This is a genomic window from Mesorhizobium sp. BR1-1-2 (genome assembly GCF_020165435.1).
Classification (GTDB): Bacteria; Pseudomonadota; Alphaproteobacteria; order Rhizobiales; family Rhizobiaceae; genus Mesorhizobium.
Map to the genome: position 1 here is coordinate 1 of NZ_JAIUID010000021.1, position 57671 is coordinate 57671.

Sequence of the window (57671 nt, forward strand, 5' to 3'; positions counted from 1 at the left end):
CGCGGACCGTCAAGGTCGACCTCCATGATCTCAAGCGGCTTTCCGGCAGCAACGGCCACGGCGGCGCGGGTTTTCATCTGGCAATCCTCCAACGCAATTTTGCGCTCAGGCTTTCAGGTTTTGGCCGGCCCATCAACTGTTAGATGAGACGAAATATCGGCTTTCTTGACGCAGATAGCACACCCCTTGAGCGCGGACTTTTGCGCTAAACACACGGTACTTGAGACATAGTGACATAATCCATAGAACTGGACCGTCCGCCGGAGGGGAATTGCCCGCATGTTCACCAAAATCCTGATCGCCAACCGTGGCGAGATCGCCTGCCGCGTCATCAAGACCGCGCGCAGGATGGGCATCGCCACGGTCGCTGTCTATTCCGACGCCGATCGCGATGCCGTGCATGTCGAGATGGCCGACGAGGCGGTGCATATCGGACCGTCGCCAGCCGCGCAGAGCTATCTCGTGCCTGAGAAAATCATCGCGGCGTGCAAGGCGACCGGCGCTCAGGCCGTGCATCCCGGCTATGGCTTCCTGTCCGAGCGCGCATCCTTCTGCGAGGCGCTGGAGAAGGAAGGCATCGTCTTCATCGGGCCGAAGCCGAGGGCCATCAAGGCCATGGGCGACAAGATCGAATCGAAGAAATTCGCCAACGCCGCCAATGTTTCGACAGTTCCCGGCTGGCTCGGCGTCATCGAGAACGCCGACCATGCTCAGAAGATCGCCGGAGAGATCGGCTATCCAGTGATGATCAAGGCCTCGGCCGGCGGCGGCGGCAAGGGCATGCGCATCGCCTGGAACCGATCGGAAGTGCGCGACGGCTTCGACCGGGCGCGCTCGGAGGCCAAGAGCTCGTTCGGGGATGACCGCGTGTTCATCGAGAAGTTCATCGTCGATCCACGCCATATAGAGATCCAAGTGCTGGCCGACGCGCATGGCAACGCGCTCTATCTCGGCGAGCGCGAATGCTCGATCCAGCGCCGCAACCAGAAGGTAGCCGAGGAGGCGCCATCCCCTTTTCTCGATGCCAGGACACGCAAGGCCATGGGCGAGCAGTCGATAGCGCTGGCCAGGGCTGTCGACTACCAGAGCGCCGGCACGGTGGAATTCATAGTCGACGCTGAGAAAAACTTCTATTTCCTTGAAATGAATACACGATTGCAGGTCGAGCATCCGGTGACGGAGCTTGTCACCGGTATCGATCTGGTCGAGCAGATGATCCGTGTGGCCGCCGGCGAGAAGCTCGCCTTGAAGCAAAGCGACGTGAAACTGAATGGCTGGGCGGTGGAGAGCCGGCTCTATGCCGAGGATCCCTATCGCAACTTCCTGCCGTCGATTGGCCGGCTGACGCGCTATCGCCCGCCACAGGAAGGGCAAGTCGGCGACGTCGTCATCCGCAACGACACCGGCGTCACCGAAGGATCGGAGATTTCGATGTTCTACGATCCGATGATCGCCAAGCTGTGCACCTGGGCGCCGACCCGGCTGGAGGCAATCGACGCGATGTCCGAAGCGCTGGACAGTTTTGTCGTCGACGGCATCGAGCACAACATCCCGTTCCTGGCGGCGCTCATGCAGCATCCGCGCTGGCGGGAAGGGCGGATTTCGACCGGATTCATCGCGGAGGAATATCCCGACGGCTTTGGGCCGATCCTGCCCGATCAAGACGACAAGGCCGTGTTGGCGGCGGTCGCCACCTTGGTCGAATTGCTGCGCCGCGACCGGCTCGACCGGCTGGGCGGGCGCTTGGCGCCGCATTCGGGAGCACTCAAGCGAGACTGGGTGGTGAAGATCGGCAAGGACTATCTGTCCGCGTCCATCCTGGAGGGCATGATCTCCATTCCGATGGAGGTCGACTTGTCCATCGAGGGCGGCAAGCCGCTGACGGTTTCGTCGGCCTGGCGGCCGGGCGAACTGGTCTGGCGCGGCAGCGTCGGTGGCCGCGAAATGGTGGCGCAACTGCGCCCGGCGCCAAACGGCCTTCGCATCGCCTGGAAAGGGCTTTCCGTGACGGCGCGCGCCATGCTGCCGCGCATTGCCGCGCTGGAAAAGCTGATGCCGGAAAAGCTGGCGCCCGACACGTCCAACCTACTGCTATGTCCCATGCCCGGCCTCGTCGTGTCGATCTCCGTCGCCGAAGGCCAGGAGGTCAAGGCCGGCGAGACTCTGGCCGTCGTCGAGGCGATGAAGATGGAGAACGTGCTGCGCGCCGAGCGCGATCTCGTGGTGGCGAAACTCAACGTCAAGCCGGGCGACAGCCTGGCCGTCGATGCGGTGATCATGGAATTTGCCTGAAGCGGGCGCGGGCGGAAGCCTGTGGCCGATGGTCGTTTGTGCTGGACTGGCATCGCCCGGTGCCGGACAATACATCTTGATCGACTCAAGTCCTTCGGGAAACGCGAAAAACCATGGCGGATGACAGACTTCCACGCGACCCCTTGCTGCGCGAAGCGGCCGTGAAGGCGGCGGCGCCCGAAGCGCCGGCGCGTCCTTTCGTGCATCTTCGCGTCCACTCGGCCTATTCGCTGCTGGAAGGCGCGCTCCAACTCGGCAAGATCGTCGGCCATGCGGTCAAGGACGAGTGTCCGGCTATCGCGGTCACCGACACCAACAATCTGTTCGGCGCGCTCGAATTTGCCCAGAAGGCGGTGAAGGACGGCATCCAGCCGATCATCGGCTGCCAGATCGCGCTCGCCTTTTCCGGCGAGAACGTCGACGGCCAGCGCGACCGCCGCCGGCAAGGGCCCGAGATGCGGCCAGTCGTGCTTATCGCGGCGACCGAAGCCGGCTATTCCAATCTGGTCAGGCTGGTGAGCCGCGTCTATCTGGAAACGCCACCCGGCGAGGCGGTGCATCTGACCAGCGAGATGCTGGAGGGCCACGCCGACGGGCTGATCTGCCTCAGCGGCGGTCCCCGCGGTCCTATCGGCGCGGCTCTGAAGGAGGATCGACGCGATCTCGCGGAGACCCGGCTGTCGACCCTGAAAGCCCTGTTCGGCGACCGGCTCTATGTCGAACTGGAACGCGTTTCCGGCTACGACCGGCTGATCGAACATTCCACGATCGATCTCGCCTATGCCCACGAATTGCCGCTCGTCGCCACCAACGAGGCGTTCTTCTCGTCGCGCGACGATTATGAGGCGCATGATGCGCTGATCGCCATAGCGGAGGGCTCGGTCGTCGCCGTGGACAATCGCCGCCGGCTTTCGCCGGACAATTTCCTGCGTAGCCAGGCTGAGATGGCGGCGTTGTTCGCCGACCTGCCTGAAGCGATCGACAACACGGTCGAGATCGCGTTGCGCTGCTCCTATTATCCGAAAACCCGCAGCCCGATCCTGCCGCGCTTCACTGGCGGCGACGCGTCCGACAAGGACGCAGCCGAGAAGGCCGAGGCCGCCGAACTCGCCCGCCAGGCGCGCGAAGGGCTGGAGGCCCGGCTTGCCGCGCACGGACCGACGCCAGGCTATACGGTCGAGCAATACCGCGAGAGGCTCGAGTTCGAGCTCGGCATCATCGAGAAGATGAAATTCCCGGGCTACTTCCTGATCGTTGCCGACTTCATCAAATGGGCCAAGTCGCAAGGCATTCCAGTCGGGCCGGGGCGCGGCTCGGGTGCGGGATCGCTGGTCGCCTATTCCACCACCATCACCGACATCGATCCGCTGCGTTTCTCGCTGCTGTTCGAGCGCTTCCTCAATCCGGACCGCGTGTCGATGCCCGATTTCGACATCGACTTCTGCCAGGACCGCCGCGAAGAGGTGATCCGCTATGTCCAGCAGAAATATGGACGTGACCAGGTCGGCCAGATCATCACCTTTGGAACGCTGCAAGCCCGCGCGGTGCTGCGCGATGTCGGCCGCGTGCTGCAGATGCCTTACGGCCAGGTCGACAAGCTGTCCAAGATGGTGCCGCAGAACCCGGCCAATCCGGTGAAACTGGCGGACGCCATCGCCAACGAGCCGCGTTTTGCCGAGGAGGCCGAAAAGGAGCCGATCGTCCAGACGCTGCTCGACATGGCACAGAAGCTGGAAGGCCTTTATCGCCACGCGTCGACGCACGCCGCCGGCATCGTCATCGGGGACCGGCCGCTGTCGGAACTGGTGCCGATGTACCGCGATCCTCGTTCGGACATGCCGGTCACCCAGTTCAACATGAAATATGTCGAACAGGCCGGGCTGGTGAAGTTCGACTTTCTCGGCCTGAAGACGCTGACCGTGCTGGAGACGGCGGTGAAGCTGATTCGCCGCCGCGGCATCGACATCGACCTGGCGACGATCCCGCTCGACGATCCCGAAACCTATGCCATGCTGTCGCGCGGCGAAGTGGTCGGCGTGTTTCAGGTGGAAAGTGCCGGCATGCGCAAGGCGCTGATCGGCATGCGGCCCGACTGCATCGAGGACATCATCGCGCTGGTCGCGCTCTACCGGCCGGGGCCGATGGAGAACATCCCGACCTACAACGCCAGGAAGCATGGCGAGGAGGAGATGGCCTCGATCCATCCCAAGATCGACCATCTGGTGAAGGAAACGCAAGGCGTCATCGTCTACCAGGAACAGGTCATGCAGATCGCGCAGGAGCTGTCTGGCTATTCGCTCGGCGAAGCCGACCTTCTGCGCCGCGCCATGGGCAAGAAGATCCGCGCCGAGATGGACAAGCAGCGTGAGCGCTTCGTCTCGGGCGCGGTCGAACGCGGCGTCGCCAAGCCGCAGGCCGACTTCATCTTCGACCTGCTGGCAAAGTTCGCCGACTACGGTTTCAACAAATCGCACGCGGCCGCCTACGCCGTCGTCTCCTACCAGACCGCCTATCTCAAGGCGCATTATCCGGTCGAATTCCTGGCGGCGTCGATGACGCTCGACATGGGAAACACCGACAAGCTCGCCGATTTCCGCCAGGATGCGCTGCGCCTCGGCATCGAGGTGGTGGCGCCGTCGGTGATATCAAGCTTTCGTCCCTTCGAGGTCGGGGAGAACCGCATCTACTATTCGATGGCCGCGCTCAAGGGCGTCGGCGACGCGGCGGTCGAGCATATCGTCGCCATGCGCGGCGAAAAGCCGTTCAAGAGCCTGGCCGATTTCTGCGAAAGGGTCGACCCGAAAATTGTCGGCAAGCGCGTCTTCGAAAGCCTGATCATGGCCGGTGCGCTGGACTGTTTCGGCCATGACCGCGCCGCGATGATGGCTGGCGTCGAGCGGATGATGGGGCTGGCGTCGCTGGCGCAGCAGAACGCCGTCTCAGGCCAGGCCGACATCTTCGGCGCATCCCTGGGGGCGCAGTCGCAGGCGCTCAACCTGCCGGTGACCGAACCGTGGCTCGCCGCCGACCGCCTGCACCGCGAATTCCAGGTGGTTGGTTTCTATCTCTCCGCCCATCCGCTGGACGAGTACAAGGCGGCGCTGCAGAAGATGCGGGTGCAGAACTGGGCGGAGTTTTCGGCCGCGGTCAAGCGCGGTGCCACAGCAGGGCGCCTCGCCGGCACCGTGACCACCAAGCAAGAGCGCAAGACGCGGACCGGCAACAAGATGGGCGTGGTGCAGTTCTCGGACACGTCCGGCCAGTATGAGGCGGTGCTGTTTTCCGAAGGATTGGCGCAGTATCGCGACATGCTGGAGCCGGGCCGCTCCGTGGTCATCACCGTGGCGGCGGAGGACAGGCCGGAGGGCGTCAACCTGCGCATCCAGACCGTGCAGTCGCTCGAGGACGAGGCCAGCCGCATCCAGAAGGCGCTGCGCATCTTCGTCAGAAACGATGCGCCAGCCTCGATCATTCAGTCACAGCTTACCCAGCGTGGTGAAAGTCAGGTGAGCATCATCGTCATCAAGGAAGAAGCGCAGGGCGAGGTGGAGATTGCCCTGCAGGGGGGGTACCGCGTCTCGCCGCAAATCGCCTCGGCGATGCGCGCCGTGCCAGGCGTGGTCGAAGTGGAGCTGGTGTGATCGCCACTTCCGGGGACTGGTGGCAATCCGCCGGGCGGCATCCGCCGCTCAAGTCACCGCAATTGCCATGAAAACGAAAGACAGCGGCGGATCGCCGGACCGTTCCACAATGGCGCGGCTGCGCGACACGTTGCGCAAGCTCTACCACGGCCGCACGCCGGCGGCGTTCCGCTTCCAACTGGTGGCGGTCATTATCGACCTCGCCATCATCGGCTTCTTCATCGCCACGCCCCTCGTCCAGGAAACGGCCTCGTTCCTGTGGCTCGACTATGCGGTGGCGGCGCTTGTGGCGGCCGACCTGGTAGCCAGGCTGCTTGCCTCGAACGACATGCTGCGACTGATGAAACAGCCGACGTCCTGGGTGGATATTTTCATCCTTTTGACGCTGCTGATGCCGACAGCGCTCGCCAATCTCGGCTTTCTGCGCATCCTGCGGCTGTGGTCGCTGTCGCGCAGCGGTTCGATCTGGCGGCATTTCGAGATGCGTGGTCTGAGGCCCTGGCGCGAGGCGAGCCACGCGGTCATCAATCTTTTGACCTTTCTCTTCGTCATCACCGGTTTCGTCTACACTTTCTTCTTCCGCAGCGGAGCGGGGCTGGAAAGCTACATCGACGCGCTTTACTTCACCGTCGCGACGGTGACCACGACCGGGTTCGGCGACATCGTGCTGCCGGGAATGGCGGGGAAACTGACGGCGATCGTGACCATGATCATCGGCATATCGCTGTTCGTCAGGCTGGCGCAGGCGATCTTTCGACCGGCAAAGGTGTTCTTTCCCTGTCCGCAATGCGGCCTGCAACGGCATGAGCCGGACGCCGTTCACTGCAAGGCATGCGGGCATGTCCTCAACATACCCGACAGTAGTGACTGAGGGATGGCTTGAGGGGACTTTTGGGCGGGCTACGATGCCGCCGCTTGCGCCGGCTTTGGCTGCCTGCGCTGCAGGTTGAGCATATTGCCCATCAGGATCAGCAATGCCCCGCCTGCGGTGAAGGCATCGATCTGCTCCTGGTAGAGCAGCCAGCCGATCAATGCCGACAGCGGCACGCGCAGGAAATCCATCGGCGAAATGACGGTGGCATCGGCGTAGCTCAGCGCCCACGCCATGCAGAAATGCGAGGACATGCCGGTGAAGGCGATCAGCAGAATCCACGGCCACAGCTCGAGCGATGGGTTACGCCATTCGTAGAGCGCCGGGATCAGGCCGAGCACCGACTGGATGATCAACATCCAGAAGATGATTCGCACAACGCTGTCGGTCCGCGTCAGCGACTTGACCAGGACCAGCGAGATGCCGAAGCACATAGCCGCGCCCAGCACGACCAGATGTCCCGGATCGACCGAGCCGACGCCTGGGCGCACGATGATCACAACACCGATCAGCCCGAGCGCCACGGCCCCGAGCTTCGGCCGGGTGAGCCTTTCGCCGAGAAAGGTGACCGCAAGGATCGCCGTCCAGATCGGCGTCGTGAATTCGATCGAGATCAGTACCGCCAAAGGGATCAGCGTCAGAGCGTAGAGCCACGCCGCCTGGCCGGTATAGTGAACCACGTTGCGCGTGACATGGGCGAGGGGGCGCCCAGTGCGCATGGCGGCAAAGCCGCCATTTTGCATGACCAGCGGCAGCAGGATGAAAAAGCCGATCACCGAGCGCAGCTCCAGCACCTGGAAAACGTTGAGCTCGGCCGTGGTGGCGCGGCCCGCGACCGACATCGCCAGGAACGAGGCGATCGATAGCGCCATCCAGAACGCTGCCTTGGGGATGGAAGGTGTGGGTGCCATTTCCGCTATGTCGCAGGCCGTGGCTTTTGCCGCAACCACTAGCAGCCGCATTCTTCTGGGCCAGCCGGATGTTGCAAAACAGTCATGTTGAAGGCGGAACCTGGCACGGTAGGTAGCGTTGAGTTCCGAATATCGGAAGTGCTTTGCAGGTGCCTTTCAAAGTCGATAGGAGAACTTCGATGAGATCATTTGCGCAATTTGCGCTTGCTGGCTCTCTGTTGGTCACGGCAGGCGCGGCACATGCCGACGAGTCCAGATTTCTCCAGTCGTTCAAGGGCAATTTCACCGGCAAGGGCATCGTCAAGGTGACCACCGACGCGCCGACGGTGAATGTGTCCTGCACGTTCAGGTCAAACGCGACATCGACCTCATTGTCGCTCGATGGCAATTGCCGAGGGCTTATCGTGGTGACGCGCGCCATCAGCGCGGACCTGAGGACTGCCGGAGCGAAATATAGCGGCACTTATATCGGGTCTCGTACCGGGCCTGCGCAATTGAACGGCACCCGTTCGGGCAACGCGATCAATCTCGGCATCCGTTGGGCCAAGGAGGTCAATGGTGACCGAAAGGCGCAGATGAAAGTCGAGAAACGAGGCGAGAACGGCATGCGGCTGACGGTCATCGACACTGATCCGAAAACCGGCAAGAGCATGGTGACGAGCAGGATAGACCTAACCCGAACTTAGCGGGCGGCGGTAGCGTTGTGACGCGCTTTGCCACACTGCGGCCTTCTTCAGCAGCCCGTTTAAGCTTAGTCTTCCAGCGGCTCTGGCGGGTGGGTGTCCCGGCCCTTGCCGAACGTATAGCCGGTTTCCACCGCCTTGCGGCCGAACTTGTCGCGCAGCGCGTCGATGGCGCCTTCCGCCATGGCCCGCTTGCGCGACTGGACATCGACCAGATCGGGCGGATCGGCCTTGTCATCGGCGGAAAGATCGCTGACGCCGATGCCGAGCAGCCGGTATTTGGTGCCGTCGGTTTCCTTGCGCAGCAGCTCGACGCCAGTCGAAAAGATGCGGTCGGCAAGCCGGGTCGGGTCGCCGAGCTGGCGGTTGCGAGTGCGGATCTTGAAATCCTGCGTCTTCAGCTTGAGCACCACCGTGCGCCCGGCGATGCCTGACTTTTTCAGCCGCGCCGAGACCTTTTCCGAAAGGCCTCGCAGCACCGAGACCAGCTCGTCCAGCGAAGCGATATCGGTATCGAAAGTGGTTTCGGCTGATACGCTCTTGGCGTCCTGGTCGGGATCGACGCGGCGGACATCCTCGCCGCGCGAGAGCCGATAGAGCCGGTCGCCCATCACGCCATAGCGGCGCATGAGGTCGCCGCGGTCCATCTTCTGGAGCTGGCCGATGGTGCGGATGCCATCCTGTTCGAGCGTGGCGCTGAATGCCTTGCCGACACCCCAGATCATGTTCACCGGCTGCGTGGCCAGGAAGCCCACGGCTTCCGCTTCGCCGATGACCGAGAAGCCGCGCGGTTTGCGGAAATCCGACGCCACCTTGGCAAGGAACTTGCAGTAGGACAGACCTGACGAAACGGTGATGCCGATCTCCTTCTCGACGGCCAGCGCGAAACGGGCCAGCACCACCGCCGGCGGCAGGCCGTGCAGCCGTTCGGTTCCGGCAAGGTCGAGAAACGCCTCGTCGATCGAGAGCGGCTCGACCAGCGGCGTCAGCGCCTGCATCATGGCGCGCACCTCGCGCCCGACGGCCACGTATTTTTCCATGTTGGGCGGGACAACCACCGCTTCGGGGCAAGCCTCGAGCGCCTTGAACATGGGCATGGCGGAACGTACGCCCCTTATCCGGGCGATGTAGCAGGCGGTGGAGACGACGCCGCGCTTGCCGCCGCCGATGATCAGCGGCTTGTCCTTCAGTGCCGGGTTGTCGCGTTTTTCGATCGCCGCATAGAAAGCGTCGCAGTCGATATGGGCCAGATGCAGCCGGTACAGTTCGGGATGACGGGCAAGCCTGGGGCTGCCGCATCGCTCGCAGCGCCTGGCATCGCTGCGCTGAAAGGCCAGGCAGTCGCGGCAGAAACCGTGATCAGGATTATTGACAGGAGCCGCCATCGCTGCGAACATAAAGAGAACAAATGCAATGGTACGACAGTGCAAGGCCAGGGACAAGCTTGGCCTGGGGAGAACGCATGAGCACGACCATAGTGCCGCTGACGCCTGAGCTCTGGCCTGAATTCGAAGATCTCTTCGGCAAGCAGGGCGCCTGCTACGGCTGCTGGTGCACGCATTTCCGGCTGGCGCCGGCGGTCCGTCGCGAAAGCAGCCGCGAACGCAACAAGGACCACATCCGGGCGCGCATCGAAGCAGGCCCGCCACCGGGCATGCTGGCGTTCGAGGACGGCAAGGCAATCGGCTGGATGCAGATCGGGCCGCGCGCCGACGTGCCCGAATGGAACAACCGGGGCCGGGGCTCGGCTCCGGTCGATCCCGCGGATGCATCGGATCCAGGCGTCTGGGCGATTTCCTGTTTCTTCATCCGCGCCAAGGCGCGGGGCCGGGGCATCAGCCATCGCCTGGTCGAAGGCGGCATCGATTTCGCCCGCAGGAACGGCGCGCGAATGGTCGAAGCCTGCCCGATAGACCTGTCGAAGGATTCACGCTCCATCGGGCTGTTCGTGGGCTCGTCGCGCGTGTTCGAGAAGGCCGGGTTTGAGCGGCTCCTGGAACGCAAGGCGGGCCGGCCGTTGATGCGGCTGGTGCTGGAGCCGAGCGCCTGAACTTCGCCGTCTTGCAGTTGCGACGGTCTTTCCCTACCAGAGGCAGGATACGATTTTGCCTTTTCGACCAAACGGAGAATTCTACGTGAACCGGATGTTGCCAATCGCCTTCACCGCGCTTCTGCTCAGCGCGCCCGCTTTCGGCCAGAGCGTCGACAGCCAGGGTGCCAAGCAACTATCCGAGGACCTGTCCCGCTATGTCGGCAAACAGGCACTCGACAAGGGCATTCTGAAGGTTTCGGTCGAAGGCGGCGCCTACAAGATCGTGTTCGATTTCAAGGCGCTCGCCAGCACCTTGCCCGACCAGAAGCTGTTGAAATTCGACTTTGCGCCCTACGCCCTGCTGGTCAAGCCGCGCAGCGACGGGACCTGGGATGTCTCGATGGATCTTTCGCAAAGCGCGTCCTTCGCGTTCAACGGGCCGCAGGGGCTGCAAAGCACGCAATTTTCGATCAAGGACGGCAAGGGTTCCGGTGTCTACGACCCCAATCTGGCGGCCTTTACCAGCGGCACCAGTTCGATGGCGGGCATGACGATGGCCTCGCAAGATGCCAAGCAGCACATGGAAATCAGCGCCGACGCCGGCACCGCGACCATGGCCGCCACCAAGGCTACCAATGGCGGCGTCGATTTCACGATGTCGCAAAAAGTGTCGAACTTTGTCGAGGCGATCAAGTTCGACGATCCTGAAAGCGGACTGAAATTCCCGGTCACCGTCAAATCACCAGAACTGTCTGTGGAGGCCAAAGGCAAGGGCGTGCAGACCAAGCCGCTGCTTGATCTCCTGGCATTTGCCGTCGCCAATGAGAACGAAGCCACGCTGAAAGCCAACCAGGCGCAGCTCAAATCGCTTCTGCTCGCCGCACTTCCCGTGTGGGAGCGCATCGACGGGACATACGGGTTCAAGGATTTCGCGGTCGAGAGCCCGGTCGGCACGTTCGGCGCGGCGCAGCTCAGCACCGCCTTCGGAATGGAAGGCGTCGCCCAGAGCGGTACGCTCGGCTACGGGATCAAGGCGTCTGGGTTGACCGTGCCGCAGCAGCTTCTGCCGAGCTGGAGCATGGCGCTGCTGCCGACCGATATCGACCTGAACTTCGGCGGCGCCAATATCGATCTCGACAGCATGGCGAAGAAGGCAATCGAGGCCTTTGATCTCAATAAGAATCCGCCTCTTTCGGCCGAATTCGGGGAGCAGCTCAAAGCCGACTTCATGGCCAAGACGCCGAAGGTCGTCATTGGCCATAGCACCATCAAGAACAAGGATACCGAAATCGCCTTGGAAGGCGAAATGACGTTTCCTGGCGAGAAGCCGGAAGCCAATGTGACGGTGGACGTGGCCGGCTTCGACAAGATCGTCGAGAGCCTGCAGGAGGCGGCGAAATCGGAACCGGAGGTGGCGCAGTACGTGCCTGTGGCCCTGATGGTGAAAGGGTTCGGCAAGACCTTGACGGACGGCCGCATGGAATGGGCCATCAACGCCAAGCCGGACGGTTCGGTCATTGTCAATGGCGTTATGCTGAAGCCGGCCGATCCTGTTGAAGACGACAGCATCGACGACGGCGACAGCGGCGACGACATGGACCAGGCGGATCCGACACCGTAACCACTCGGCTCACCAAAGCGCGTCGCGTTCGGATGAAGTGAGGCGTCGCGTTCAAGCCTTCGTTTTATCATGTCGTTCATCCGTTCGGGCGACAAGCGTCAAACTTCGAGCGGCCTGGCGATCGGCGGCACCGTCTTGAGATTGTCGCTCATATCGAATGCTCGTGATTGTCGTCGCCCAGCGGCAGCGCGCGCAATGCCTTGCCGACGGAAGCCGGTGGCGTGCCGGTTTCCTCGGAAAAACGCAGCAATGTGGGTTCGTGGGCGAGAATGAACTGCAGCACACCGGCCAGAAATCCCGGCTCGCCGGCGGCTTTGCGGATCGAATGCGCCTCGATGCCGGTGATCGCCAGGAAGCGAGGCAGCAGTTCGGGATCCGAGGCGACGAAGGCCAGAGCCTTCACGGCAATGGTTTCGGCCTCTTCGCGCATTGACGCTGCGTTTGCCATCATTACCTTTCAGGGTATGCGGAATGTGAGTCTCTTCCGCAGTAATGGCAAGCGTCGCTTGCGGCAAGTCACTACCTCTTCAGTGCGGGGCCCGAGGTGGAAGCGGAGCAGCTTTTCTCGCCGCAGGTTTCCGTTTCGTCAATCATATTGCCGTAGAGTCGACCAGGGTTTGGTGCGTTCCGGAAGGGCGCATAACGGCTGCCTTCGATCGGAACAGCGGCCGGGACGGGATATCGATGCCTAAGAAGGTCATGATCGTCGAGGACAATGAGCTCAACATGAAGCTCTTTCGGGACCTCATCGAAGCAAGCGGTTACGAGACAGTTCGCACCCGCAACGGTCTGGAAGCGCTCGATCTGGCGCGTCAGCACCGGCCGGATCTCATTTTGATGGATATCCAGTTGCCTGAAGTGTCGGGGCTGGAGGTGACGAAATGGCTGAAGGAAGATGACGACCTGCACGTCATCCCGGTCATCGCCGTCACCGCCTTCGCGATGAAGGGCGACGAGGAGCGCATTCGCCAGGGCGGCTGCGAAGCTTACATCTCCAAGCCGATCTCGGTGCCGCGCTTCATCGAAACCATCAAGTCCTACCTAGGTGATTCCTGATGCGCCTTGCCGCCAAAGCCGGAGCCTTGTGAAATGACCGCTCGGATCCTCGTCGTCGACGACATCCCTGCCAATGTGAGGTTGCTGGAGGTTCGGCTGCTGGCCGAATATTTCGAGGTGTTGACCGCTACCAACGGCCCGGATGCAATCGAGACCTGCGAGAACGGCAAGGTCGATGTCGTGCTGCTCGACGTCATGATGCCGGACATGGACGGCTTCGAGGTCTGCCGCCGCCTGAAGAGCGATCCGGCGACGTCGCATATTCCAGTGGTAATGATCACCGCACTCGACCAGGTTTCCGACAGGGTGCGCGGGCTTGAGGCCGGCGCCGACGATTTCCTGACCAAACCCGTCAACGACCTGCAACTGATGACGCGTGTCAAAAGCCTCGTCAGGCTGAAATCGCTGACCGACGAGTTGCGGCTGCGCGCCTCGACCACGCGCAACATCGGCATCGAAGAGTTGCTCAGCCGTAATTTCGCCTCCGAGGACACGACGCCGAAAGTGCTTCTGATCGACGAGCGCAAATCGTCGATCGAGCGCGTCCAGAAGATGCTGCGCGACTGTGCTGACCTGGATGTCGCCAGCGATCCGCATGCCGGCTTCTTCCAGGCGGCGGAGACCCCCTATGAATGCGTGATGATCTCGACGAGCTTCGCCAATTTCGATCCGCTTCGGCTCTGCTCGCAACTGCGCTCGCTCGATCGCACCCGCTTCCTGCCGATCATCCTGCTGGCGGAGGAGGGCGAGGAGGAGCGCATCATCCGTGGCCTCGAGCTCGGCATCAACGACTATCTGATGCGGCCGATCGACCAGCAGGAACTGACGGCGCGGTTGCGCACCCAGGTGCGCCGCAAGCGCTACAACGACCAATTGCGCGCCAGCGTGACGCAGACGATCGAAATGGCGGTGACCGACGGGCTGACCGGGCTGCACAACCGCCGCTATCTCGACAGCCATCTCCAGACGCTATTCGACCGCGCCGTGGCGCGCCGACGGCCGCTGTCCGTGATGATCACCGACCTCGACCGCTTCAAGTCGATCAACGATACGCATGGCCATGACGGCGGCGACGAGGTGCTGCGGGAATTCGCGCGGCGGCTGCGCAAGAACGTGCGCGGCATCGATCTGGCCTGCCGGTTCGGCGGCGAGGAGTTCGTCGTGGTCATGCCTGATACCGATGGAGCGATCGCCGAAAAGGTGGCCGAACGCATCCGCGCCGAAATTGCCCAGATGCCGTTCGCCATCGGGCCCGACGGCAAGGCCATCGAGGTCACCGTCAGCGTCGGCGTCTCGTCGGTGCTGAAGGGGGTGGATACGGTGGCGGCGTTGATGAAACGCGCCGATCTGGCGCTCTATGAGGCCAAGAGCGGTGGCCGTAACCGCGTCGTGGCCAAGGCTGCCTGACGGACCGAATAAGAGTATCCGTCAATCCGGCAAGGTTACCCATTTACCTTAATCCAAGCGATTCGCGAGGCTTGGTTAAGAAACTGTTGATTTTCATAAGCTCTTGCGCAAATGTGCGGCCACAGACAGAGCGACGCCGGCACGAGGACAGACAGCCGGGTCGATCAAAAAATACCCCATGATGCTCAGGTCCGCCGCATCTCCTGGGTCCGTGGGGTCGGCCGGCCGGCGCTGGCACATAGTGGCCTCCTCGTACCGCTGCCAAACGCCGACCGGCCCCCTTTCAAAATAGCATCAGGATTCTGCGCCAAGCTCCGGAAATCACGGGCTTTTTGCGCACGAGATATCGACAGCGCTTTTGGACTGTAGAGGCGAGCGACGATGAGAAGAGCTGCGCCCCACGCTCTCTTGCCATTCGGCAGGGAGCATCGCTCCTCACTTCATACATATGGCGCCCAGGGGGCTTGCTTCAAGCCTGGGTTCCTCCCGTAAAACCGCGGCCCTGGCCAATGGGAGCGGAGTGACGGGAATGCGTGCACCGAAAGATGGATCGCGAAATCATGCGGTGATTGTCGCCGGGGGCGGCCCGACAGGATTGATGCTGGCAGGCGAACTCGCATTGGCGGGCATCGATGTCGGCATTGTCGAGCGGCGCCCGACCCAGCAACTGATTGGCTTGCGCGCGGGTGGCCTGCACGCACGCACAATCGAGGTGCTCGACCAGCGCGGGATCGCGGACCGGTTTCTCTCCCAGGGGCGATGCTTCCCGACCGTCGGCTTCCACATGATCCGTTTGGACATCAGCGATTTTCCCAGCCGGCACAACTATCTGCTGGCGCTGCGGCAAAACCAGATCGAGCGGATATTGGCCGACTGGATCAGCGAGTTGGGGGTGCCGATCCATCGCGGACAGGAAGTCACGGATTTCATGCAGGACGACAGTGGCGTGGATGTGGGGCTTGCCGATGGCCAACGGATGAAGGCGCAGTACCTCGTCGGATGCGACGGAGGACGCAGCACGATCCGCAAGGCGGCGGGCATCGAGTTCGCCGGATGGGATCCGACGATGAGCTGGATGATCGCCGAGGTCGAGATGTCGGAAGAACCGCCATTGGGCTTTCGCAGCGACGGCCAAGGAACCCATGCGATAGGCAAGATCGAGGAAAGCGATAGGGTCGGTGTCGTGCTGACCGAGAGACAACTGATCATCGGTGGTGAACCGACATTGGACGATCTCCGCGAGGCGCTCACCGTTATCTATGGCACCGATTTCGGCGTCCACAATCCGACCTGGATGTCGCGGTTCACCGATATGACGCGTCAGGCTGCCGCTTACCGCGTCGGGCGCGTCCTGCTGGCCGGCGACGCGGCGCATGTCCATCCTCCGATGGGCGGGCAGGGGCTCAATATCGGTGTGCAAGACGCGGTCAACCTGGGATGGAAACTGGCCCAGGTCGTCAAGCGGACATCACCCGACAACCTGCTCGACAGCTATCAAGTCGAGCGTCATCCGGTCGCCGCCCGCGTGTTGCGCAACACGATGGCACAGGTCGCGCTTCGGCGCATGGATGACCGCACCAAGGCTCTGGGCGACACCATTGCCGAACTGCTCGGCATGGCCGAGCCTCGCAAACGCATCGCGGCCGAAATGTCCGGCCTGGACGTTCGTTACGACTTGGGCGAGCGGCATCCGTTGCTTGGGCGGCGAATGCCCGATCTCGATCTGCTCACCGGCAGCGGGCCGGTGCGGCTGTTTACCTTGCTGCACCATGCCCGGCCGGTGCTGATCAACCTCGGCACGCCCGGCAGGCTGGACATCAAGCCGTGGGCGGATCGGGTCCAGCAGGTCGACGCCGTGTACGACGGCGACTGGGAGCTGCCAGTTCTCGGGGCCGTCGCCGGGCCCGACGCGGTGCTGATCCGCCCGGACGGGTACGTGGCATGGGTTGGTTCCGGAAGCCAACAGGGACTGGCCGATGCGCTGACCACATGGTTCGGGCCGCCCGCTGTGGCGTAGCAGGGTCGAGGCTGGCCTGGCGACCCGCCGCAAACGCATGCTTGGCATGCATTGCGAGCTTTTACGGCGTCAGGCTCCTGACATCCCGTTGACAGGAGGTACCATCTGTGCAGAAATTGGTTGGACCATTGGACCACTTGGAACGCGCATGGATCAAAACAGCCTGCCACCTATTCAGACGACGGCGCGTGACGACGCCGTGCTGAAGGCGTTGGTAGGCTTTGTTCGTGCCGAAGCCCTCCAGCCGGGCGAGCGGCTGCCAACGGAACGCATTCTGGCCGAGCGGCTGAAGGTCAGCCGCAACACGGTGCGCGAGGCGCTGACGCGCTGGGAAGGGCTCGGGTTGGTCGAGCGCCGGCAAGGCAGCGGCACCTATCTCAAGGCAGCCGTTTCGCCCGACATGTTGCATCTGCCGCTGACGCTTGCGGGCGGCAACGACTTCACCAGCCTGATGCGGACGCTTGAAGTCCGCCGCGCGCTGGAGGCGGAAGCCGCCGCCCTTTGCGCCGAACGCGCGAGCCAGACCGATATCGCCGAAATCGAGCGCAAGCTCGACATCATGGAGCAGGCGTTCCGCACGCGCGAAGGCATGTCTTCGGAAGAGGACTGGGAGTTCCACCAGGCGATCTACAGGGTGTCCGGCAACCCGCTGTTCGAGCAGATCATTGCCGCCATGCACGAATTGTTCCACCGCTTCTGGGAGCATCCGCTCGGCGTGCGCGACTTCGGCCACGCCAGCTTTCCCTATCATCGGACCATTTACGAGCGCATCGCCGCGCGCGACCCGCACGGCGCCCGCGCCGAGGCGCTCAAGCTGATCGCCACCGTCGAGGACGACCTCAAGCGCGGCGCGGCCAAACTCAAACTTTCGAGCCAGACATGAACGAACATCCCTCAGGTTTCGATCACGACTATCTTGCCGAGGCGGCGACGCTTCTGGCGCATGACGAGCCTTTCCCGGGCGGCGCCGTCGTGCCGCCGATCTACCAGACCTCGCTGTTCACCTTCGCCAACTATGCCGAGATGGCCGACACCTTTGCCGGCAAACGAAAGCAGCCGATCTATTCGCGTGGCGACAATCCGACGGTGATGGAATTCGAAGCGCGCGTTGCGGCCCTCGAAGGGGCTGAGGCTGCGCGTGGTTTTTCCAGCGGCATGGCGGCGATCAGCGCCACGGTGCTCGCTTTCGTCGGCGCCGGCGAGCGCATCGTTGCGGTGCGCAATTGCTATGGTGATGCCTATCGGCTGTTCGAGCGGCTTTTGCCGCGGCTTAACATCAAGGTCGATTATGTCGACGGCTCTGACCCGGACGCCGTTGCGGCGGCACTTCCGGGCGCCAGGCTGCTTTATCTGGAGAGCCCGACCTCGATGATGTTCGAGCTGCAGGACCTGGCTCACCTGACCCGACTGGCGAAGGAGCAGGGCATCGTCACCACGATCGACAATTCCTGGGCAACGCCTGTGTTCCAGAAGCCGATCGCGCATGGCGTCGATCTGGTGCTGCATTCGGCATCGAAATATCTCGGCGGCCACAGCGACACGGTCGCCGGCGTGGTGGCAGGCTCGGCCGCCCACATCAAGCACATCAACGAGCAGACCTATTCCTACCTCGGCGGCAAGCTTTCGCCCTTCGAGGCCTGGCTGTTGCTGCGCGGGCTGCGCACGCTGCCGCTGCGCCTGCCGCACCACATGAAGAGCGGGCTCGCCATCGCCGAGCGGCTGAAGGCGCACGGCAATGTTGAGCGCGTCAACCACCCCGCCTATTCGAACCATCCGGGCAAGGCGACGCTTGCTGGTTACGCGGGGTTGTTCTCCTTCGAGGTCACCGAGGATATCGACATCCCCGTCTTCGTCGATGCGTTGAAATACTTCCGCATCGGCGTGAGCTGGGGCGGCCATGAGAGCCTGGTCGTGCCGGCCAAGGCGTCGCTGGAGCAGACGCCGGGACTGAATTCGATGGCGCGCTTCGGCGTCAGCCCCCGAACCATCCGCTTCAATGTCGGATTGGAGAATGTCGAGGACCTGTGGGCCGACGTGGCGCAGGCCTTCGAAAAAGCCAGAAAATAACAAGCCGCTTCAAAATGGGAGTCTTGAAGATGAAAAAACTGACCGTCATGCTTGCCACCGTTGCGGGGTTGGCGATTTCCGCCGGAGACGCGCTGGCCGATTCGACCCTGAAAATGGTCGAAGTCATCACCAGCCCGCCGCGCACGGAGTTCCTGAAGAAGCAAATCGCCGAATTCGAAAAGGCCAATCCCGGCATCAAGGTCGAATTGATCTCGCTGCCCTGGGGCCAGGCTTTCGAAAAGTTCCTGACCATGGTGCAGGCAGGCGATACGCCCGACGTGGTCGAGATGCCGGAACGCTGGATGGGCCTCTACGCCAACAATGCCCAGCTGGAGGATCTCGGTCCGTATATGGCCAAATGGAACGATGCCAAGACGCTCGGCGAGCGCGCCAAGCAGTTCGGCTCGACCGTCAACAACACCCAGTTCATGATCCCGTACGGCTACTATGTGAACGCGCTGTTCTGGAACAAGAAGCTGTTCAAGGAAGCCGGCCTCGACGGCCCGCCGGCCACGCTCGACGAGTTCGTCGCCGATTCCAAGAAGATCTCCGCCATTCCCGGCAAATACGGCTACTGCCTGCGCGGCGGACCCGGCGCCTTCAACGGCATGCACATGTTCATGAACATCGCTCAGGGCAAGGGCGGATACTTCAACGAGGACGGCACCTCGACCATCAACGAGGAGGGCTCGGTCAGGGGCCTGCAGATGCTGGCCGACATGTACAAGCAGGGCCTGGCGCCCAAGGACGCGGTGAGCTGGGGTTTCAACGAAACCGTCACCGGCTTCTATTCCGGCACCTGCGCCATGCTCAACCAGGATCCGGACGCGCTGCTGGGTATCGCCGACAAGATGAGCGCCGACGACTTCGCCGTGGCGCCGCTCCCCGTTGGTCCGAGCGGCAAGTCCTATCCGACGCTCGGCTATGCCGGTTGGGCGATGTTCGCCAATTCCCAGCACAAGGACGACGCCTGGAAGCTGATGGCGACGCTTTTGTCGCCCAAGGACAATCTCGAATGGGCCAAGGAAGTCGGCGTCGTTCCGATCCACAACGGCGCCGACCAGGATCCCCATTTCAAGACCGAGCAGTTCAAGGGCTGGTTCACCGAGCTTAGCGACAGCGCCAAATATGAAATGGTGACGCCGCCGACGCATCTGGAGAACCTCGGCAATTTCGTCGACCAGGTGGCGATCAAGAATTTCCAGGAAGTGCTGCTTGGCCAAAAGACGGCCAAGGAGGTTGCCGACCAATGGGCCGCCTTCCTGACCAAGGAACAGCAGGACTGGATGGCGAAGAACAAGAAGTAGCTTTTCTTCCCTTCTTCCCGTTCCCGGGGAGAAGGCGGCCCGATAGGGCCGGATGAGAGGCTGCGCCAGGTTCCGTCAACTCAGCGCTGCCCTCATCTGCCTGCCGGCATCTTCTCCCCGTTGAACGGGGAGAAGGGTGCTGTTGCCACGCCGGCATCCACCCTTCACCGCGAGCGCCAATGACCTATGCCGTTTCCGAAATAAGACCCGCCGGCAAGCCTCGAAAGAAGCGGCTGACGCACGCTGCAACCGAACCCTGGCTCTATCTAAGCCCGGCGATCATCCTGCTGGTCGTGGTGCTTTTGGTGCCGCTGGTCATCGGCATCAGCTATTCGTTCCGTAAGTTTTCGGCTTTCAAGTCGGAATATGTCGGGCTCGGGCAGTATCAGGTTATGCTGTCGGATGCCGTGCTCGGCCAGGCGCTGGTCAATACGCTGTGGTGGACGGTCTCCAGCCTGTTCTTCCAGTTTTTCCTCGGCCTTGGCCTGGCGCTGCTGCTCGACAAGCCGTTTCACGGCCGTAAACTCGTGCAAGCGCTGGTGTTCCTGCCCTGGGCGGTGCCGTCCTTCCTGTCGGGCCTGACATGGGCCTGGCTGTTCAATCCGATCATCGGGCCGCTGCCGCACTGGCTGTTCGCGCTGGGGCTGAAGGCCGAGCCGACCAACATTCTCTCCGATCCCGCGACGGCCATGTGGGGGCCGATCGTCGCCAATGTCTGGTTCGGCATCCCGTTCTTTGCCATCACGTTGCTGGCGGCACTGAAATCCATTCCCGCGGAACTGCATGAGGCTGCGGCGATCGACGGCGCCTCGCCCTGGCAACGTTTCACCAAGGTGACACTGCCGTTCCTGGCGCCGACCATCGCCATCACGGTGATGCTGCGCACCATCTGGATCGCCACTTTCGCCGACCTGATCTTCGTCATGACCGAGGGCGGGCCGGCCGGGTCGACCAATACGGTGCCGGTCTACATCTATGTCAGCGCCTTCAAGTCGCTGGACAAGGGCTACGCATCGGCGGTTGCCGTGCTGCTGCTCGTCCTGCTCATAGCCTATGCGATTGCGTTGATCGCCATCCGTCGCTCTCTGGTGAGGCACGTCTGATGATCGCGGGACGCTCATCTTCGCAGCGCTTCTTCGGCGGCGTCGGGCTCTATGCGGCGATCGCGGCCTATGTGATCTTCGCCCTGTTCCCGATCTTCTGGACCCTGAAGATATCGGTTACACCGGAACGGCTTCTCTATTCCGAAGGCATCAGCTTCTGGCCGTCGCAGATGACGTTGCAGAACTTCGTCACCGTGCTCGAGGCCACCGACTTTCCGCGTTATTTCCTCAACAGCGTCATCGTCTCGGTTTCGACGGCGGCACTGGTGACTGTCATCGCCACGCTAGCCGGCTACGCCATGTCGCGCTTCACCTTTCGCGGCAAGGCGGCACTGGCGCTGATGTTGCTTTTGACCCAGACTTTCCCGCTAGTCATGGTCATTCCACCGATCTATCGCGTAATGGGCCAGATCGGTCTGATCAACAGCCTGACCGGACTGATCATCATCTACACCGCCTTCAATACCGCGTTTGCAACCTTCCTGATGCAGTCCTTCTTCGACGGCATACCGAAGGACCTGGAGGAGGCGGCGATGATCGACGGCTGCACACGCGCGCAGGCGATGCGCCGGGTGATCGTGCCGCTGACGCTGCCCGGCATGGGCGCCACGCTCGGCTTTGTCTTCACCGCTGCCTGGAGTGAACTCCTGTTCGCGCTGATGCTGATCTCAAGCGATGACAAGAAGACCTTCGCCGTCGGCCTGCTCACCTTCATCGGCAAGTTCGCCGTCGACTGGGGGCAGATGATGGCGGCGTCGATCCTGGCGCTAATCCCGGTCTGCATCTTCTTCGGCTTCCTGCAACGCTATCTCGTCACCGGCCTCACCGCCGGCGCCGTGAAGGGATAATCGATGGCTTCCGTTACGCTGGAAAAGGTCCGCAAAGATTATGGCGCCGTGCGTGTGCTGCACGCGGTCGACCTCGACATCGCCGACGGCGAGTTCGTCGTCCTCGTCGGTCCGTCCGGCTGCGGGAAATCGACGCTTCTGCGCATGATCGCCGGCCTGGAGGAGGTTTCCGATGGCGAAATCCGTATCGGCGAGCGGCTGGTCAACGACGTCGCGCCGAAGGACCGCGACATCGCCATGGTGTTCCAGTCCTACGCGCTCTATCCGCATATGGACGTGTCGAAGAACATGGGCTTCAGCCTGATGCTGAGGAAGGCAGAGAAGCAGGCGATCGACGCGCGTGTCGATGGCGCCGCAAGGCGCCTCGGGCTGGACAGTTTCCTGCAACGCCTGCCGCGCCAGCTTTCCGGCGGCCAGCGCCAGCGCGTCGCCATGGGTCGGGCGATCGTGCGCGATCCCAAGGTCTTTCTTTTCGACGAGCCGCTTTCAAACCTCGACGCCAAGCTGCGCGTGCACATGCGCGCCGAGATCAAGGCGCTTCACCAGCAACTGAAGACCACGTCCGTCTATGTCACGCATGACCAGATCGAAGCCATGACCATGGCCGATCGCATCGTCGTCATGCATGACGGCGTCGTCCAGCAGGTCGGCGCGCCGCTCGACCTCTACGATCGCCCGGCCAATATGTTTGTCGCCGGATTCATCGGCTCGCCCGGCATGAATTTCCTACCGGCAAGGGTCGAAAAGGGTGGCGTGGCGGATGCTGTGCTGTCCGATGGCCAGAAACTGCGATTGCCGCATAGCCTGCCGCTCAGGGAAGGCGATGCGGTTACCGTCGGCTTGCGGCCGGAGCATATAAGGCTGGCGGATGACGGCACGCTGCAAGGCGAAGTCGTGGTGGTCGAGCCGCTCGGCCTTTCGACGCAGTTCTACGTCAAGCTGGCCGGCCAGCAGCTCTGCGTGTTCGCCATGGGCCGCGCTGGCGTGAAGCCTGGCGACACGGTGCGGCTATCGGCCGATCCGGCGGCACTACATGTTTTCGACCCGAAAAGCGGCGACCGGGTAGGATAAGGGTCCCGCCTGCCGAGCGGCCAAGACCATATTGCATGCAAAAACGCCGCCCGATGGGCGGCGTTTTTGCATGCTCCTGGAAAACCAGATTACTTTATCTTGGTTTCCTTGAACTCGACGTGCTTCTTGGCGACCGGGTCGTATTTGCGGAACGACAGCTTGTCCGTTTTGGTGCGGCTGTTCTTGCTGGTCACGTAGAAGAAACCGGTGTCGGCGGTGGACAGAAGCTTGATCTTGATGTTTGCGGCTTTGGCCATGGTATCAGTCCGTTTGTTCGTGGGGTTTTGGCCGCTGGAGCACGGGAAAACACCCGGACGCGGGAAACTTGCCGCGACACATAAAGAACGCGCCCGGAAAGTCAAGCCCGGCTTATCCGCCTGTGCCGCAAGCAGATGAGTTGTCCGGATTAGGTAAGCACGTGAGTTGTCCGGTTTTATCGCCAGCCAACAGAGGCTGGGGATGAAGCGGACAGCGTGCAACCAAACCGGACACTTGATTAGCTACCGAGAGCCCGGCGCGTCCTTGCGGCCGTCACGAAAGCCAATGCCTGTCGGCATTCACACGTGTTCCGCCTCCAGAACGATGGTTTTCTTCCAATCTCCCGTGGTGTTCCACCAGCGATTCGGGTTGGCGCGGTCGTCCAGCCCCTTGGAACGGCTGGCAAGGACCGGCTGAATGCGGATCACCGGCTCCTGGTAGCTATGCGCCTGGAAAATCGCTTCGACGACGCGCGCCGCCAATTCCTGGTCATCGGGCAGTTCGAACGAAACCTCGACCGTCCCGGGGCGCCGCCGCAATTCGGTCTCGGCGCCGGCGGCCGCGCCGTCAAGTGGCCGGTAGCGCTCGATGCCATGCGCCGACTGGTAGGCGTTTCGATCATATTTGCCCATGACCAGCGGGGCGATCGCAACCACCGCATCCATGATGCGGTCCACGTCCGAGGCCGGAGCCTGGAAGGTTACAAGCAGCAGAAGCGTCATTCGCAGTGATGTGGTCTCAAAGCCGCTGTCGATCATGGCAGTGTCCTCAACTTCGGGTATCAGGGGACACTCTTTTAACCGGACGCTCCTGACACGGTTCTGTCAGCATCTGCCGCGGCGCGGCGGATAAGGGCACTCGACTGCGGGGTGCTACAGCAGGATCTTGCGGACGAGCCTGAAGCAGACCAGGGCGATATAGGCGCCGAAGAACAGACCGAGCGACCAGCCGAATCCGGAGGGCCCGAAACTGTCCATGCCGATGCCGATCGCCTGCGGGCCCAGCACCATGCCGACGCCGTAGCACAGCACGAAGGCGGCGTTTGCCGATGCCAGTTCATGGCCGGACAGTTGCGAACCGAGATGGGCGAGGCCGATCGTGTACATGGCCGCGACGACACCGCCCCAGACGAAGAGAAGGGCCGCCATCAAATGCCAGTTCGTGGCAAAGAAAGGCATGAACACCGTGCCGGCGAGGCCGACGATGGCACAGGCGAGCAGCAGATGGCGCCGGTCCGAAACGCGGTCGCTGATCATGCCGATGGGTATCTGTAACAGCACGTTGCCGAGCCCGATCATGGTCAGCAGCAACGCTGCATCGGCCTCGGAGTAGCCGATCCGGCTGCCATAGACCGGGAACAGGGCGAAACCGCCGGTCTCGACGGCGCCGAACACCAGCACGGCGAAGGTGGCGGTCGGCACCAGCCAGATGTAGCGCAGGAAGTGGCTGGTTTCACTCTCCGCCACGATGGCGGGGCTTTCGTTGCGCGCAGCCAGCACCGGTATCGCCGCCAGCGTCACCAAGGCGATGATGACGCCGAACGGCCTGAAGCCGGAACTGCCGAGATGGGCGAACAGCCACGGTCCCGCGGCAAAGCCGAGCGACAGAACGGTGGCGTAGATGCCGAGCACAAGGCCTCGCCGGTGCGGCGGCGCCGAGGTGCTGATCCAGAATTCCGACAGGATGAACAGCACCGTCAGCGCGATGTGCAGCACTATGCGCAGCGGAAACCACATCCAGAAATCGGGTGCGAAGTGGAAGCCGACGAAGGCCAGCGCACCGGCGGCAATCATGGCGATCATCGTCCAGGCAACACCGAACCGCATGGCGAGCGGCGTGGCCAGCGGGGCGCCGGCGATCGAGGCCAAGCCGGCGACGGCCGTATTAAGGCCGATCATCGAGGCCGAATGACCGCGCGTTTCCAGAATGACGCTGAGCAGCGGCATGCCGAGGCCGATGGCGATGCCGACGACGCTGATCGACGAGATCGCCGCCACCATCGGCAGCCAGTGTACGCGCTCGTCGCCCTTTGGTTGGGTATCGACCGTCATGTTATGTCTGAATACTCGATGTTCTACAGAATTTCGCGGGTGAAGCGGTTGCGGACAAGCCGGTAGAAGGGCACGGGACCGCCCGGACGCAACAGCGGATCATGGGCGAGGCGGCTTTCCAGCTCGTCCAGGATCATCCGGGTGATGTCGGGAATGTCGGCTTCCCTGGCCTTGGCAAGTGGCAGCCAGACCAGTTCCTCGAGTTCGTCGGTCGGGCCGCCGCCCGGCAGTTCGACGGCGACGTCGCCGCGCCAGGCACAGAAGAAGCGGGTGTCGAAGCGGCGCACCCGGTTGGGCGGGGTGATGGCGCGCGCAATGAAGCGCAACATGTCCAGGGAGGGTTGCACGCTGTGTTCGGCAAAGCCTTGCCAATCGGTCCTTGCGGTGGCGAAGGCGCCTTTGCGACCGATCAGCAGCCCGGCTTCCTCATAGGTCTCGCGGATGGCCGACAAGGCGATGGCGCGGGCACGCGCCTCGCTCGTGCGGCCTGGACCGGCGATGAGCTTTGCTTCCTGCTCGGGATGCAGCGCGGTGGCGGTGGGGATGCGGCTGTCCGCCGGGTCGGTACGACCGCCGGGAAACACGAACTTGCCCGGCATGAAGGCGTGACCGGCATGACGGCGACCCATCAAGACCCGCAAGTCGTTGGCCTTGCCGTCGAGCAGGATCAGGGTCGCGGCATCGCGTGGACGCATCGCCCGGCCGCCATGCGTGGCCAGACCCTTGTCGAGCCTGTCGACGTCCGCCTTGGTCATTCCTTCCATGCGCAGGACCTAGCGGAAACGTCTTGCATGCGAAAGTAGCCTTGACGGTTGGCATGTTGCGCCAGCCAGCACCTCAGGCACCGGGGTGGGGTTCGGCCACGTCGTGTTCGCCAGCAAAACCGTGCATATAGAACGCCCATTGCAATCCGATGACGGCTCCTTTCACCGGTTGCAGCAGTGCCACCGACAGCAGGATCGTCAGCGGAACCCAGATGGCGATGTGCTGCCAGGTGGAAAGGGTCGACGTCGCCTCCACGCCCATGAAGGCGCCGAGCACGATGTGGCCGACGATGACGATGACCAGATAGGCGGGCAGGTCGTCGGCCCGGTGGTGGTGCATCTCCTCGCCGCAGACGCTGCATGTCTCGACGGTCTTGGTGAAGCCGCGAAACAGCTTGCCTTCGCCGCAATGCGGGCAGCGGCCGAGCATGCCGCGCTTCATCGCCGTCCACAGCGGTCGCGCGATGCGGCCCGAATGATGTTCGCCGCCGAAAACCTGTTCTTCCGTGCCTCTTGCCATCATCGTCTCCTGCCGCGCGAGCCTGGGCGCGATTGTGACGCACGGGCGCGGCCTTTTGCCTTGTGAAACGACCTGACGGAGCCAGGCAGGGGCTTCGGGTCGGTCAACATCTCAAAGCGCATCGCGCCGGCCATCGGCGCCACCTCGACGAGACGAACCTCGACACGGTCCGCCAACTGATAACCCTTGCCCGAGCGTTCTCCGTAGAGCGAGCGGGCCGTTTCGTCGTATATATAGTAATCGCCGCCCAGAGTTGACACAGGGATGAAACCATCCGCGCCATACTGCGGCAATTGGACAAATAGTCCCGATTTGGTGACGCCCGAAATGCGGGCGTCGAAACGGTCGTCGATGCGCTCGGCGAGATAGGCTGATATCAGCCGGTCGACCGTGTCGCGTTCGGCCGCCATTGCACGGCGTTCTGTGCCGGAAATCAGCACCGAAACATCCTCGAGCCGCGCTTCCTCCTCCTGCGTCAGGCCGCCAGGGCCAAGGCCGAGTGCGGCGATAAGCCCGCGGTGCACGATGAGGTCGGCGTAGCGGCGGATCGGCGAGGTGAAATGCGCGTAGCGCCTGAGATTGAGGCCGAAATGGCCGATGTTCTTGGGCGAATATTCGGCCTGGCTTTGCGAGCGCAGCACCACCTCGTTGACCAGGCCTTCATTGTCGGCGCCGCGCACGCGCTCGAGAATGCCGTTGAACTGGGCGGGCCGCATCTGCGCGCCGCGCGCCAGCGACAGGCCCAGTGTCTGCAGAAATTCGCGCAGCGATTCCTGCTTGGCCAGCGAGGGGGCGTCGTGAGTGCGGTAGACCAGCGCCTGCTTCTTCGCCTCGAGCGTCTCGGCGGCGGCGACATTGGCTTGGATCATGAATTCTTCGATGAGCTTGTGGGCGTCGAGCCGTTCCGGCACGACGACGCGATCGACGGTGCCGTCCTCTTTCAGCAGGATCTTGCGCTCCGGCAGGTCGAGCTCCAGCGGCTGGCGGCCATCGCGTCCGCGCTTGAGGATCGCATAGGCATCCCATAGCGGCTTCAGCACCATGTCGAGGATCGGGCCGGTCTTGTCGTCAGGCACACCGTCGATCGCCGCCTGCGCCTGTGGATAGGCGAGCTTGGCCGCCGATTTCATCATCACGCGATGGAAGGAATGCCTGATCTTGCGCCCGTCCGCTGAGAAGGTCATGCGCACGGCGAGCGCCGGGCGATCCTGGCCTTCGCGCAGCGAGCAGAGATCGTTGGAGATGCGCTCGGGCAGCATCGGCACGACGCGGTCGGGGAAATAGACCGAGTTGCCGCGTTTCAGCGCTTCGCGGTCGAGTGCCGTGCCGTAGCGGACGTAAGCAGCCACGTCGGCGATGGCGACCGTGATGACCACGCCGCCGGGATTCTTCTCATCGACATCGGGCGTGGCAAACACCGCGTCGTCGTGGTCCTTGGCATCGGCCGGGTCGATGGTGACCAGCGGCAGGTCGCGCCAGTCCTCGCGGTTGGCTATCGTCGCAGGCTTGACGGCTTCGGCTTCGGCGATGACGTCGGCCGGGAAGACATGCGGAATGTCATGCGCGTGGATGGCGATCATCGAGACCGCCTTTTCGCTGGTCAGCGAGCCCAGCACGTTGAGTACTTTTGCTCTCGGCAAGCCATAGCGCGAGGCCCGCGCGGGCTCGACCTCGACAAGATCGCCGTTCTTGGCGCCGTTCTGGAATTCCTTGTCGACGATCAGTTCGGGTTGCCGGCGCTCCACCGGCTCGATGCGGAAACTGCCGTCCTGAAGCACCCGAAAGACGCCGAGAACGGCATCCGTGCGCTTCTCGAATATCTTCATCACCCGCCCGGTGTAGGCCGGGCCGCCCAAGGCGACGTTCGTGTCGTCGGCGGGAAAGGTCTTGGCCAGCACGCGATCGCCAATGCCAGGCGCCGGTCCGCCGCCGCTCCGCGACAGGCGGATGGAAACGATGGGGGGCGGTCCATTGGCGGTGTGTTCGGTGGGACGCGCCAGCAGCACGCCGTCGGCGTCGCGGTCGAAAATGTCGAGCACCGTGACATGGGGCAAGGCGCCAACGCGGGCCAGGCGCTTGCGTTCCTTGGTCAGGACGCCTTCGTCCTGCAGGTCGCGCAGGAGATCTTTTAGCCAGATGCGGTCCGGGCCGCGTAGCGCAAACGCCTTCGCGATGTCGCGTTTTCCAGCGCGATCGGGATTTTCGGCGATATAGCGCAGGATTTCGTCACGCGAGGGCCTGTAGTCGTCCTTGATCTTGGCCCTGGTGTCGGCGCTGCGCGGGTCGCCGTGGGTTCTTGCGGAGATCCTGCGCGCCACGCCGTTCTATCCCTTTTTCTTGGCGGCAGGCTTCTTGGCCGCCGTCTTCTTGGTAGCGGGCGCCTTGGCCGCCGCCGCTTTGCGGAAGGGCTTCTTGCCGCCGCCGCCCTTGGCTTCCTTCTCGGCGATCAGCGCCAGCGCATCCTCCATCGTCACGGATTGCGGATCCTTGCCCTTCGGCAGCGTGGCATTGACCTTGCCGAAATTGACGTAAGGCCCGTATTTGCCGTCGCGCACGACGATCTTGCCGCCGCCGTCGGGATGTTCGCCGAGCTCCTTGAGGGCTGCCGCAGTGCCGCCATTGCGGCCGCCCTTGCCCTTCAACTGCTTCTCGGCGATCACCGAAACGGCGCGGTTGAGCCCGATCGAGAACACATCCTCGATGCTGTCGAGATTGGCGTAGGTGCCGTCATGCAGCACGAAAGGCCCGTAGCGGCCGAGCCCGGCCGAGATCATCTTGCCGGTTTCCGGATGCTTGCCGACATCCCGCGGCAGGGAAAGCAGGGCAAGCGCCTTCTCATGGTCGATCGAATCGGGGGTCCAGCCCTTGGGCAAGCTGGAACGCTTGGCTTCCTTGCCGTCGCCACGCTGGATATAGGGACCGAAGCGGCCGCTGCGCAGCGTGATCTCCTCGGCCGTGTAGGGGTCCTTGCCGAGCACTTTGGTGCCGTCTTCGCCGCCGCCATTCTCGCCATTGGGGTTGGCGGCGTCGCCGAGCTGGCGGGTGAAGGAGCATTCGGGATAGTTCGAGCAGCCGACGAAGGCGCCGAACTTGCCGAGCTTCAGCGACAAATTGCCGGTGCCGCATTTGGGGCAGATGCGCGGATTGGAGCCGTCCTCCCGGGCAGGGAAGACCAGCGGCGCCAGTTCCTCGTTGAGCGCATCGAGCACGTCGGTAACACGCAGTTCCTTGATGTCGGCTACGGCGCCGGAAAAATCCTTCCAGAAATCGCGCAGAACGTCCTTCCAGGCGAGCTTGCCGTCGGAGATCTCGTCGAGCTTTTCTTCGAGCGATGCGGTGAAGTCATATTCGACATAACGCTCGAAGAAGCTTTCCAGGAAGGCCGACAGCAGCCGGCCCTTTGCCTGCGGCACCAGCCGGCGCTTGTCGATGGTGACATAGTCGCGGTCCTCGAGCGTCTTCAGGATCGCAGTGTAGGTCGATGGCCGGCCGATGCCGAGCTCCTCCAGCTTCTTGATCAGCGAAGCTTCGGAATAACGCGGCGGCGGCTCGGTCGTGTGCTGGGTGGCATTGATCGCATGGCGGGCAAGCTGCTCGCCGGCACGGATTTCGGGCAGGCGGCGGTTTTCCTCGTCCTCGGAATCATCGTCCTTCTGGTCGGTATAGGCGGCGATGAAACCATCGAAGCGCACGACCGAACCGACGGCGCGCAACTCGGCTGTGCGTGCGCCGTTGACCGCCTCGATCTCGACCGTGGTGCGCTCGATCTCCGCCGGCTGCATCTGGCTGGCGATAGCGCGTTTCCAGATCAATTCGTAGAGCCGCATCTGGTCGGCATCGAGATATTGCCTGACCGATGCCGGCGTGCGCATGAAATCTGTCGGGCGGATCGCTTCGTGCGCTTCCTGGGCGTTCTTGGCCTTGGTCGTGTACAGCCGCGGCTTTTCCGGCAGGTATTTCGGGCCGAATTCCTTGGCGATCGCATCGCGTGCGGCCGAGATCGCCTCGGGAGCCATCTGCACGCCGTCGGTTCGCATATAGGTGATCAGGCCGGTGGTTTCGCCGCCGATCTCCATTCCCTCATAGAGGCGCTGCGCTACCTGCATCGTGCGGTTGGCCGAAAAGCCGAGGCCAGACGAGGCGGCCTGCTGCAATGTCGAGGTGGTGAAGGGCGGGCCTGGATTGCGCTTGGTGGGTTTTGCCTCGACGGACAGCGCCTTGAAGGCGGCGCCCTCGAGCATCGCCTTGATGTCGTCGGCCTGCGCCTTGTTGGCGATGTCGAGCTTTTGCAATTTCTTGCGCTCGAAAGCGGTCAGGCGCGCCTCGAAGTTCTCGTTGCGCGGCGTGCCGAGGATGGCAGCGATCTGCCAATATTCCTCGCGGATGAAGCGTTCGATCTCGGATTCGCGGTCGCAGACCAGCCGCAAGGCGACCGACTGCACGCGGCCGGCGGAACGGGCTCCGGGGAGCTTGCGCCACAGTACCGGCGAGAGCGTGAAGCCGACGAGATAGTCGAGCGCCCGGCGGGCGAGATAGGCGTCGACCAGCGGCGCATCGATCTGGCGCGGATTGGCCATCGCCTCGAGCACCGAGCTCTTGGTGATGGCGTTGAAGACGACGCGGCTGACCGGCTTGTCCTTCAGCGCACGCTTCTGCCGCAAGACTTCCAGCACGTGCCAGGAAATGGCTTCGCCCTCGCGGTCCGGGTCGGTGGCGAGGATCAGGCCGTCGGCGTCCTTGACCGCCTTGGCGATGTCGGCGAGGCGCTTGCCGGAGGCCGTGTCGACCGCCCAGGACATGGCGAAATCCTCGTCGGGTCGCACCGAGCCGTCCTTGGCCGGCAAATCACGGACATGGCCGAACGAGGCCAGGACCTTGTAGTTCCTGCCGAGGTATTTGTTGATTGTCTTCGCCTTGGCCGGCGATTCGACGACGACGACGTCCATGAGGGCTCATATCAGCTGTGATGCGGCAGAAGAATTCCGCTGCGCGCGACGAAATCTCGGTTCTGTTCGTCGCTCACATGGCCGCGCTTTTGCATCCGGTCAAGGGGAAGCGGCCAAATTGCAAGAGTGCCGACAGCAATACACTCTAAGAGTGTATGGAGAAGATCACATTGTTGAGGGGTAACCAAGACAAATGGCTGGAGCGGTGAGGGGCGGCTCATATTGGCGCCGATGAGTCGTCGGTGACCCGGCAGACTGAGCCAAATGCCGCGCCAGCGCTACTGATGCATGCTGCCAGGCGTGGAGGCACGCCCGGCAGCACGTCGAAGTTAAGCCGGCTGCCTCAGTCGGCCTTGACGATATGCCAGACACCGCCGACGCCGTCACCGGACACATCGCCGGCCTTCTTGTCCTTGATGAAGGTGTAGACGGGCTTGCCGTCATAGGCCCACATCTTGGTGCCGTCGGTGCGGTCGACGACGGTCCATTCATCGTCCGCCTTGGCGCCGGCCTCGGCCTTCAGCGGCGGCCAGTTTGTGGCGCATTTGTCGTAGCAGTTGGTCTTGCCCTTCTCATCCTTGTCATAGGTGTAGAGCGTCATGCCATTGGTATCGGTGTAGATCTTGGTGCCGTTGACCTCAGCTTCCTTCCACGCCTCGGCGGCAAAGGAGGCGGCGGTGCTGAGCAGGAGCCCGGCCAGCCCTGCGGTTATAATTTTCATGGAAATCTCCCTGGCTGATATCTGGAGACGCGCGGAAAGTCGCGGTCTCGTTGTATCAACGCAATGCGCGGTTGCTTTCTTCCCGCCCGCGATGACTTGCCACACGATGGTGATTGGCGGACGAACCCGCGTGCCGCTATATCGTCGCCAGAACAATTGGAGCCTTTGGAATGGCGTTGGATATCGGCTATGTCAGCGCGGTCGGGGCAGGGGCGATCTCGTTCCTGTCACCTTGCGTGCTGCCGCTGGTGCCGCCCTATCTCTGCTACATGGCCGGCGTGTCGGTCGACGATTTTCGCGGCAATGCCGGAGCGGCCGCCAAAGCCGGCGCCCGCACCGCGCTGCTTTATTCCTCGATTGCCTTCGTGCTCGGCTTCTCGACCGTGTTCGTCGCGCTGGGCGCCGGCGCCTCGACTATCGGCCGCCTCCTGCGCGTGTGGCAGGAGCCGCTGGCGATGGGCGCCGGCGTGCTGATCATCCTGATGGGCCTGAATTTCCTCGGCATCCTGCGCATTCCGCTTTTGTCGCGCGAGGCGCGCTTCCAGTCGCAGGGCAAGCCCGCGAGCACTGTCGCAGCCTATGTCATGGGGCTGGCCTTCGCTTTCGGCTGGACGCCGTGCATCGGCCCGGTGCTGGGGCCGATCCTGACGCTGGCCGGCGGCCGCGAGACGGTGGGCGAGGGCGCATTGCTGCTCGCCGCCTATTCGCTCGGGCTGGGCATTCCGTTCCTGATCGCGGCGCTGTTTTCCGGCGCCTTCATGCGTTTCCTCGGCAAATTCCGCGTCCATCTCGGCCGCGTGGAGAAGGCGATCGGCGCATTGCTGGTCGTCGCCGGCGTGTTTTTCCTCACCGGCGGCGTGCAGACCGTATCCTATTGGCTGCTGGAGAATTTTCCGGTGCTGGGTCGCCTGGGGTAAGTAAAGCAACAGACGGTGCGCCTACTGATTAAAAGTCAGTTGCTCAACCACCTCACCGGAATTTAACCGCATTGGTGCAATATCGCGCCGCTGCTAGCATGCCTTGATTCCCAAACGCTTTTCCTATGGTTGTCCCTCCATGAGCCAGAGAACATGCCTGTCCATCATCCTCGCCGCCGGTGAAGGCACGCGCATGAAGAGCGCGCTGCCCAAGGTGCTGCACCAGATTGCCGGCCTGCCGATGGTCGCGCATGTCGTCAAGGCGGCCGAGGCGGCGGGTGCCGGCGACCTTGCGCTGGTGATCGGCCACGGCGCCGAGGAGATGCGCATGGCGGCGCAGAAATTCGCGCCGAAGGTAGAGGCTTTCGTGCAGGAAAAGCGACTCGGCACCGCGCATGCGGTGCTTGCCGCGCGCGCTGCGATATCAAAAGGTTACGACGATGTCCTCGTCATGTTCGGCGATACGCCGCTGATAGATCCGGACGCGCTGACGGCGGCGCGCCTGAAGCTGGCGCAAGGTGCTGCCGTCGTTGTCATCGGCTTTCGCACGGCGAACCCTACCGGCTATGGCCGCCTGATCGAAAAAGGTGGCAAGCTCGTCGCCATCCGCGAGGAAAAGGACTGCTCCGACGAGGAGAAGAAGATCACCTTCTGCAATGGCGGGCTGATGGCGATTGCCGGCGGCCAGGCGCTGAAGCTGCTCGACGCCGTCGGCAACAAGAACGCCAAGGGTGAGTATTATCTGACCGATATAGTGGAGATCGCCGGCGCGCAGGGCCTCGATGTCGTCGCCACCGAAGCCAGCTTCGAGAATGCACTCGGCATCAACAACCGCGCCGAGCTGGCGCAAGCCGAAGGCATCTGGCAGGCACGCCGCCGGCAGGAGGCGATGCTTTCGGGCGTGACGCTAATCGCGCCGGAGACCGTTTTCTTCTCGCACGACACCGAGATCGGCGCCGACACCATTGTCGAGCCGAACGTCTGGTTCGGCCCGGGCGTGAAGATTGCCGGCGGCGCCAGGATCCACGCCTTCAGCCATATCGAGGGCGCCATCGTCGCCGCTCATTGCGATGTCGGCCCCTTCGCGCGGCTGCGGCCGGGCGCGGACCTCAAGCAGAAGGCCAAGGTCGGCAATTTCTGCGAGGTCAAGCAGGCCGTGATCGAGGAGGGCGCCAAGGTCAACCATCTGACCTATATCGGCGACGCACGGGTGGGAGCAGGCGCCAATATCGGCGCCGGCACGATCACCTGCAATTATGATGGCTATCTGAAGCACTTCACCGATATCGGCGAGGGCGCCTTTGTCGGCTCGAATTCCTCACTTGTGGCTCCGGTCACCATCGGCAATGGCGGCTATATCGCCTCGGGCAGCGTCATCACCGAAAGCGTGCCCGACGATGCGCTGGCCTTCGGCCGCGCCCGCCAGAAGACGATCCCCGGCAAAGGCAAGGAATTGCGCGAACGCTTCGCGTCGGCCGCCGCTGCCAAAAAGAGGTAAACCCAGTCTTCAAAAACTGAACGATTGCAGTAACTGGATTGCAAGTGCCCTGTGTCATGATGCATGCGTACGAGACTGTTCCCATTACACGGAACGAAACGCAAAGTGACTTTCGCGGCAGCCCGGCAATCCGTAGATAGCGCCGGCTTCTGCGGGAAATTGGGGACGTCTGCATGTGCGGTATCGTTGGAATTGTCGGCCATTCGCAGGTTGCGCCGCTCATCGTCGATGCGCTGAAGCGGCTTGAATATCGCGGCTACGATTCGGCCGGCGTTGCCACCATAGAGAAGGGGGCGCTTGGCCGCCGCCGCGCTGAAGGCAAGCTCGTCAATCTGGAACGCCGGCTGAAGGACGAGCCTCTCGACGGCACGATCGGCATCGGTCACACCCGCTGGGCCACGCATGGCGTCCCGAACGAGACCAACGCGCATCCGCATTTCTCCGATGGCGTCGCCATCGTCCACAATGGCATCATCGAGAACTTCGCCGAACTGCGCGACGAGTTGATCCGCGACGGCTATTCCTTCTCGTCGCAGACCGATACCGAGGTTGTCGCGCATCTGATGGCGCGGGAAGTCGCCAAAGGCTTGAAGCCGGTCGATGCCGCGCACAAGGCGCTCAAACGGCTGGAAGGCGCCTTTGCGCTGGCTATCATGTTCACGGGCGACGAGGACCTCATCGTCGGCGCCCGCAACGGCCCGCCGCTGGCGGTCGGCCATGGCGATGGCGAGATGTTCCTGGGCTCCGACGCCATCGCGTTGGCCCCGTTCACCAATTCGATCACCTATCTGGAAGACGGCGATTGGGCGGTGGTGCGCCGCAGCGGCGTCGCCATCTTCGACATCGACGGCAAAAAGGTCGACCGCAAGCGCCAGCAGTCGCTCTCGACCAGCTTCATGGTCGACAAGGGCAATCGCCGTCACTTCATGGAGAAGGAAATCCATGAGCAGCCGGAGGTGATCTCGCACACGCTGGCGCATTATGTCGATTTTGTTTCCGGCGCCTCCAAGCCGCTCGACCTGCCATTCGACTTCGCCACCATCCACCGGCTGGCGATTTCGGCCTGCGGCACTGCTTATCTGGCCGGACTCATCAGCAAATACTGGTTCGAACGCTACGCGCGGCTGCCGGTCGACATCGATGTCGCCTCCGAATTTCGCTACCGCGAAATGCCGCTGTCGAAGAACGACGCCGCCTTCTTCATCTCGCAGTCGGGCGAGACCGCCGACACGCTGGCCTCGCTGCGCTATTGCCGCAAGGCCGGCATGAAGATCGGCGCCGTCGTCAACGTGCGGGAATCGACCATGGCGCGCGAATCCGACGTCATCCTGCCGACGCTGGCCGGGCCGGAGATCGGCGTCGCCTCGACCAAGGCCTTCACCTGCCAGTTGTCGGTGCTGGCCTCGCTCGCCGTCCGGGCAGGCGTGGCACGCGGCACGATTTCGCGGGACGAGGAAAAGTCGCTGGTCCGGGCGCTTTCCGAGGCGCCTCGCTATGCCAACCAGGTGCTCAAGCTCGAAGAGCAGATCGAACGGATCGCGCGTGAACTGTCGCGCTACAAGGACGTGCTCTATCTCGGACGCGACACCAATTTCCCGCTCGCCATGGAAGGCGCGCTGAAGCTCAAGGAGATCTCTTACATTCACGCCGAAGGCTATGCCGCGGGCGAGTTGAAGCACGGGCCGATCGCCCTCATCGACGAGAACATGCCGGTCATCGTCATCGCGCCGCATGACCGCATTTTCGAGAAGACGGTGTCCAACATGCAGGAAGTGGCGGCGCGCGGCGGCAAGATCATCCTGATCACCGACGCCAAGGGCGCCGCGCAGGCGAGCGTGAAGACGATGGACACGATCATCCTACCGGACGTGCCGGAAATCATCTCGCCGATCATCTATGCGCTGCCGATCCAGATGCTGGCCTATTTCGCCGCCGTGTTCATGGGCACCGATGTCGACCAGCCGCGCAATCTGGCGAAATCGGTGACGGTGGAGTAGCACTGTCCCTGTTCGCCTCGCGCCCAGTAATTCGAAGTCCAACTGGCGATGGCCTCTTCTTTCGTCATCGAAGCGACGGATGCTTCGGCTAATCGCGAATGGAAGCAGCTTCCATTTGGAACACTGAAAGCCACGCCATAAGCGAGCTCTTTAAAAACTTCGCAGTTCCAAAGCGCTTAGCGGTTCATTAATGTCGCGCTGTAGGCAGCGCTCCCGGTGAACCATGTCAGATGCTCTCAAGACCTCCGGCATGACCCGGCTGAGGAACTATTTCCTCACGGGCTTCGTGGTCTGCGCGCCGCTTGCGATCACCGCTTATATAGCGTGGTCCTTCATCGGTTGGGTGGATTCCTGGGTCAAACCCTATATTCCGGCACGCTATAGTCCCGATACCTACCTGCCGTTCCCAGTTCCGGGGTTCGGACTGATCGTGGCGCTCGTCCTTATCACGCTGATCGGGTTCATGACCGCCAATATCGTCGGCCGCGCCATCGTCAATTTCGGCGAGCGCCTGCTTGGCCGCATGCCGCTGGTGCGGGGCATCTATCGCTCGCTGAAGCAGATTTTCGAGACCGTGCTGTCGAACAAAGGCGACATGTTCCGCCAGGTCGGCTTGGTCGAGTATCCGCGCAAGGGGGTCTGGTCGCTGGTGTTCGTGGCCAGCGAAAAGGAAACCGAGATCAACCAGAAGCTTGACCAGGAAGGCGATCCGCTGACCGCTGTCTTCATGCCCTGCACGCCTAATCCGACGACGGGCTTCCTGATGTATGTGCCGAAGTCGGACATCGTGCTGCTCGACATGACGATCGAGGATGGCGCCAAGCTGATCGTCTCGGCCGGGCTGGTGGCGCCGGAGGTGAAAACGAAGCTGGTGACGCTGAATGGCGAGCCGATCACGGGCACCCTGGCCAATCCGCCGCTCGGGCCTTATCCCGCCCGCAGGAGCCGCACCGCCTCGTCGCGGCCGAACAAGTAGAGCAGCAGGCGCAGCGCTTCGCCGCGCTCGGTCTGCAGGTCCGGATCGCGTGACAGGATCAGCCTTGCGTCATCGCGGGCCGCTTCAAGCAGGTCCGCATGCGCCTCGATGCGCGCGACCTGGAAGCCCGGCGTGCCGGACTGACGGGTGCCAAGCAATTCGCCTTCGCCGCGCAGCTTTAGGTCCTCCTCGGCGATCACGAAGCCATCCTCGGTCTCGCGCATCACCGACAGGCGCCGCTTGGCCGTTTCGCCGAGCGGATCCTTGTAGAGCAGCACACAGGACGAAGGCTTGTCGCCGCGCCCGACGCGGCCGCGCAACTGGTGCAGCTGGGCGAGGCCGAAACGTTCGGCATGTTCGATGACCATGATGGTGGCGTCCGGCACGTCGACGCCGACCTCGATGACGGTTGTGGCAATCAAGATACGTGTCTCGCCCTGTTTGAAGGCGCGCATCGCTTCGTCCTTCTCGGCGCCCTTCATGCGGCCGTGGACAAGGCCGATCCGGTCGCCGAACAGCGGCTTCAAGGAAGCAAAGCGGTCTTCGGCCGACATCAGCTTTATCTCTTCGGATTCTTCCACAAGCGGGCATATCCAGTAGATTTTCTGGCCGCCGGCCACCGCTTCCACCATGCGCTCGACGAGCTCGTCGAGCCGCTCAAGCGGCAGTGTGACCGTGCGGATCGGCTGCCGGCCGGCGGGCTTTTCCGTCAGCTTGGAGACGTCCATGTCGCCGAAGGCGGTCAGCACCAGCGTGCGCGGGATTGGGGTTGCCGTCATCACCAGCATGTCCGGCGCGTCGCCCTTGGCGGTGATGGCAAGCCGCTGGTGGACGCCGAAGCGGTGCTGCTCGTCCACGACGGCAAGGACCAGATCGTGGAATGCCACCGTTTCCTGAAACAGCGCGTGGGTGCCGATGATGATGTCGATCTCGCCGCTGGCCAGCCCCGCCAGCGTTTCGGTGCGCTCGCGGCCCTTTTCGCGACCGGTGAGGATCGCCGTGCGCATGCCTGCCTGTTCCGCCAAAGGGGCGATCGTCGCCAGATGCTGGCGCGCCAGGATTTCGGTCGGCGCCATCAGGGCAGCCTGGCCGCCAGCCTCGACGGCACGCGCCATGGCCAGCAGCGCGACGACCGTCTTGCCGGAGCCGACATCGCCCTGCAGGAGGCGCAGCATGCGTTCGGGGTCGGCGAGGTCGGCATTGATTTCGGCGAGCGCGAATTCCTGGGACGCGGTCAACGAATAAGGCAGGACCGCGCGCAGCTTCTCGACGATCCGGCCGTCGCCGGTGAGTGGCCGACCGGACAGCCTGCGGACCCTCGACCGGACCAGGGCCAGCGACACCTGGCCCGCCAGCAACTCGTCATAGGCAAGACGCCGCCATGCGGCGCCTTCGATGGCGACATCGATCGGGTCCGCGGGATGATGGATGCGGGCCAGCGCGTCACCGAAAGACGGGAAACTCTGGCGGCGCATGAAAGCGCCATCCTGCCACTCCGGCAGCTCCGGCAGACGGCCGAGCGCCTGGCCGATGGCGCGGCGCAGCACCTTGCCGGACAGTCCTGCCGTGAGAGGATAGACCGGCTCGACCAGCGGCAGGTTTTCGGCGTCGCCGGCCAAGGCAATATGATCCGGATGGACCATGGTCGGGCGCCCGTTGAACCATTCCATGCGGCCGGAAACCACAACATGCTCGCCAACCGGCATTGATTTTTCCAGATAGGCAGCGTGGGCGTGGAAGAAGGTCAGCGCCACTTCGCCGGTATCGTCATGGGCGTAGACCCGGTAAGGCACCGACCTGTTGCCGCGCGGCGGCGGCTGGTGGCGGTCGATGCGCAGGTCTAGCGTTACGATGGCGCCTTCGGCCGAGCCGGCAATGCCCGGCCGGTTGCGACGGTCGATGACGGTATGCGGCAGCACGAACAGGAGATCGCCGGCACGCGCCGCCCGATCGCCGAGATCGGCCGCGACGACCTTTTCGATCAGCGCGCCGACCTTCGGCCCGACACCCGCGAGCGACGTGATCGGGACGAAAAGCGGGTCGAGGATGGAAGGACGCATTAGTGCTGCGCCGGTTTGGAAGCTGGATAGGCCGAGTTCCTTCGCGCCCCCCTCTGTCCTGCCGGACATCTCCCCCACGAGGGGGGAGATTGGCAGCTTCGGCGTGGTGCCCGTTCTGCAACGTTGAAGATTGGCGAAAGCGGAACCGCCGTCCGATCTCCCCCCAAGTGGGGGAGATGTCCGGCAGGACAGAGGGGGGCGCGAAGGAATGCAGTCATTTCAAGTTGATTGTCGGGTGTCTTACTTTGCCTTGCAAGGCTGACACCGATCTCTATCCACGCTATATGCGCCGCAGCAAGTGAGGATGCGGCACAATGACGGGAACGAAACGATCAAGCGAGGGGCTCGACGCCCGCCGCCGCAAGCTCTTGTTCCGCTCCTGGCACCGTGGCATGCGCGAGATGGACCTTATCCTCGGCACTTTCGCCGATGCCGAAATCGGCGCCTTGACCGGCGACGAAATCGACCAGTATGAAAAGCTCCTCGATATTCCCGACACCGAATTCCTGCCCTTGATCACCGGCGAACGTCCTGTTCCCGCCGACATCGATTGTGCGGTCCTGCAAAAAATCGTGGCTTCACGCCGGACAATGACCTTTTGAAGAACGTTTCCATGAGCCTCATTCCCACCATCGGCTTGCCGAAAGGCCGCGCCGGCCAGTTCATCGTCGACGGCGTCGCCGACGGCTATGAAGCCTTCGCGCTGGTGCAGGCGGCGCACGAAATCGCGCCCGACAAGCCCGTGCTGTTCGTGGCGCGCGACGGGCAGCGCCTGCCGGCAATCACAGAGGCGCTGGCCTTTGCCGCTCCCGGCCTGCCGGTGCTGGAACTGCCCGCCTGGGACTGCCTGCCCTATGACCGCGTCTCGCCCGGTTCGGACGCGGCCGCCCGGCGGCTCGACGCGCTCGCCGCCATGATCGCGCTGGCGAGGAAGCCGCATCGCGCCGTCATTCTCACCACCGCCAATGCGCTGCTCCAGCGCATCCCGCCCGCGGACCTTGTCGAGGCACAGACCTTTCACGCCAAACCTGGCAACCAGATCGATATGAACGCGCTGGTGTCGCGGCTGGAGGCATCGGGCTTCGAGCGGGTGCCGACGGTACGCGGCATCGGCGAGTTCGCCGTGCGCGGCGGCATCCTTGACCTTTTCGCACCCGGCTGGACCGAGGCGCTGAGGCTCGATTTCTTCGGCGATACGCTGGAATCGATCCGCGTCTTCGATGTGGCTACCCAGCGCACCACCGGGCAGCGCAAGTCCATGGCGCTGCAGGCGATGAGCGAGGTGGCGCTGACGCCGGAGACGATCAGCCGCTTCCGCCGCGCCTACATCGAAGCGTTCGGGGCGCCGTCGCGTGACGATGGGCTTTACGCCGCGGTCAGCGAAGGCCGGCGCTTCGCGGGCATGGAACACTGGCTGCCGTTCTTCTACGAGCGGTTGGAGACCGTGTTCGACTACCTGCCGGACACGCCGGTCGTTTTCGACCATCTGGCACATGAAGCGCTTGCCGAACGCCACACTCTGATCCTCGATCATTACGAGGCGCGCAAGAAGCAGGCCGAAGGTGCGCTGAAGGACGCGGTGCCCTACAAGCCGGTGGCGCCGGACCTGCTGTACCTTTCGCCGGAAAATCTCGTCGCTTCACTCGGACCGCGCGAAGCGATCGACTTCACGGCCTTCGACGCCCCCGATGCGGGCGCCAAAAAGGTCTTCCATGCCGGCTCGCGCCATGGTCGCAGCTTCGCGGAAGAGCGCGCCGACCCGAACGTCAATGTCTTTGACGTCGTGGTGAAGCACATTGCCGACGAACGTGCGGCACGCCGCCGCGTCATTGTCGCCGGCTGGACGGAGGGTTCGCTCGACCGGCTCGGCCAAATTCTCGCCGAACATCATCTGGGCAATCTTGCGCCGGTGGCGACCTTGGCGGAAGCGGAGAAACTCGAGCCTGGGCAGGCGGCGTTGGCCGTGCTGCCGCTGGAATCCGGTTTCGAGACCGAAAGATTGGTCGTCGTCGCCGAACAGGACATTTTGGGCGACCGGCTGATCCGGCGCTCCAAGCGCAAGAAGCGCGCGTCCGACTTCATTGCCGAAGCCTCGGCCCTGTCGGCTGGCGACATCGTCGTCCATGCCGACCACGGCATTGGCCGCTTCATCGGCCTGCGCACCATCGAAGCCGTCGGGGCGCCGCATGATTGCCTGGAAATCCACTATGCCGGCGACGACCGCCTGTTCCTGCCGGTGGAAAACATCGAGCTCCTGTCGCGCTACGGCTCCGATACAGCCGAGGCGACGCTCGACAAGCTCGGCGGTGGAGCCTGGCAATCGCGCAAGGCGCGGCTGAAGAAACGCCTGCTCGACATGGCAGGGCAGTTGATCCGCATCGCCGCCGAACGGCAGATGCGCGCGGCACCCCCGCTGGTGCCGGCGGAAGGCCTCTACGGCGAGTTCGCCGCGCGCTTCCCCTATGAGGAGACCGATGACCAGCAGACGGCGATCGATTCCGTCAGGGACGATCTGGCGGCCGGCAAGCCGATGGACCGGCTGATCTGCGGCGATGTCGGCTTCGGCAAGACGGAAGTCGCGCTGCGCGCCGCCTTCATCGCGGCGATGGAAGGTTTCCAGGTGGCGGTCGTCGTGCCGACGACCCTGTTGTCGCGCCAGCACTTCAAGACCTTCTCGCAGCGCTTTTCCGGCCTGCCGATCCGCGTCGCCCAGGCATCGCGGCTGGTGGGCGCAAAGGACCTGGCAGAGACCAAGAAGGGCATCGCCGAAGGGACGGTGGATATCGTGGTCGGCACCCACGCGCTGCTCGGCAGCGCGATCTCATTCAAGAATCTCGGCCTGCTGATCATCGATGAGGAGCAGCATTTTGGCGTCAAGCACAAGGAGCGGCTGAAGGACCTGAAGACCGACGTCCACGTGCTGACGCTGTCGGCGACGCCTATCCCGCGCACGCTGCAACTGGCGCTGACCGGCGTGCGCGAACTGTCGCTGATCGCCACGCCGCCGGTTGACCGCATGGCGGTGCGCACCTTCATCTCGCCCTTCGATCCGCTGGTCATTCGCGAGACGTTGTTGCGCGAGCGTTATCGCGGCGGCCATTCCTTCTATGTCGTGCCGCGCATCAGCGATCTGGCGGAAATCCATGATTTCCTGAACCAATCCGTGCCGGAACTGAAGGTGGCAGTGGCCCATGGCCAGATGCCGCCGGGCGAGCTCGACGACATCATGAACGCCTTCTACGACGGCCAGTACGACGTTCTCTTGTCGACCACCATCGTCGAATCCGGCCTCGACATCCCGACCGCCAACACGCTGATCGTCCACCGCGCCGACATGTTCGGCCTGTCGCAGCTCTATCAGTTGCGCGGCCGTGTCGGGCGCTCGAAAGTGCGCGCCTATGCGCTGTTCACGCTGCCGGCCAACCGCAAGCTGACCGACACCGCCGAACGCCGGCTGAAAGTGCTGCAGTCGCTGGACACGCTGGGCGCCGGCTTCCAGCTCGCCAGTCATGATCTCGACATCAGAGGCGCAGGCAATCTGCTCGGCGAAGAGCAGTCCGGCCACATCAAGGAGGTCGGCTTCGAACTCTACCAGCAGATGCTGGAGGAGGCGGTCGCGGAGGTGAAGGATTCCGGCGAGGTGCTGGATGGCGGCTGGTCGCCGCAGATCGCCGTGGGCACGGCGGTGATGATCCCGGAGAGCTATGTGCCGGACCTGCAGCTCAGGCTGGCGCTCTATCGGCGCCTCGGCGACCTTGAGACCACCGAGGAAATCGATGCTTTCGGCGCCGAGCTGATCGACCGTTTCGGCCCGCTGCCGGAGGAGGTGAAGCATCTCCTCAAGATCGTCTTCATCAAGGCGCTCTGCCGCAAGGCGAATGTCGAGAAGCTCGACGCCGGGCCGAAGGGCGTCGTCATCCATTTCCGCAAGCGCGAATTTTTCAACCCGGTCGGGCTGGTCAAATTCATCGGCGAGCAAGGTTCGCTGGCCAAGATCCGGCCGGACCAAAGCGTCGTCTTCACCCGCGACTGGCCAACGGCGGAAAAGCGTTTGGCAGGCTCGGCTGTCGTCATGACGCAACTGGCGCGGCTGGTGGAGAAGGCGGCGTAGCCGGTCCGCACCATTCGCCAGCGCTGAAATTCCGGTCTAGAATAGGAAATCGGCTTCGTGTATGGAGCCGCCACCCCACATGGGGGCTGAAAATGGCGGGCGAGGGTGCTCGCCGGAAAGAGCGTTGGGTGCAGCGATGACGAAATGGTCGCCGAATTCGTGGAGGGCAAAGCCGATCAAGCAGGTCCCGGCTTATCCGGACCTTGCCGCGCTGAAGAACACGGAGGCCCAGCTCGCCACCTTTCCGCCGCTGGTTTTTGCCGGTGAAGCGCGCAAGCTGAAGAAGCAGCTGGCCAGCGTCGCTGCCGGCGAGGCATTCCTGCTCCAGGGCGGGGACTGCGCCGAGAGTTTCGCCGAACATGGCGCGGACAATATCCGCGACTTCTTCCGCGTCTTCCTGCAAATGTCGGTGGTGCTGACCTTCGCCGGTGCGCAGCCGGTGGTGAAGATCGGCCGCGTTGCGGGCCAGTTCGCCAAGCCGCGCTCGTCCGACAACGAGACCAAGGGCGAGGTGACGCTGCCGAGCTATCGCGGCGATATCATCAACGGCATTGAATTCGACGCCAAGTCGCGCATTCCCGATCCTGCCCGCCAGGAGATGGCGTACCGCCAGTCAGCGGCGACGCTCAACCTTCTGCGCGCCTTCGCGCAGGGCGGCTATGCCAGCCTGGAGAATGTGCATCGCTGGATGCTCGGCTTCGTCTCCGACAGCCCGCAAGGCGAGAAATACGAGTCGCTCGCCAATCGCATCACCGAGACGATGGATTTCATGCGCGCGGTCGGCATCACCTCCGAGACCAATTTCGCGCTGCGCGAGACCGATTTCTATACCAGCCATGAGGCGCTGCTGCTCGGCTACGAGGAGGCGCTGACGCGTGTCGATTCCACCTCCGGCGACTGGTACGCGACGTCTGGCCACATGATCTGGATCGGCGACCGCACCCGCCAGCCGGACCATGCGCATGTCGAATATTGCCGCGGCATCAAGAACCCGCTCGGCCTGAAATGCGGCCCATCGCTGACGCCGGACGGCTTGCTGGAACTGATCGATCTGCTCAACCCCGAGAACGAGCCGGGCAGGCTGACGCTGATCGCCCGCTTCGGCTCCGACAAGGTCGCCGACCATCTGCCGAAGCTGGTGCGCGCCGTGCAGAAGGAAGGCCGCAGCGTCGTCTGGTCGTCAGACCCCATGCATGGCAACACGATCGAGGCGGCCGGGTACAAGACGCGGCCGTTCGACCGCATCCTGAAGGAGGTGCAGACCTTCTTCGAGGTGCACCGCGCCGAAGGCACGCATCCGGGCGGCATCCATGTCGAGATGACCGGCAAGAACGTGACCGAATGCACCGGCGGCGCCCGCGCCATCACCGCCGAGGAATTGCAGGACCGCTATCACACCCATTGCGACCCGCGTCTCAATGCCGACCAGGCCATCGAACTGGCGTTCCTGGTGTCGGACCTGCTCAAGAAGAGCCACCCTGTGCAACACAAGCAGGTCGCCAACGGCTGAATTCTGCCCTCATCCAAAGCAGTTCACAGGAAAACGCTTCCTGCCGAAAAATCAGTCTTGCTTGTAGAGCAGCCAGCTCTTGCCGGCGCGGCCCGCCATTGTCGAATGCCTGGTCACGCGGTTACGTCCGCTGACCTTTGAGCGGTAAAGCGCCCGGTCTGCCTTGCTGTAGAGGTCTTCGGGGCCCTCGGCTTCGGATGCCATGCAGATGCCCATCGAGACGGTGACGGTGCCATAATTCATGCCGGTCTGGCTGCTGGTGAAAGGCGACTGTTCGATCAGCGCGCGAAGGCGTTCGGCGATTTCGTAGGTGGCGTCCTCGCTTGCGCCCTCGACGATGAGCGCGAATTCCTCGCCGCCGGTGCGGGCGACGAACATGTCGGCGCGAATGCTGGACTGGAATATATCGGCGATGATCTGGAGGATCTTGTCGCCGACGGGATGGCCGTACCTGTCGTTGATGTCCTTGAACCGATCGATGTCGGCGAGGATCAATGCGTTGAACAGGATGCCTTTGTTGCTGTTGTAGATCCTGGTGATTTCCTTGTCGAAGGCGCGACGGTTCCAGATTTGCGTCAGGGGATCGGTGTCGGCCAGGCGCTTGTATTCCTCGAGCTTGGACTTGACGCTTTCCAGTTCCGCGGTCTTGTCGCTGAGCGTCGAGGCAACTTGCCGGCCATGATCGATCGTCGAATTGGTGGCGACCGCCATGGCGTTGACGATCTTCTGCAGAACATCCGGCGACAGCAAGCTGTTTCTGCCTAGTCCGCTCGACGTCTCGTTGAGGATCCTGCCGTATTTCTCGATGTGGCTGCGCTCGCTCCTCAGCAGCGAAGCGATGTCCTCGAGTTCGTTGGCGATCACTTCCCTGGCATGCTCGACGATGCCGGAGCCATGGTTCTGGGCAAAGATGGTGCGTCCGATCCGGTCGAGGTCGTCCTGTGTCGGTCGGCCGCTCAGCGACACGACGGCAAGGCTGAGCTCGCGATTGGATCCGCTCAGGGCTTCGTAGAATATCTCGTAATTGCGTGGCAGACCGAGCACGCCGAGCTGGCGCATTGTGGCGAGGACGGTGCTCGCAATATCGGTGCTTCGTTCGCTCTGGACGGCTGCCGGCTGCATGTTCTGTTCACTCTTCCCCGGGGAACACGCTGCGACAGTCGCAGGCATCCAATGTCGCCGACCTGGGGAACGCTGGCCATTCCAGTCCATCTTGCGAAAAGGCGCGTCCCCACTCACGACTTTCGCTTGTGAGGATCATAAATGCAGCAGCGCTAAAGTTTCCTTAATCCGCTGAATCCGGCCTGTTTTCCTCTGATTCCGGCTGTACAGGCCTTCATTAGTGAACAAACAATTCCCGAACGCGCCAAATGCATGTCGCATTTTCTTGCGCGCAGCCACCGAAAAGCTGGGATCCTGTCAGCAGCGATTTCTTTTGGGATGGTGCGATGAGTGAAAATCATACGGGATCGTGTCTCTGCGGGGCGGTTCGCTTCAGGACGCGAGGGCCGTTGCGCGGCGTCATCTATTGCCATTGCTCGCAATGTCGCAAGCAGAGTGGACATTTCTATGCCGCAACCAATGTCCCGGACGCCAATATCGATATCGACGGCGCCGACAACATCACCTGGTATGAGGCGTCCGCCTTCGCCGGGCGCGGTTTTTGCAAGACATGCGGATCGCTGCTTTTCTGGAAACCGCGGGACGACGCCTATGTTTCGGTTCTGGCGGGATCGTTCGATGAACCGACAGGCCTCGAGGGCCAATGCCACATATTCGTGGATGACAAGGGCGATTATTATTCGATCGACGACGCGCTGCCTCAATTCGAGAAGTCGACCCCATCGGTGAAGGTCGCCGACGAATGAATTTTGGGTGAGACAGCTTATTCCATTAATCGGGCCATTGCTTTATCCCGTGCCGGTGATTCGCAAAGGGGTTTGGCATGCAGCGGCTGATCGACGCTTATTTCAACTCGCTGCGGGCGTTCCGCAAGCTGGCTGCAACTGAAAAGGCTTTCCAGCAGGAGCTGGCGCTGCTCGCCCTTGCCTTTCCGCTCGGCTGGTTCGTTTCGGTGTCGTGGCGCGGCTACGCGCTGCTGATCGGCGCGGTGCTGCTCTTGATCATGGTCGAGGTGCTGAACACGGGCATCGAAGCGGCCTGCGATGCCTTCAGCCGCGAATTCAATGTCGACATCCAGCTGGCCAAGGACTGCGGTTCGCTGGCGGTGCTGATCTCCGTGGCGATCGTCGCCGGCGTCTGGGGCATCGCGATCATCGAGCGTATCGTCGGGCTGCCGATCTGAGCTTTCGACCGCCGGCCGACCATCAGTTTTCCCTGGCGCGTTCCTTTCGGGCGAAATGGCGGGCGATGAGCCAGGCGAATACGGCCACGGCCAGGCCGATAGCCAGGCCCACCAATATCCGCTCATGGCGAAGCAGCGCCTGGCCGATGAAATGCTCGGCGCCCAACCCGAAGACATAGCCGATGGTGCTGAACAGCACCGCCCAGACCGCCGAGGAAATGGCGTTCAAGACGATGAAGCGGGGTGCTGCGATGTTCGACAGGCCGGCCGCGATGCCACCGACCAGGCGCATCCCATAGACGTAGCGGTTCGACAGCACGAAGATGTTGGGATGGGTGTTGAGCAGACGATAGGCGCGGCGGAAGCCGGGTCGCTTGCGCAACCCGACGACGTAGCGATGGTCCGCGAAACTTCTCCCCAGGATGAAGAAGCATGTGTCGCCGGCGAAGGCGCCAAGCGCTGCCACGACGACAGTCTGCCAGAGGATGAAGATATGCTGATGGGCGAAGAAGCCGCCGAGTATGGCGGCACTCTCGCCCTCGGCGACACAGCCCAGAAAAACGGCGATCAGCCCGTATTGTTCGATGAAATGATGGATCGCGTCGCTCATGACGGCGATTGCTGCGACAGCCTGTCGTCGATCCGCTTGACCAGTTCGGCCAACCGCACGATCTCGTCGCGCATGCCGATAATCTGGCCGTGGCGCATTTCGTCCAGCTTTTCGTGCAGCGCCATGATCTCGATCTCGGCCTTCAGATTGACCTCGTAGTCGTGGGCGGCATCGATGCGGTCGCGCTCGGTCTGACGGTTCTGCGCCATCATGATCACCGGCGCCTGCAGCGCCGCGACCATGGACAGGACGAGATTGAGGAAGATGAAGGGGTAGGGATCGAAGGCGTCGCGCGTCAGAAGCCAGGCATTGCCTGATGTCCAGACGATCAGGAAGGCAATGAAACCGAGGATGAAGGTCCAGGAGCCGCCGATGCGGGCAATGGTATCGGCAAGGCGGTCGCCAAAGGTCTGGTGGAAGGCGACGGCCTTGTTGGTGTCCCTCGAGATCGTGGTGCGCTCGAGGGTCGACTGCAGCACCCGATTCTCCAGGGCACTGAGACCATCCGGCTTTCGTCTCAGCCAGCGGTTCGCAAGATCGTCGATCGTCTTGTTCATGGCCGTCTCCAAGGCTTGGCTGGCGATAGAGGTAGAGGCTGCCGGCCCGCGCGGGAAGTGCTAGATTGAGGGAACCGGAGGGACTTATGGCCGACTTCAGGAAAATTCGCGCTCGCGCCGCAAAGCGCAAGGGCGGCGAGGAGGAACTGGTCTCGCTGCTCGGGCCGATTCCCGACAACGCCGCCGTGGCCGATATCGGGGACGACCGGATTCTGTCGACGATGGCCGAGCGCGTGTTCGCCGCCGGTTTCGTCTGGCGCGTCATCGAGCAGAAATGGCCTGGATTCGAAGAGGCGTTCCTGCGCTTCGAGCCGAGGCGGTTGCTGTTCCAGCCTGACGATTTCTGGCACGAACTGGCGTCCGACCAGCGCATCGTGCGCAATCCACAGAAGATCAAATCCGTTCGCGACAACGCTGCCTTCGTCGAGCGCGTGTCGAAAGAGCATGGCGGCTTTGGCACATTCCTCGCCGAGTGGCCCGCCGACGACCAGGTCGGGCTGATGGCCTATCTCGGCAAGCATGGCAGCCGGCTCGGCGGCAACACCGGCCAGTATTTCCTGCGCTGGCTGGGTTGGGACGCCTTCGTCATTTCGGCCGACATGGCGGCCGCCCTTCGCGACGCCGGGCTCGATATCGCCGAAAGCCCGACGTCGAAGAAGGATCTCGACAAGATCCAGGCCCAGGTCAACCGATGGGTTGCGGATACCGGTCTGCCGCGCCGGCACATTTCGCGCATCCTGGCGATGTCGATCGGCGAGAACCATTCGCCTCAAGCGCTGCGCGACTATATGGGCGACGACTGATGCCGAAATTGGCCCAAGCGAACGCCATTGCGGGGCGAATTTTGCCGCGCTAAGTCAGCAGCATGACCAAGAAGCCCGACATACTGCGCATCGCCGTTGCCCAGCTCAACCCGACAGTCGGCGACGTCGCCGGCAATCTCGCCAAGGCCCGCGAGGCGAGGGCGGATGCCGCGCGTCAAGGCGCCGATCTCGTGCTCTACACCGAGCTTTTCCTCGCCGGCTATCCGCCGGAGGATCTGGTGCTGAAACCGGCCTTCCTGAAGGCCTGCGAGCGGGCGGCGCAGGAGATCGCCGCCGACACCGCCGATGGCGGTCCCGGCGTCATCATCGGCACGCCGCTAAAGCGCAAGACGGGCACCCACAACTCCATCGTCTTCGCCGATGGCGGCAAGATCATCGCCGAGCGCTATAAGCTCGATCTGCCGAATTATGGCGAGTTCGACGAGAAGCGCGTCTTCCAGGCCGGACCGGAGATCCAGGGGCCCGTCAATTTCCGCGGCGTGCGTCTGGGAATCCCGATCTGCGAGGACATCTGGGGCGAGGTCGGCGTCTGCGAGACGCTGGCCGAGAGCGGCGCGGAAATCCTGCTTGTGCCGAACGGCTCGCCCTACTACCGCGCCAAGATCGATGTGCGCCACCAGGTCGTCATCCGCCAGGTTATCGAATGCGGGCTGCCGATGATCTATGCAAACCAGCTCGGTGGCCAGGACGAGCTGGTCTTCGACGGCGCGTCGTTTGCCATAGGTGCCGACAAGCGGCTTGCTTTCCAGATGAGCCAGTTCGAGGAGGCGGTCGACATCACCACCTGGAGACGACAGGGCGAAAACTGGGTCTGTTCGGAAGGACCGATGTCGAAGATCCCCGAACGGGAGGAGGCCGACTACCGCGCCTGCATGCTGGGCTTGCGCGACTACGTCAACAAGAACGGGTTCAAGAACGTCGTGCTTGGCCTGTCGGGCGGCATCGATTCGGCCATCTGCGCGGCCCTTGCGGTCGACGCGCTCGGCGAGGAGCGGCTGCGCGCGGTGATGATGCCTTACCGCTACACGTCGAAGGATTCGCTCAAGGACGCTGAGGACTGTGCCCGCGCACTCGGCTGCCGCTATGACATCGTGCCGATCTTCGAGCCTGTCGAAGGGTTTCTGCATGCGCTGACGCAGCTTTTCGAGGGCACCAAGGAAGGCATCACCGAGGAGAACTTGCAGAGCCGCGCCCGCGGCACCATCCTGATGGCGATTTCCAACAAGTTCGGCTCGATGGTGGTTACGACAGGCAACAAGAGCGAGATGTCGGTCGGCTATGCCACGCTCTACGGCGACATGAACGGCGGCTTCAATCCGATCAAGGATCTGTACAAGATGCAGGTCTATGCACTGTCGCGCTGGCGCAACAGCCATGTGCCGCCGGGCGCGCTCGGACCATCGGGCGAGGTGATCCCGAAGAACATCATCGACAAGGCGCCGTCGGCGGAACTGCGCGAGAACCAGACCGACCAGGATTCGCTGCCGCCCTATCCGGTGCTGGACGACATCCTCGAATGCCTGGTCGAGAACGAGATGGGCGTCGACGACATCGTCGCGCGCGGCCATGACCGGGCGACGGTGACGCGCATCGAGCACCTGCTCTACGTCGCCGAATACAAGCGCCGGCAGGCGGCGCCCGGCGTGAAGATCACCAGGAAGAATTTCGGCCGCGACCGCCGCTATCCCATCACCAACCGGTTCCGGGATCGCGGCTAGACACCGTTCCGCCGAAAGGTCTTGCGATGCCTGAGTGTGAAATCAGCTTCGACCTGTCGCGGATCGATTTCCGGGCGACCTCGGACCTGTTGATGGCCAGCTATTGGGGCGGCGGACGCAGTGACGAGACCCACCGCCGGGCCTTCGCTAATTCGCTCTGCGTCGGCGCTTATGTCGAAGGCAAACAGGTCGGCTTCGGCCGGGCGATCACCGACCGCACGGTGTTTGCCTATCTCGCCGATATCATCGTCTGGCCCCAATATCGCGGCCAGGGTATAGGCCTGCGACTGGTGCGGGCGCTCATCGATCATCCCGAACTCGGCACCGTTTCGCACTGGAGCCTGTCGACCAGTGACGCGCATGGGGTTTATGAGAAATTGGGCTTCAAGCCGTCGACCGATGGGCGGTACATGCGCCTCGACCGCGCACCGCCTGCCGGATGAGCGGCGTGCGCGACGGAAGGCTCAACCCGCGACTGTTGCAAAATCGCCTCATCGGCTGGGCCAGATGCCGTTTTGGTGACAGCCAGCCTTGGCGATGCGATGAGGCATCTCTATAAGGGCCTCTCCGCGATTCCCTTTAGGGAGGACCGAATGCCAGGATTTGACATCGTTATGCGAGGCCGCGAAGCCTAGGTCCCGATCGGCGCGCCGCAGGGTTTTCACCCTCGGAACGAAGCCGGATCGAGAACAGGCCTTTGCCGATGCCGGTCGCCGCCTTCGGGCAAGCGGCCATTCATAACCGAACCTCCGCATTCCCGGGCATTGAGCCCCTTGCGCGGTTTTTTCATTTTCGACCTTACCGGGATCGGGCTTTTTGCGCCCGAATGACATCATGGCTCGTTTTCGAATCGATTTGCGCGCGAGCGCCTTTCGCAGCGTTCTTGGCTTCACTTTCACCCATTGGCGGCGCCAGCCCTGGAGGCTTTCGCTGATCATGGTTGGTTTCCTGCTGTCGACGCTGGCCGATGTGCTGACGCCGCTCTATTCCGGCCGGCTGGTCGATGCCGTCGCCAGCAGCGCCGGCGCCGACGAGATTGCCTGGAATGCCGCGATGACCGCGTTTTCCATGCTGATGGCGTTGGCGCTGGCGGGTGTCGTCCTGCGTAATCTGGCCTTCATGGGAATCGTCGAACTGACGCTGAAGATGATGGCCGATATCGCCGCCGACGCCTTCCATCGTGTCCAGCGCTTTTCCACCGACTGGCATGCCAACAGCTTCGCCGGTTCGACCGTGCGCAAGGTGACGCGCGGCATGTGGGCGTTGGACCTGCTCAACGACACGATCCTGATCGCGCTGCTGCCGTCGGTCGTCATGCTGGTCGGCTCGACGCTGCTGCTGGGCTGGTTCTGGCCGCTGATGGGAGCGGTTGTCGCCGCTGGCTCGGTGCTGTTCATCGTCGTCACGGCGATGCTGTCGCTTGGCTATGTCGCGCCGGCGGCCAGGCTCGCCAACACCTGGGACACGCGCCTTGGCGGCTCGCTGGCAGACGCGGTGAGCTGCAACGCCGTCGTCAAGGGTTTTGGCGCCGAGGAGCGCGAGGAGAACCGGCTTGCCAAAGTCGTCGCCAAATGGCGCGCCCGCACGCGGCGGACCTGGGTGCGCGGAACCATCAACGGCACCACGCAAGGGGCGCTGCTGCTGGTGATGAGAGCGGCGGTCATCGGGCTGGCGCTGATGCTGTGGTCGTGGGGACAGGCAACCGCCGGCGACGTCGCCTTCGTGCTGACGTCTTTCTTCGTCCTGCAAGGCTATCTCAGGGATATCGGAACGCATATCCGCAACCTGCAGCGCTCGATCAACGACATGGAGGAACTGGTCGACTTCCAGTCCGAACCGCTTGGCATCGAGGACCGGCCCGGCGCCGGGCCGATCCGTATCACGCAAGGGGGCATCGCCTTCGACGACGTTACCTTCCATTACGGCAGTCACCGTTCGCCGCTCTATCGCGACTTCTCGGTCGATATCGCGCCGGGCGAGCGGGTCGGGCTGGTCGGCCATTCCGGGTCGGGCAAGACGACTTTCGTCAAGCTGATCCAGAGGCTCTATGACGTGAACGCCGGCCGGATCCTGATCGACGGCCAGGACATTTCGGAGGTGGCGCAGGCGTCGCTGCGTGCGCAGATAGCCATCGTGCAGCAGGAGCCGATCCTGTTCCACCGCTCGCTGGCCGAAAACATCGCCTATGCCCGGCCCGGCGCCACGCAGGCCGAGGTCGAGCACGCTGCGAAGCTGGCGAGCGCGCACGACTTCATCGTCAACCTGCCGAAGGGCTACGGCACGCTCGTCGGCGAGCGGGGCGTGAAGCTGTCGGGCGGCGAGCGCCAGCGCGTGGCGATCGCACGCGCGTTCCTCGCCGATGCGCGCATCCTGATCCTGGACGAGGCGACGTCGAGCCTCGATTCGGAATCGGAGGTGCTGATCCAGCAGGCGATGGAGCGTCTGATGGTCGGCCGCACCACGCTGGTCATCGCGCACCGGCTTTCGACGGTGCGGGCGCTCGACAGGCTGTTGGTCTTCGATCGCGGCAAGATCGCCGAGGAAGGCTCGCATGACGCGCTGATCCGGCTGCAGGGCGGCATCTACCGCCGCCTGTTCGAGCGCCAGGCGCTCGAATTGACCAAGGGACTTGTCACCTGATCGGGGATGGCCTCCGGCTCTGGCCCGGAGGCCATCCCATCAGGCGCTGTCGGTCTGACGGGCGGGCGGTGCGGGACGTCGGATTGCTGGCGGAGCCGCGTCTGCCAAGTCTTTTCATTGCTTGCGCCATGTTCTATGTCTGCGGCACGGCACGGGGGCGCGTCTTGTCAATCACAAAAGCATCCGGTACGCCCCGCTCATGACAGTTACCGTTCGTTTCGCCCCTTCACCGACAGGCCGCATCCATATTGGCAATGCGCGCACCGCCCTGTTCAACTGGCTGTTCGCCATGAACCATAAGGGGCGCTTCATCCAGCGCTTCGACGACACCGATGTCGCGCGCTCGAAGCAGGAATTTTCCGACGCCATCCTTTACGACCTGCATTGGCTTGGCATCTTTCCCGACACCACCGAATACCAGTCGCGTCGCTTCGAGATCTATGACGCGGCGGTTGAGCGGCTGAAGGCGGCGGGCGTTCTCTATGCCTGCTATGAAACACCGGAGGAGCTCGACCTCAGGCGCAAGGTGCGCCGCACGCGCGGCCTGCCGCCAGTCTATGGCCGCGAAGCGCTGACGCTGACGTCGGAACAGATCGCCGAATATCAGGCCGATGGCCGCCGGCCGCACTGGCGCTTCCTACTGCCCAATTTCACCGGCGATCCGCAGCAGCCGGAGCGCACCGAAATCCATTGGAACGACCTGGTGCGCGGGCAGGAAACCGTCGATCTCGCCTCGCTGTCGGACCCGGTGCTGGTGCGCGAGGACGGCACCTATCTCTATACTCTGCCATCCGTCGTCGACGATATCGAGATGGGCGTCAGCCATGTCATCCGCGGCGACGACCACGTCACCAACACCGGCGTGCAGATCGCGCTGTTCCGGGCGCTGTGCGCCGAGCCGCCGGAGTTCGGTCACCACAATCTGCTGACCACGGTTTCGGGCGAGGGGCTGTCGAAGCGCACTGGGGCACTCTCCATCGAAAGCCTGCGCGAGGACGGCATCGAGCCGATGGCGGTCGCTTCGCTGGCCGTGCTGGTCGGCACGTCGGAGAATGTCGCCGCCGCGCACGACCTGGCCGAACTCGCCAGCCGTTTCGACCCGACTGCGACCTCGAAGTCGGCGGCAAAGTTCGATCCGGACGAGCTTTTCGTGCTTAACCGGACGCTGCTGCACCAAATGCCCTTCTCCGAAGCGCAGAATCGGCTGGTGGTGCTCGGCATATCGGGCGAGCAGGCGGAACCGTTCTGGCTGGCTGTGCGCGGCAATCTCGACCGGCTGGCCGATGCTGTCGGCTGGTGGCGCATCCTGCGCGAGGGACCGCAGGAAAAGCCGGAATTTTCCGACGCTGATCGAGATTTTCTTCACCAGGCCATCGATCTGCTGCCCGAGGAGCCTTGGAACGGGACCGTCTGGAAGGACTGGACGGCCAAGATCAGGGAAGCGACCGGCCGCAAGGGCAAGGCGCTGTTCATGCCGCTGAGGCTCGCCCTTACCGGACTGACTTCGGGACCGGAGCTTGCAGATCTATTGCCGCTGATGGGTCGGGAAGGAACGTTGGCCCGACGACCCTGACCTTCCGCTGTTCCGGCGGCAGCACCGGGACTGGCGATGTGACCGGTTTGACCGCGAGCCGCTTGATGGCGTCGCGGTCCAGCCCGCCAGCGGCGTTTGCCAGCGTCTCGGGATCGGCACCTGGATCGGGTTTGGAGGCAGGCACCGGAATGAACGGGGCACCCTCCGTTTGCGGCTGCGACTGTTGCTGGCTTGCCGGATTGCCGCCGATGATCTGGAAGTTCTGCGCGGCGTTGCAGCCGCAGGCCGGCGGCCTCGACAGGTTGGGCTGCTTGTAAAGATAGGCCGTCGGCAGTTCGCTGTAGGGCCGGCCGGTGACCGACGATGTCATGTCGGCTGAATCGTCGCCCATGCCGCGCGAATAGAAGACCTGGATTTCGGTGCCGGGGCAGCTCGATTCGCAGTTCTTCTGGTCGCGCACGAAATCGCCGACCGAAGCGGCATTCGACATCGGGAAGAAGTAGCCGTCGCAGGTGCGCACGCAGGTGGTGCGGAACTCGCCGCCGACGCCGGGAAAGTCCGGTATGCCGGACCGGCCGGGCACGACTCTGACATTGCGCTCCTCGCCGGGGTCGTCAGTCTGGTCGAGCGTGTCGAGCCGGCGTGTGTCGCCGCCGAACAGCTGGTCGAACAGATTGCCGTTGCCTTGTTCCCGTTTCGCTTCGCGCGGGGGTTCGCGGCGCGGCGCCACCGCGTCCTCGCGGCAGCCATTGGCGTCGAGCGCGGCCAGGATTCGTCCGCGATCGCGGCGCGAACCGCCGCCGGCGAGGCGGGCGCGTTTGGCCTGCAAGCTATCGAGATTGGCGTTCATGCGCTCGATGGTGGCGTTGAACCCGGCGCATTGGCTGACATTGCGGCTGAACAGCGAGAAGCCGCAGCCGGCGCCGCTGGACTGGCCGCGGACCTTTGAAATCTGCTCGCGTTGCCGGTCGATCGCGGCGTCATATTTGCGGATCAAGGCCGGGCCACCGCCGCCGCGCGAGGTCGCGGCAAGATCGGCCTCGAGTTGGCGGCAGACGCGCGAGGCGGCCTGCGGCTCGGAGACGGCGGCGCCCGAAAGCAGCAGGCCAAGCAGCACGGCAAGATGCGCCTGCTTCCACCCTTCGCCCATCATCCGCCCGAAACCCTGCTTGGTTGTTCCGCCGCACGCTACGTGCTCGTGGTTAAACCGCAGTTTACCCCCGAATCGGCGTTCAGCCCAGATCGACGACGGCCTGCGCCTTGTGGGCGGCCTCGACCACCGCCAGCGCTGTCATGTTGACGACGCCCCGCGAGGTCACCGAGGGCGTCAGTATATGCGCAGGCTTGTCGGTGCCAAGCAGGATCGGGCCGACATGCAGGGCATCCATCATGGTCCTGAGCGCGGTCAGCGTGATGTTGGCGGAATCGAGGTTGGGGAAAACCAGGAGATTGGCTTCGCCCTTCAGACGCGAATGCGGATAGACGCGCTGGCGCAAATGTTCCGATAGCGCGGAATCGGCATGCATCTCGCCGTCGCATTGCAGCTCGGGCGCGATGCGTGCCAGGATCGCCGCCGCCTGCCGCATCTTGAGCGCGCTCGGCGAATCGCGCGAGCCGAAATCCGAATGCGACAGCAGCGCCGCGTTGGGCTCGATGCCGAAGCGCTGGATCTCCTCGGCCGCCAGCACGGTCATTTCGGCGATCTCGTCGGCCGTCGGGTCGACGGAAACGTGCGTGTCGGTGAGGAAGATGATGCCGCGTTGCGAGATCAGCATGGACAGAGTCGACAGATCCCGGTCCTTGATGCCGGCTCGTGGTCCGATGATCAGCGTCACGTTGCGCAGGTGCCGTTCGAAACGCCCTTCGAGGCCGCAGACCATGGCGTCGGCGTCGCCGCGCTTCAATGCGAGGGCCGCGATCACCGTGTTGTCGGTGCGCACCATGGTGCGCGCCGCCTCCGTCGTCACGCCGCGCCGGCCGGCGAGCTCGATCAGCAGGTCGACATAGTGGCGGTAGCGCGGATCGTCCTCCGGGTTGATCAGGCCGAAGTCGACGCCCGGTTTGATGCGCAGTCCGTAGCGCTTCAAGCGCACCTCGATGACGTGCGGACGGCCGATCAGGATCGGCTCGGCGATGCCTTCCTCGAGAACAACCTGGGCGGCGCGCAGCACACGCTCGTCCTCGCCATCGGCGTAGATGACGCGCTTGGCGCTCGACGCCTTGGCCG

At 63.2% G+C, this 57671-nt stretch carries 47 protein-coding genes (1 of these 47 running past the window's edge); 29 read left to right on the top strand and 18 right to left on the bottom strand.

The window, feature by feature from the left end; all coding sequences use genetic code 11:
• Window positions 1-279: 279 nt before the first annotated feature.
• The 3 genes from LB551_RS27665 (at window position 280) to LB551_RS27675 (ending at window position 6804) form a co-directional block, all read left to right on the top strand.
• Entirely contained in the window at window positions 280-2292 is a 2013-nt protein-coding gene (locus LB551_RS27665) for an acetyl/propionyl/methylcrotonyl-CoA carboxylase subunit alpha (RefSeq protein ID WP_224624750.1), read from the top strand.
• A 113-nt stretch (window positions 2293-2405) separates the two neighbouring features.
• On the top strand, window positions 2406-5933 hold the full coding sequence (gene dnaE, locus LB551_RS27670; protein WP_224624749.1) for a DNA polymerase III subunit alpha: 3528 nt from the start codon (window positions 2406-2408) through the stop codon (window positions 5931-5933).
• A gap of 67 nt (window positions 5934-6000) precedes the next feature.
• Window positions 6001-6804: an ion channel gene (locus LB551_RS27675; RefSeq protein WP_224624748.1), complete on the top strand. Its 804-nt coding sequence runs from the start codon at window positions 6001-6003 to the stop codon at window positions 6802-6804.
• A gap of 29 nt (window positions 6805-6833) precedes the next feature.
• Here the strand turns inward: LB551_RS27675 and LB551_RS27680 are convergent, their stop codons facing one another.
• Entirely contained in the window at window positions 6834-7715 is an 882-nt protein-coding gene (locus LB551_RS27680) for a DMT family transporter (protein ID WP_140562437.1), read from the bottom strand.
• A 179-nt stretch (window positions 7716-7894) separates the two neighbouring features.
• Here LB551_RS27680 and LB551_RS27685 point away from each other — a divergent pair, with 179 nt between their 5' ends.
• Window positions 7895-8401, top strand: a complete 507-nt coding sequence (locus LB551_RS27685; protein WP_224624747.1) for a hypothetical protein — start codon at window positions 7895-7897, stop codon at window positions 8399-8401.
• Between the two features lie 65 nt (window positions 8402-8466).
• Here LB551_RS27685 and LB551_RS27690 read toward each other — a convergent pair whose 3' ends face one another.
• Entirely contained in the window at window positions 8467-9795 is a 1329-nt protein-coding gene (locus LB551_RS27690; protein WP_224624746.1) for a DNA polymerase IV, read from the bottom strand.
• A gap of 65 nt (window positions 9796-9860) precedes the next feature.
• Between LB551_RS27690 and LB551_RS27695 the strand changes: the two genes are divergently transcribed.
• Window positions 9861-10448 carry a GNAT family N-acetyltransferase gene (locus tag LB551_RS27695; protein ID WP_224624745.1) on the top strand — a complete coding sequence of 196 codons (588 nt, stop codon included), beginning with the start codon at window positions 9861-9863 and terminating at the stop codon, window positions 10446-10448.
• Between the two features lie 85 nt (window positions 10449-10533).
• The gene (locus LB551_RS27700; RefSeq protein ID WP_411910473.1) at window positions 10534-12051 is read left to right on the top strand and encodes a hypothetical protein; all 1518 of its coding nucleotides are present in this window, start codon (window positions 10534-10536) and stop codon (window positions 12049-12051) included.
• A 148-nt stretch (window positions 12052-12199) separates the two neighbouring features.
• On the opposite strand, the gene LB551_RS27705 is transcribed toward LB551_RS27700, so the two are convergent.
• Complete coding sequence (locus tag LB551_RS27705; RefSeq protein ID WP_224624744.1) at window positions 12200-12499, bottom strand: DUF3572 domain-containing protein; 300 nt, start codon at window positions 12497-12499, stop codon at window positions 12200-12202.
• A 236-nt stretch (window positions 12500-12735) separates the two neighbouring features.
• Between LB551_RS27705 and LB551_RS27710 the strand changes: the two genes are divergently transcribed.
• The 9 genes from LB551_RS27710 (at window position 12736) to LB551_RS27750 (ending at window position 22927) form a co-directional block, all read left to right on the top strand.
• The gene (locus LB551_RS27710) at window positions 12736-13107 is read left to right on the top strand and encodes a response regulator (RefSeq protein ID WP_140501538.1); all 372 of its coding nucleotides are present in this window, start codon (window positions 12736-12738) and stop codon (window positions 13105-13107) included.
• A gap of 33 nt (window positions 13108-13140) precedes the next feature.
• Window positions 13141-14514 (top strand): PleD family two-component system response regulator, encoded by a 1374-nt coding sequence (locus LB551_RS27715; protein WP_224624743.1) that lies wholly within the window; start codon window positions 13141-13143, stop codon window positions 14512-14514.
• 529 nt (window positions 14515-15043) lie between these two features.
• Window positions 15044-16531, top strand: a complete 1488-nt coding sequence (locus tag LB551_RS27720; RefSeq protein WP_224661186.1) for an FAD-dependent monooxygenase — start codon at window positions 15044-15046, stop codon at window positions 16529-16531.
• Window positions 16532-16679: 148 nt separating this feature from the next.
• A complete protein-coding gene (locus LB551_RS27725) occupies window positions 16680-17414 on the top strand; it encodes a FadR/GntR family transcriptional regulator (RefSeq protein WP_224661187.1) in 735 nt (244 codons plus the stop codon).
• On the top strand, window positions 17411-18598 hold the full coding sequence (locus LB551_RS27730) for a PLP-dependent transferase (protein ID WP_224624740.1): 1188 nt from the start codon (window positions 17411-17413) through the stop codon (window positions 18596-18598). Before LB551_RS27725 ends, LB551_RS27730 begins: the two co-directional genes overlap by 4 nt.
• Window positions 18599-18627: 29 nt before the next feature.
• Window positions 18628-19905, top strand: coding sequence for an ABC transporter substrate-binding protein (locus LB551_RS27735; protein ID WP_140548111.1), 1278 nt, complete (start codon window positions 18628-18630; stop codon window positions 19903-19905).
• Between the two features lie 179 nt (window positions 19906-20084).
• Window positions 20085-21008: a carbohydrate ABC transporter permease gene (locus tag LB551_RS27740; protein ID WP_224661188.1), complete on the top strand. Its 924-nt coding sequence runs from the start codon at window positions 20085-20087 to the stop codon at window positions 21006-21008.
• Entirely contained in the window at window positions 21008-21856 is an 849-nt protein-coding gene (locus tag LB551_RS27745; protein ID WP_140548115.1) for a carbohydrate ABC transporter permease, read from the top strand. Before LB551_RS27740 ends, LB551_RS27745 begins: the two co-directional genes overlap by 1 nt.
• Window positions 21857-21859: 3 nt before the next feature.
• Window positions 21860-22927, top strand: a complete 1068-nt coding sequence (locus LB551_RS27750; protein WP_224661189.1) for an ABC transporter ATP-binding protein — start codon at window positions 21860-21862, stop codon at window positions 22925-22927.
• An 89-nt stretch (window positions 22928-23016) separates the two neighbouring features.
• Here LB551_RS27750 and rpmG read toward each other — a convergent pair whose 3' ends face one another.
• The 8 genes from rpmG to LB551_RS27790 all read right to left on the bottom strand — a co-directional run bounded on the left by rpmG (window position 23017) and on the right by LB551_RS27790 (window position 32187).
• Window positions 23017-23184, bottom strand: a complete 168-nt coding sequence (gene rpmG, locus LB551_RS27755; RefSeq protein ID WP_006201775.1) for a 50S ribosomal protein L33 — start codon at window positions 23182-23184, stop codon at window positions 23017-23019.
• 300 nt (window positions 23185-23484) lie between these two features.
• The gene (locus tag LB551_RS27760) at window positions 23485-23943 is read right to left on the bottom strand and encodes a hypothetical protein (RefSeq protein ID WP_224624738.1); all 459 of its coding nucleotides are present in this window, start codon (window positions 23941-23943) and stop codon (window positions 23485-23487) included.
• Between the two features lie 114 nt (window positions 23944-24057).
• Entirely contained in the window at window positions 24058-25236 is a 1179-nt protein-coding gene (locus LB551_RS27765) for an MFS transporter (RefSeq protein WP_140548121.1), read from the bottom strand.
• 23 nt (window positions 25237-25259) lie between these two features.
• Window positions 25260-26000, bottom strand: coding sequence for an NUDIX hydrolase (locus LB551_RS27770; protein WP_224661190.1), 741 nt, complete (start codon window positions 25998-26000; stop codon window positions 25260-25262).
• Between the two features lie 73 nt (window positions 26001-26073).
• Window positions 26074-26520 (bottom strand): DUF983 domain-containing protein, encoded by a 447-nt coding sequence (locus tag LB551_RS27775; RefSeq protein ID WP_140548125.1) that lies wholly within the window; start codon window positions 26518-26520, stop codon window positions 26074-26076.
• Window positions 26520-28838, bottom strand: coding sequence for a ribonuclease R (gene rnr, locus LB551_RS27780; RefSeq protein ID WP_224661191.1), 2319 nt, complete (start codon window positions 28836-28838; stop codon window positions 26520-26522). Before rnr ends, LB551_RS27775 begins: the two co-directional genes overlap by 1 nt.
• A gap of 6 nt (window positions 28839-28844) precedes the next feature.
• Entirely contained in the window at window positions 28845-31466 is a 2622-nt protein-coding gene (topA, locus tag LB551_RS27785; protein WP_224661192.1) for a type I DNA topoisomerase, read from the bottom strand.
• A gap of 343 nt (window positions 31467-31809) precedes the next feature.
• A complete protein-coding gene (locus LB551_RS27790; RefSeq protein ID WP_224661193.1) occupies window positions 31810-32187 on the bottom strand; it encodes a hypothetical protein in 378 nt (125 codons plus the stop codon).
• A 170-nt stretch (window positions 32188-32357) separates the two neighbouring features.
• Between LB551_RS27790 and LB551_RS27795 the strand changes: the two genes are divergently transcribed.
• The 4 genes from LB551_RS27795 to LB551_RS27810 all read left to right on the top strand — a co-directional run bounded on the left by LB551_RS27795 (window position 32358) and on the right by LB551_RS27810 (window position 37575).
• Window positions 32358-33104, top strand: a complete 747-nt coding sequence (locus LB551_RS27795; protein WP_140548133.1) for a cytochrome c biogenesis CcdA family protein — start codon at window positions 32358-32360, stop codon at window positions 33102-33104.
• Between the two features lie 139 nt (window positions 33105-33243).
• A complete protein-coding gene (gene glmU, locus LB551_RS27800) occupies window positions 33244-34602 on the top strand; it encodes a bifunctional UDP-N-acetylglucosamine diphosphorylase/glucosamine-1-phosphate N-acetyltransferase GlmU (RefSeq protein WP_224661194.1) in 1359 nt (452 codons plus the stop codon).
• A gap of 173 nt (window positions 34603-34775) precedes the next feature.
• Complete coding sequence (gene glmS / locus LB551_RS27805) at window positions 34776-36599, top strand: glutamine--fructose-6-phosphate transaminase (isomerizing) (RefSeq protein ID WP_224661195.1); 1824 nt, start codon at window positions 34776-34778, stop codon at window positions 36597-36599.
• A gap of 223 nt (window positions 36600-36822) precedes the next feature.
• A complete protein-coding gene (locus LB551_RS27810; protein WP_140525397.1) occupies window positions 36823-37575 on the top strand; it encodes a DUF502 domain-containing protein in 753 nt (250 codons plus the stop codon).
• Here LB551_RS27810 and recG read toward each other — a convergent pair.
• Window positions 37527-39635: an ATP-dependent DNA helicase RecG gene (gene recG / locus LB551_RS27815; protein WP_224661196.1), complete on the bottom strand. Its 2109-nt coding sequence runs from the start codon at window positions 39633-39635 to the stop codon at window positions 37527-37529. The genes LB551_RS27810 and recG overlap by 49 nt on opposite strands.
• Before the next feature lie 314 nt (window positions 39636-39949).
• Between recG and LB551_RS27820 the strand changes: the two genes are divergently transcribed.
• From LB551_RS27820 to LB551_RS27830, 3 genes are all read left to right on the top strand, one after another.
• A complete protein-coding gene (locus tag LB551_RS27820; protein ID WP_140548142.1) occupies window positions 39950-40237 on the top strand; it encodes a succinate dehydrogenase assembly factor 2 in 288 nt (95 codons plus the stop codon).
• Window positions 40238-40248: 11 nt separating this feature from the next.
• The gene (gene mfd, locus LB551_RS27825; RefSeq protein WP_224661197.1) at window positions 40249-43746 is read left to right on the top strand and encodes a transcription-repair coupling factor; all 3498 of its coding nucleotides are present in this window, start codon (window positions 40249-40251) and stop codon (window positions 43744-43746) included.
• A 136-nt stretch (window positions 43747-43882) separates the two neighbouring features.
• Complete coding sequence (locus LB551_RS27830; RefSeq protein ID WP_224624759.1) at window positions 43883-45256, top strand: class II 3-deoxy-7-phosphoheptulonate synthase; 1374 nt, start codon at window positions 43883-43885, stop codon at window positions 45254-45256.
• Window positions 45257-45307: 51 nt separating this feature from the next.
• Here LB551_RS27830 and LB551_RS27835 read toward each other — a convergent pair whose 3' ends face one another.
• On the bottom strand, window positions 45308-46378 hold the full coding sequence (locus LB551_RS27835; RefSeq protein ID WP_224661198.1) for a GGDEF domain-containing protein: 1071 nt from the start codon (window positions 46376-46378) through the stop codon (window positions 45308-45310).
• 326 nt (window positions 46379-46704) lie between these two features.
• Between LB551_RS27835 and LB551_RS27840 the strand changes: the two genes are divergently transcribed.
• Together LB551_RS27840 and LB551_RS27845 are read left to right on the top strand one after the other, a co-directional pair.
• A complete protein-coding gene (locus tag LB551_RS27840) occupies window positions 46705-47124 on the top strand; it encodes a GFA family protein (protein WP_224661199.1) in 420 nt (139 codons plus the stop codon).
• Window positions 47125-47201: 77 nt separating this feature from the next.
• Window positions 47202-47561: a diacylglycerol kinase gene (locus tag LB551_RS27845; RefSeq protein ID WP_140548152.1), complete on the top strand. Its 360-nt coding sequence runs from the start codon at window positions 47202-47204 to the stop codon at window positions 47559-47561.
• Window positions 47562-47583: 22 nt separating this feature from the next.
• On the opposite strand, the gene LB551_RS27850 is transcribed toward LB551_RS27845, so the two are convergent.
• Complete coding sequence (locus LB551_RS27850; protein ID WP_224661200.1) at window positions 47584-48171, bottom strand: DedA family protein; 588 nt, start codon at window positions 48169-48171, stop codon at window positions 47584-47586.
• Window positions 48168-48728: a DUF1003 domain-containing protein gene (locus LB551_RS27855; protein WP_140548156.1), complete on the bottom strand. Its 561-nt coding sequence runs from the start codon at window positions 48726-48728 to the stop codon at window positions 48168-48170. Before LB551_RS27855 ends, LB551_RS27850 begins: the two co-directional genes overlap by 4 nt.
• Before the next feature lie 86 nt (window positions 48729-48814).
• On the opposite strand from LB551_RS27855, the gene LB551_RS27860 reads away from it, so the two are divergent.
• From LB551_RS27860 to LB551_RS27870, 3 genes are all read left to right on the top strand, one after another.
• Window positions 48815-49531 (top strand): DNA-3-methyladenine glycosylase I, encoded by a 717-nt coding sequence (locus LB551_RS27860; protein WP_224661201.1) that lies wholly within the window; start codon window positions 48815-48817, stop codon window positions 49529-49531.
• A 62-nt stretch (window positions 49532-49593) separates the two neighbouring features.
• The gene (locus tag LB551_RS27865; RefSeq protein ID WP_224661202.1) at window positions 49594-51270 is read left to right on the top strand and encodes an NAD+ synthase; all 1677 of its coding nucleotides are present in this window, start codon (window positions 49594-49596) and stop codon (window positions 51268-51270) included.
• Between the two features lie 26 nt (window positions 51271-51296).
• Window positions 51297-51713, top strand: coding sequence for a GNAT family N-acetyltransferase (locus LB551_RS27870; RefSeq protein WP_224661203.1), 417 nt, complete (start codon window positions 51297-51299; stop codon window positions 51711-51713).
• Between the two features lie 48 nt (window positions 51714-51761).
• Here the strand turns inward: LB551_RS27870 and LB551_RS27875 are convergent, their stop codons facing one another.
• Window positions 51762-52208, bottom strand: a complete 447-nt coding sequence (locus LB551_RS27875) for a hypothetical protein (RefSeq protein WP_224661213.1) — start codon at window positions 52206-52208, stop codon at window positions 51762-51764.
• On the opposite strand from LB551_RS27875, the gene LB551_RS27880 reads away from it, so the two are divergent.
• Entirely contained in the window at window positions 52105-53910 is a 1806-nt protein-coding gene (locus LB551_RS27880; protein WP_224661204.1) for an ABC transporter ATP-binding protein, read from the top strand. The genes LB551_RS27875 and LB551_RS27880 overlap by 104 nt on opposite strands.
• A 199-nt stretch (window positions 53911-54109) precedes the next feature.
• Entirely contained in the window at window positions 54110-55483 is a 1374-nt protein-coding gene (gene gltX / locus LB551_RS27885) for a glutamate--tRNA ligase (RefSeq protein WP_224661205.1), read from the top strand.
• Here the strand turns inward: gltX and LB551_RS27890 are convergent.
• Both LB551_RS27890 and LB551_RS27895 read right to left on the bottom strand, forming a co-directional pair.
• Window positions 55401-56597, bottom strand: a complete 1197-nt coding sequence (locus LB551_RS27890; RefSeq protein ID WP_224661206.1) for a DUF2865 domain-containing protein — start codon at window positions 56595-56597, stop codon at window positions 55401-55403. The genes gltX and LB551_RS27890 overlap by 83 nt on opposite strands.
• A 79-nt stretch (window positions 56598-56676) precedes the next feature.
• On the bottom strand, window positions 56677-57671 hold the end of the coding sequence (locus LB551_RS27895; RefSeq protein ID WP_224661207.1) for an NADP-dependent malic enzyme. Its footprint extends 1330 nt past the window's final position; only the last 995 of its 2325 coding nucleotides appear in the window; its start codon lies off the right edge, out of view — the gene reads right to left on this strand; it ends in the stop codon at window positions 56677-56679.

Bases quoted from the DNA above. Each gene is read 5' to 3' on its own strand.
- LB551_RS27665 (WP_224624750.1), top strand. From the start codon at position 280: ATGTTCACCAAAATCCTGATCGCCAACCGTGGCGAGATCGCCTGCCGC.
- dnaE (WP_224624749.1), top strand. From the start codon at position 2,406: ATGGCGGATGACAGACTTCCACGCGACCCCTTGCTGCGCGAAGCGGCC.
- LB551_RS27675 (WP_224624748.1), top strand. From the start codon at position 6,001: ATGAAAACGAAAGACAGCGGCGGATCGCCGGACCGTTCCACAATGGCG.
- LB551_RS27680 (WP_140562437.1), bottom strand. From the start codon at position 7,715: ATGGCACCCACACCTTCCATCCCCAAGGCAGCGTTCTGGATGGCGCTA.
- LB551_RS27685 (WP_224624747.1), top strand. From the start codon at position 7,895: ATGAGATCATTTGCGCAATTTGCGCTTGCTGGCTCTCTGTTGGTCACG.
- LB551_RS27690 (WP_224624746.1), bottom strand. From the start codon at position 9,795: ATGTTCGCAGCGATGGCGGCTCCTGTCAATAATCCTGATCACGGTTTC.
- LB551_RS27695 (WP_224624745.1), top strand. From the start codon at position 9,861: ATGAGCACGACCATAGTGCCGCTGACGCCTGAGCTCTGGCCTGAATTC.
- LB551_RS27705 (WP_224624744.1), bottom strand. From the start codon at position 12,499: ATGGCAAACGCAGCGTCAATGCGCGAAGAGGCCGAAACCATTGCCGTG.
- LB551_RS27710 (WP_140501538.1), top strand. From the start codon at position 12,736: ATGCCTAAGAAGGTCATGATCGTCGAGGACAATGAGCTCAACATGAAG.
- LB551_RS27715 (WP_224624743.1), top strand. From the start codon at position 13,141: ATGACCGCTCGGATCCTCGTCGTCGACGACATCCCTGCCAATGTGAGG.
- LB551_RS27720 (WP_224661186.1), top strand. From the start codon at position 15,044: ATGCGTGCACCGAAAGATGGATCGCGAAATCATGCGGTGATTGTCGCC.
- LB551_RS27725 (WP_224661187.1), top strand. From the start codon at position 16,680: ATGGATCAAAACAGCCTGCCACCTATTCAGACGACGGCGCGTGACGAC.
- LB551_RS27730 (WP_224624740.1), top strand. From the start codon at position 17,411: ATGAACGAACATCCCTCAGGTTTCGATCACGACTATCTTGCCGAGGCG.
- LB551_RS27735 (WP_140548111.1), top strand. From the start codon at position 18,628: ATGAAAAAACTGACCGTCATGCTTGCCACCGTTGCGGGGTTGGCGATT.
- LB551_RS27740 (WP_224661188.1), top strand. From the start codon at position 20,085: ATGACCTATGCCGTTTCCGAAATAAGACCCGCCGGCAAGCCTCGAAAG.
- LB551_RS27745 (WP_140548115.1), top strand. From the start codon at position 21,008: ATGATCGCGGGACGCTCATCTTCGCAGCGCTTCTTCGGCGGCGTCGGG.
- LB551_RS27750 (WP_224661189.1), top strand. From the start codon at position 21,860: ATGGCTTCCGTTACGCTGGAAAAGGTCCGCAAAGATTATGGCGCCGTG.
- rpmG (WP_006201775.1), bottom strand. From the start codon at position 23,184: ATGGCCAAAGCCGCAAACATCAAGATCAAGCTTCTGTCCACCGCCGAC.
- LB551_RS27760 (WP_224624738.1), bottom strand. From the start codon at position 23,943: ATGATCGACAGCGGCTTTGAGACCACATCACTGCGAATGACGCTTCTG.
- LB551_RS27765 (WP_140548121.1), bottom strand. From the start codon at position 25,236: ATGACGGTCGATACCCAACCAAAGGGCGACGAGCGCGTACACTGGCTG.
- LB551_RS27770 (WP_224661190.1), bottom strand. From the start codon at position 26,000: ATGGAAGGAATGACCAAGGCGGACGTCGACAGGCTCGACAAGGGTCTG.
- LB551_RS27775 (WP_140548125.1), bottom strand. From the start codon at position 26,520: ATGGCAAGAGGCACGGAAGAACAGGTTTTCGGCGGCGAACATCATTCG.
- topA (WP_224661192.1), bottom strand. From the start codon at position 31,466: ATGGACGTCGTCGTCGTCGAATCGCCGGCCAAGGCGAAGACAATCAAC.
- LB551_RS27790 (WP_224661193.1), bottom strand. From the start codon at position 32,187: ATGAAAATTATAACCGCAGGGCTGGCCGGGCTCCTGCTCAGCACCGCC.
- LB551_RS27795 (WP_140548133.1), top strand. From the start codon at position 32,358: ATGGCGTTGGATATCGGCTATGTCAGCGCGGTCGGGGCAGGGGCGATC.
- glmU (WP_224661194.1), top strand. From the start codon at position 33,244: ATGAGCCAGAGAACATGCCTGTCCATCATCCTCGCCGCCGGTGAAGGC.
- glmS (WP_224661195.1), top strand. From the start codon at position 34,776: ATGTGCGGTATCGTTGGAATTGTCGGCCATTCGCAGGTTGCGCCGCTC.
- LB551_RS27810 (WP_140525397.1), top strand. From the start codon at position 36,823: ATGTCAGATGCTCTCAAGACCTCCGGCATGACCCGGCTGAGGAACTAT.
- recG (WP_224661196.1), bottom strand. From the start codon at position 39,635: ATGCGTCCTTCCATCCTCGACCCGCTTTTCGTCCCGATCACGTCGCTC.
- LB551_RS27820 (WP_140548142.1), top strand. From the start codon at position 39,950: ATGACGGGAACGAAACGATCAAGCGAGGGGCTCGACGCCCGCCGCCGC.
- mfd (WP_224661197.1), top strand. From the start codon at position 40,249: ATGAGCCTCATTCCCACCATCGGCTTGCCGAAAGGCCGCGCCGGCCAG.
- LB551_RS27830 (WP_224624759.1), top strand. From the start codon at position 43,883: ATGACGAAATGGTCGCCGAATTCGTGGAGGGCAAAGCCGATCAAGCAG.
- LB551_RS27835 (WP_224661198.1), bottom strand. From the start codon at position 46,378: ATGCAGCCGGCAGCCGTCCAGAGCGAACGAAGCACCGATATTGCGAGC.
- LB551_RS27840 (WP_224661199.1), top strand. From the start codon at position 46,705: ATGAGTGAAAATCATACGGGATCGTGTCTCTGCGGGGCGGTTCGCTTC.
- LB551_RS27845 (WP_140548152.1), top strand. From the start codon at position 47,202: ATGCAGCGGCTGATCGACGCTTATTTCAACTCGCTGCGGGCGTTCCGC.
- LB551_RS27850 (WP_224661200.1), bottom strand. From the start codon at position 48,171: ATGAGCGACGCGATCCATCATTTCATCGAACAATACGGGCTGATCGCC.
- LB551_RS27855 (WP_140548156.1), bottom strand. From the start codon at position 48,728: ATGAACAAGACGATCGACGATCTTGCGAACCGCTGGCTGAGACGAAAG.
- LB551_RS27860 (WP_224661201.1), top strand. From the start codon at position 48,815: ATGGCCGACTTCAGGAAAATTCGCGCTCGCGCCGCAAAGCGCAAGGGC.
- LB551_RS27865 (WP_224661202.1), top strand. From the start codon at position 49,594: ATGACCAAGAAGCCCGACATACTGCGCATCGCCGTTGCCCAGCTCAAC.
- LB551_RS27870 (WP_224661203.1), top strand. From the start codon at position 51,297: ATGCCTGAGTGTGAAATCAGCTTCGACCTGTCGCGGATCGATTTCCGG.
- LB551_RS27880 (WP_224661204.1), top strand. From the start codon at position 52,105: ATGGCTCGTTTTCGAATCGATTTGCGCGCGAGCGCCTTTCGCAGCGTT.
- LB551_RS27875 (WP_224661213.1), bottom strand. From the start codon at position 52,208: ATGATCAGCGAAAGCCTCCAGGGCTGGCGCCGCCAATGGGTGAAAGTG.
- gltX (WP_224661205.1), top strand. From the start codon at position 54,110: ATGACAGTTACCGTTCGTTTCGCCCCTTCACCGACAGGCCGCATCCAT.
- LB551_RS27890 (WP_224661206.1), bottom strand. From the start codon at position 56,597: ATGATGGGCGAAGGGTGGAAGCAGGCGCATCTTGCCGTGCTGCTTGGC.